Raw genomic sequence first — 41,310 nt, forward strand, 5'->3', positions numbered from 1 at the left:
TTTTTATACGCCCCCGCCCCCTGGGTGGGGCCCCCCGGGGGGGCGGCGCCCGGGGGGGCGGGGGGGGGGGGGGGGCCCGGGGCGCGGGCCACCGCGGCGGGGCGGGGCGCCCCGGGGGGGGGGGCCGCCCGCCACGTCCGGACGCGGGGCTGTTCAGTGCTGGTGGTCGGCGGCCGGCTCCTGGGTCGCGGTGGTCGCGGTGGTCGCCGTGGGGGCGGGCGCCGCGCTGCCGTCGGCCGTCACGGTGAAGGCGGCGGTGCGGACGGTGCCCTGGTGCCGGAAGTCGAGGAAGAGCCGGTAGCTGCCGCCGCTCGGGGCGGTGGTGGTGAAGCCGATGCCGGGGCCCGGGGTGGTGGTGTCCGGGTGGACGTGGAGGTAGGCGAGGTCGCCGGCGCGCAGGGCGACCAGGTGGCCGTAGGCGCCGAGGTAGGGCTGGAGGTCGGTGACCGGGGCGCCGTCCTTGCTGACGTCCAGGGTGAGGTGGCTGCTGCGGCCGGGGGTGAGGTCGCCGCCGAGGGTGACGGTGTAGCCGTCGACGGTGGCGGTCCGGCCGGTGTCGGGCAGCGGGGCGGGGCGCAGGTCGCCGGCGGCGTGGAGGTCGGCGCCGAGGGTGAGGCCCTCGCTCGCTCCGGCGGGGGTGAAGTCGGCGAACACCCGGTACTCGCCGGCGGCGGGGACGGCGGTGGGGGCGCTCCAGGTGCCGTCGGCGGCGAGGACGGGGTGCAGGTGCTGGAAGGTGGAGAGGTCGCGCGGGGCGACGATCAGGTGGAGTTCCTTCTCGTGCTGCTGCTGGTAGGCGGTGACGGGCTTGCCGTCCGTGCCGAGGATGCGGAAGCGCAGGTCGGTGGGGGAGCCGGCGGTGACGAAGGGCTGGTCGAGGCTGAGGGTGTAGCCGCGTTCGGAGACCTGGAGGCCGCCGGGGAGGCGGTCGGCGGCCGCCTCGCCCGCTGGGCCGGGTTCGGTGTGGGCGGCGTGTGCGGCGTGTGCGGCGGCGGGCCCGGGCTTGCCGGTGCCGGTGCCGGTGGCGTGGCCGACGCCGAGGGCGAGGCCGAAGGCGGCGGCGAGGCCGGTGGTGAAGGCGGTGATGCGCAGGGCGGTGTTCACGGCGGGGTTCTCCTCGGTCGGGGTGAAGGGGAAGGAGTGCCCTGAGTGAATACCCCATGGGGGTATCAGGTCAAGCCGAATCCGCTTCGAAAAAATACCCATGGGGGGTATGGCCCAGGGCTTGCCCTACCTACCCCCCAGGGGTATAAATGAACCCGGCGCCGCCCGATACCCCTCCAGGGTATGAGGGCCCGGCCGGACGGACCAGGCGGAACAACTGTCACGAGGAGCAACGATGACCACGCAGGCACCCGCCTCCACGGAGGTGGAACTCTCGATCGGCGGAATGACGTGCGCCTCGTGCGCCGCCCGGATCGAGAAGAAGCTCAACCGGATGGACGGCGTCGCGGCCAGCGTCAACTACGCCACCGAGAAGGCGAAGGTCACCTTCGAGGGCGAGGTCGAGGTGGCCGACCTGATCGCCACCGTCGAGGCCACCGGCTACACCGCCGCACTGCCCAGCCCCCCGGCCGCCGCCGGCGGCGAGGGCGCCGAGCCGGGCGAGCCCGCCGACGGACTGGCGCCGCTGCGCCAGCGGTTGTTCACCGCCGTCGCCCTGGCCGTCCCGGTGATCGCGATGGCGATGGTGCCGGCCCTGCAGTTCGACAACTGGCAGTGGCTCTCGCTCACCCTCACCGCCCCGGTCGTCACCTACGCCGCCTGGCCGTTCCACCGCGCGGCCTGGACCAACGCCCGGCACGGCGCCGCGACCATGGACACCCTCGTCTCGCTCGGTACCGGCGCCGCGTTCCTGTGGTCGCTGTGGGCGCTGTTCCTCGGCGACGCGGGGATGCCGGGCATGCGGCACGGCTTCGAGTTCACCATCGCCCGCAGCGACGGCGCCTCGAACATCTACCTGGAGGCGGCGGCCGGCGTCACCGCCTTCATCCTGGCCGGTCGCTACTTCGAGGCCCGCTCCAAGCGCACCGCCGGTGCCGCTCTCAAGGCGCTGCTGGAACTGGGCGCCAAGGACGTGACGGTGCTGCGCGGCGGCGCCGAGGTGCGGATCCCGATCGCCGAACTCGCCGTCGGGGACCGCTTCGTGGTGCGGCCCGGCGAGAAGATCGCGACCGACGGCACCGTGGTCGAGGGCGCCTCCGCGGTGGACGCCTCGATGCTGACCGGCGAGTCCGTCCCGGTCGAGGTCGGGGTCGGGGACGCCGTCACCGGTGCGACCGTCAACGCGGGCGGCCGGCTGGTGGTCGAGGCCACCAGGGTCGGCGCCGACACCCAGCTCGCCCGGATGGCCAAGCTGGTCGAGGAGGCCCAGAACGGCAAGGCCGCCGCCCAGCGCCTCGCCGACCGGATCTCCGCGGTCTTCGTGCCGATCGTGATCACCCTGGCGGTGGCCACCCTCGGCTACTGGCTGGGCACCGGCGAGGGCTGGACCGCCGCCTTCACCGCAGCCGTCGCCGTGCTGATCATCGCCTGCCCGTGCGCCCTCGGCCTGGCCACCCCGACCGCCCTGCTGGTCGGCACCGGCCGCGGCGCCCAGCTCGGCATACTCATCAAGGGCCCGGAGGTCCTGGAGTCCACCCGCAAGGTCGACACCATCGTCCTGGACAAGACCGGCACCGTCACCACCGGCCAGATGACCCTGCTCGCCGTGCACACCGCCGAGGGCGTCACCGAGGCCGAGGTGCTGCGCCTGGCCGGCGCCCTGGAGCACGCCTCCGAGCACCCGATCGCCCGGGCCGTCGCCACCGCCGCCGCCAGGGCCGGTGAACTGCCCGCCGTCGAGGGCTTCGAGAACGTGCCCGGCCTGGGCGTCCAGGGTGTGGTGGACGGCCGTGCGGTGCTGGCCGGCCGGGAGGCGCTGCTCAACGAGTGGTCGCAGTACCTGCCGGAGAGCCTCGCCGAGGCCAAGCGCGCGGCCGAGTCGGCCGGTCGCACCGCGATCGCGGTCGGCTGGGACGGCGAGGCCCGGGCCGTCCTGGAGGTGGCGGACGCGGTCAAGCCGACCAGCGCCGAGGCCATCGCGAAGCTGCGGGCCCTGGGGCTCACCCCGGTGCTGCTGACCGGCGACAACAAGGCGGTCGCCGAGGCGGTCGCCGCCGAGGTCGGCATCGCCCCGGAGCACGTGATCGCCGAGGTCATGCCGCAGGACAAGGTCGACACCGTCAAGCGGCTGCAGGCCGAGGGCCGGGTCGTGGCGATGGTCGGGGACGGCGTCAACGACGCGGCCGCGCTCGCCCAGGCCGACCTGGGCCTGGCGATGGGCACCGGCACGGACGCCGCGATCGAGGCCGGCGACCTCACCCTGGTCCGCGGCGACCTGCTGGCCGCCGCCGACGCCATCCGGCTCAGCCGCAGGACCCTCGGCACCATCAAGAGCAACCTGTTCTGGGCCTTCGGCTACAACGTCGCCGCCCTGCCGCTGGCGGCCGCGGGCCTGCTCAACCCGATGATCGCCGGGGCGGCGATGGCCTTCTCCTCGGTCTTCGTGGTCGGCAACAGCCTTCGGCTGCGCCGCTTCCGCTGAGTCGCCGCCGCAGGGCCGAGGGCCCCGGAACCGTCGCCCGGTTCCGGGGCCCTCGGCCGTCCGGGGCGCTCCCAAGGTAGCTACTCACCGTGACGACGAGCCTCGGGCGCCAGGGGTCCGGTTCGTCCGCAGTTGCCACCTGTGACCCGTGCTTGGCGGTTGTTTTGCCCGTACTTGGGAGTCCGCTCACCGAAGTCCTACCCCGCCGCGACCGGGCCGAGATGTGACGCTCCGACACTTGTTAGGCAAGCCTTTCCTGCCTTAGGTTCTCGTGCCGTCAGGCCGCCGACCCTCGCTTTCCGAGGGCCCCGGCGGCCGTCCCTGCCCTTCCGGAGGACCCTCACCATGCCCGGTACCGTGCGGCCCCTGGCCGGCCTGTCCCTCGCCGCCGTCTGCGCCCTCGCCCTCACCGCCTGCGGCAGCTCCGGCGGGACGGGAGGCGCGGACAGCGCCACCGCCGCGGCCGGCCAGACCGTCACCGTCTACAGCGGTCAGCACGAACAGACCGTCAAGGCCCTCACCGAGGACTTCACCAAGCGCACCGGCATCAAGGTCGAACTGCGCTCCGGCGACGAGGCCGAACTCGCCAACCAGATCCTCCAGGAGGGCGACGCCTCCCCGGCCGACGTCTTCTACGCCGAGAACCCGCCCGCGCTCACCGTCCTCGACGACAAGGGCCTGCTCGCCAAGGTCGCCCCCGACACCCTCAAGTCCGTCCCGGCCGCCGACAGTTCCGGCAACGGCGACTGGGTCGGCGTCTCCGCCCGCAGCTCGGCCTTCCTGGCCGGCACCGGCAAGGCCGCCGACACCGCGCCGCCCGCCTCCGTGCTCGACCTGGCCAAGCCCGAGTGGAAGGGCCGACTCGGCATCGCCCCCGGCGAGACCGACTTCGCCCCGGTCGTCACCCAGGTCCTCAAGGCCAAGGGCGAGGACGCGACCAAGCAGTGGCTCAAGGGCCTCAAGGACAACGCCAAGGTCTACGACAGCAACGAGACCCTCTCCGCCGCGATCAACAGCGGCGAGGTCGAGGGCGGCGTCATCGACCACTACTACTTCTACCGGATGCGCGACGAGAAGGGCGCCGCCGGGACCCACGCGACCCTGCACTACTTCCCCAAGGGCGACCCGGGCTCGCTGATCGACGTCTCCGGCGCCGGGATCCTCAAGCACGGCAAGCACCAGGCCGCCGCCCAGGCCTTCCTCGGCTACCTCGCCTCCGCGCCCGCCCAGACCGTCATCGCCGACTCCGCCAGCTACGAGTACCCGCTGGTCACCGGCGTCCAGGGCAAGCCCGAACTGCCCGCCCTGGCCGGCCTCGGCACCGTCGCCGACCCGGCCGCGCTCGGCGACGGCAAGCAGGCCCTGGCCCTGCTCCAGGATGCCGGACTGCTCCAGTGACGACCCCCCTGCTCGGGCGGCGGTGGCGGGCCGGCGGCCTGCTCGCCCCCGTCGCCGTCGCCGTCGTCGCGGTGGTCGCCTCGCCGCTCGGCTTCGTCACCGCCCAGGCCGCCCAGGCCGGTTGGCAGCAGGCCCGGCGGCTGCTCGGCCGCCCGCTGATCGCCACCCTGCTCTGGCACACCCTCGGCCTGGCCGCCGCCGTCACCCTCGCCACCGCCGTCCTCGGATTCGGCGCCGCCTACCTGGTCGAGCGCACCACCCTGCCCGGCCGCCGGGCCTGGACCGTCGCGCTCGCCCTGCCGCTCGCCGTACCGGAGTTCGTCCGCGGCTACTCCTGGGTCTCGCTGTTCCGCTCCGTCCACGGCTACTGGGGCGCCGTCCTGGTGATGACCTGCTCGCTCTACCCCCTGGTGTTCCTGCCGGTCGCGGCCGCCCTGCGGCACGGCGACGCCGCCGCCGAGGAGGTGTCCCGCTCGCTCGGCCGCGGCCGGCTCGCCACCCTGTGGCGGGTCACCCTGCCGCTCACCCGGCCCGCCCTGGCCGGCGGCGTCCTGCTGGTCTCGCTCTACCTGCTCGGCGAGTACGGCGCCTTCGCGATGCTGCGCTACACCACCTTCGCCACCGCCGTGTTCACCCAGTACAAGCTCGGCTTCGACGCGGCCTCCGCCTCCCTGCTCACCTTGGTGCTGGTCGGCCTCGCCCTGCTGCTGGTCACCCTGGAGGCCTGGGCCGGCCGCCGGGCGCGCACCACCCGGCACGGCGCCCTGGCCCGCCCCGCCGTGCCCGTACGGCTCGGCGGCTGGACCGCCCCCGCCCTCGGCGCGCTGGCCGCGCTGGTCGGCGTCTCGCTCGGGGTGCCGCTGTACGCGCTGGCGTACTGGCTGGTCAAGGGCAGCTCCACCACCCTGCCCTCCGCCTCCGTGCTCGGCGCCACCCTGGCCACCCTCGGCTACGCGCTCGGCGCGGCCGTCGTCGCCACGGCCGCCGCCCTCCCCGTCGCCCTGTACGGCTGGCGGCGCGGCACCCGGCCCGCCCGCACCGTCGAGCGGATCGCCTACCTCACCCGGGCGCTGCCCGGCATCGCGGTCGCCCTCGCGGTGGTCTTCTTCGCCGTCCGCTGGGCCCGGCCGCTCTACCAGCAGCCGCCGATGCTGGTCCTCGGGTACGTCCTGCTGTTCTTCCCGCTGGCCCTCACCGCCGTCCGCGCCGCCCTCGCGCAGGTGCCGCCCGGCGTCGAGGAGGCCGCCCGCTCGCTCGGCACCCGGCCGCTCGCCGTCCTCGGCCGGGTCACCCTGCCGCTGGTGCTGCCCGGCCTCGGCGCCGCCGTCGCCATGGTCGGCCTCACCGCCTCCACCGAACTCACCGCCACCCTGCTGCTGCGCCCCACCGGCACCCAGACCCTGGCCACCCAGTTCTGGGTCTACACCAGCGGCCTCGCCTACGGGGCGGCGGCGCCGTACGCGGCCCTGATGGTGGCGCTGTCCGTCCCCTCCGTCCTGCTGCTCACCCGCCGCCCATCCGGGAGCCCCCGATGACCGGACTCTCCGTCGTCGACCTGCACGCCGCCCACGGACGCAGCCCCGTCCTGCACGGCATCGACCTGACCGTGCCGGACGGCGCGCTCGCCTGTGTCCTCGGCCCCTCCGGCTGCGGCAAGTCCACCCTGCTGCGGGTGCTGGCCGGCTTCCACCCGGCCGCCGCCGGGCAGGTCGTGCTGCACGGCCGCGTCCTCGACGACGGCCGCCGCCGGCTCGCCGCCGAACAGCGGGGCGTCGGCCTCGTCCCGCAGGACGGCGCGCTCTTCCCGCACCTCAGCGTCGCTGCCAACATCGGCTTCGGGCTGCCCCGTTCGCAGCGCCGCGCCCGGGTCGCGGAACTGCTCGACCTGGTCGGCCTGTCCGGCCTGGGCGAGCGCCGCCCGCACCAGCTCTCCGGCGGCCAGCAGCAACGCGTCGCCCTGGCACGGGCGTTGGCGCCCCGCCCGCGTCTGCTGCTGCTCGACGAACCGTTCGCCGCCCTGGACGCGGCCCTGCGGGCCGACCTGCGCCGCGAAGTCGCCACCGCCCTGCGGCAGTCCGGCACCACGGCGGTGCTGGTCACCCACGACCAGGACGAGGCGCTCTCCTTCGCCGACACCGTCGCCGTCCTGCGCGACGGCCGGATCGCCCAGGCGGGCAGCCCCGAGGAGCTGTACCACCGCCCGGCCGACGCCGCCGTCGCGGGCGTCCTCGGCGAGGCGAACCTGATCCCGGCCGAGGCCAGGGGAGTCGAGGCGCTGACCGCCCTGGGCGCCCTTCCGCTGGCCGACCCCGCGGTCGACTCCGGCGGCGCGCTCGCGCTGCTCCGGCCGGGCCAACTGCGGCTCACCGCCGAGCCGGTGGCGGGCGCCGTCCCGGCGAAGGTGCTCGGCAGCGACTTCCGGGGCCACGACCACCGGGTCGAACTGCGGCCCGGTGCAGCGGGGTTGCCCGAGGTGCTGATCGTCTCCGCCGACCGTCCGTGGCCGGTGGGCGGTGAGGCCTACCTGGCCGCCGCGGGGCCGGTGCACCTGCTGCCGGGGGAGTGAGCGTCCGGACAGCGCCGGGCGGCCGGGGGAGTGAGCGTCCGGACAGCGCCGGGCGGCCGGGCCCGGCTCTCCCCCCTTGGAGGGGCGGCCCGCACCCCAGGCCGTCTCGGTGACGCGCCGCCCGAACCGGACCCTAGGGTGGGCATCATGATCTTGGTGGAGATGGAGAAGGAGCTGGCCCGGCACGACTGGCGGGCCATGCCCTGCGGCTGCGGCGGATCGGCCGAGCATCTGCCCGACCACCTGCGGCAGCTGGCCGGCGTCGGGCCGCTGGGGCGGCCGAGCTACGTCAACCTGGAGGGCCACGCCTGGGGGCCGCTGGTCCTCTGTGCCCCGGCCCCGGCCGTGACGTCCGTCGCGCTGGCCGCCCTTGAGGGCGACCTGGTGCCACAGGCCCGTGAGTGGTTCCTCGCCGTCCTGGGCTCGGTCGTGGCGGGTGAGGCCACGGACTTCGAGTCCGCCCGGCGCGGGTTGGACCTCCTGGCGATCTGCGAGGGCGTCATCGTGCGGGGCAGCCGGCCGCTCTACCGGGAGGTCATGGCGAACCGGTCGCGCTCGACGGCCTCCGTCGCCTTCGAGATCCTCGGTGCGGTGGAGCCCGACCGGGCCCGCCTGCAGGCCCTGCGCGAAGCCGCCGCCGACTGGCTGCCCGAATGCTGTCGCACCGGCCGGTGCGACGACTACCAGCCCCCTCGGCCGTGAGCTGACGCGCCATCGGTCCCTCGGCCGGCGCCGGCCACGTGTCCGGTCGGCAGCCCGGCCGCGTACCTGTGGCGCCTACGGCCCCTCGGGCAGGTCCACCGCCTGCCAGCGGTAGGCCGCGTCCTCCTGCCAGACCTGCAACTCGCCCTCCACCACGGCCGCCAGGCACAGGCGCCAGTCGTCCCCCATGGCGAGGGCGACCCGGGTGGCGGGGCGCAGGGTCGGCCGCCACCAGCGGGGGCGCCGGGAGGCCCCGCCGGGCGGCAGGCGCAGCCGGACGCCGCCCGCGCCGGCCAGGGCGACGGTGGGGCCGCCGCGGTGGCCGACCATGGCGATGCCGAGGGAGGGCTCCCCGTCGCCGATCTCGGTGGCGGTGGCGGTCGCCGAGCCGAGGGTGTGCAACTGGGCGGAGCCGTCCGTGCGCAGGGTGGCGGCCTGCGGTCCGGCGGAGGCGCGGGCCAGCGCGCCGGCGCGCAGGGTGCCGGGCGGGCCGAGCGGGACGGGTGGTGAGCCGGAGCCCGGGCGCCAGCTGAGCACGCGCTCGCGGTGCTCGACCAGGACCAGCCAGGCGCCGGGCCGTTCCTCCTCGGCGGCGAGCACCCGGTCGGCGGGGCAGCCGGGGTGCTCCTGGCCGGTGAGGGTGAGGCCGGGGGCCCAGCGGTAGGAGCGCAGGGCGCCGGCGGCGGCGGTCCACACGGTCAGCTCCCCGGCCGCGCCGACCGCCCCGGCCAGGCCGCTGACCCCGCGGGCGGCCTCCCACCAGCCGGCCGCGGTGCCGACCCACAGGGTGCCGGAGCGGTCCTCGGCGCAGACCACCAGCTCGCCCTGGCGCCCGGCCCAGCCCGCCGCCAACTCCCGTACCGCACCGGGCCCCTGGCCGGCTGGCGGCCGGTGGCCGGTGCGTCCGGGGCCGGCCAGCGCGGTGCCGTCGGCGCCGGCCGTGACCACCAGCGGCCGGCCGGCCCGGTCCGGGAGTACGGCCAGGCCCGCGGTGCGCGCCACCGGGCGGTGGGCGCGCAGCAGTTCGCGGCCGCGGGCGGCCCAGGGGCCGAGCGGGGCGGGGCGCCGGTCGGGCTCGCGGGCGAGCGGTTCGCAGGCCCAGCGGGCCAGTTCCTCGCCGTAGCCGGCGGCCAGCAGTTCGGCGCGGGCCTGTTCGGCGGCGAGCCGGTGGTCGAGCCGGCCGTGGTCGGGCAGCAGCAGGGTGCGGGCGAGGGTGCCGACCGCGAAGAGGTCCTTGGCGGTGGTGGGGAAGCCGCCGACCTGCTCGGCCTCCGGCGGTACGTGCCCGGGGGTGAACACGGCGACGGTCAGGGTGTGGTCGAGCGGGGCGAGGAAGGTCAGGTCGATCAGTTTGACCAGGCCCTGGCCGTCCACCAGCACGTTGGCGGGGGAGATGTCGCGGTGGACCCAGCGCTTGCGGTGCAGCTCGTCGACGATCCGGCACAGCCGGGCCAGCACCTCGGCCAGCGCGGCCGGACCGCCGCGCTGGGCCCGGGCCCAGGTGTGCAGCGGCACGCCGTCGACCCAGGGTGAGATCTGGTAGCCGAGCAGCCCGCCGGAGGGCGCCGCGCCGGGCCGGTGCGGGGAGGGGCCGAGCAGGAAGCTGGGCACCACCAGGTCGGTGACGCCGAGCCGGTGGGCGTTGTGCGAGACGTCGTCCCAGCGGCCGAGCCAGCGCCGCACCTCGGACGGGTCGCGCTCCAGCATGATCTTCGCGGCGACGAGTTCCTTGATCCCGTTGTGCCCGGTGCGCACCGCCCGCCACACCTCGGCCTCGCCGCCCCGGTGGTGGAACTCCAGCAGCTCGTACTGTTCGGGGTCGAACTCGGGCCCGAAGCGGAGCCCGGGCACCCAACGAGACTCTGACACGCGACCCCCGACGCTTCCTCACCACTGCGGACGCGCGACTGCCGTACGGCCTGCGCGCTGCCCAGGATAGTGCGCATTTCTGTTCGTCCGACCGGAGGAGGGCCTATTCTGATGGGCGCCCGAGCAACATCACGAAACAACGTCAACTCATGGTCGTACGGGGAATGTTGATCATGGAGCGGGACGACATCGAGGCACAGGGGGACGGTGCATGCTGCAGCTTGCGGTGCTGCTGATCGTGGTGGCACTGGCCGGGGCGGCCGCCGTCCTGCTCGCCCGTAGGCGAACCACCCTGGACCCGGCCGGAGTCGCCAAGGCCCTGGCCGCGGCCGCCGGACAGCTCGCCGCCGGAAAGGCCCCCCAGGCCCGCCGCCGCTACGCCCGGCTGGCCCGCCAACTCGCCACCGGACCCGCCGAACTGCGCACCCAGCGCGGCCTCGCCCTGCTCGGCCAGGCCGAGGCCACCATCCCCACCGGCGACCAGCAGGCCACCCTCGCCCTGCACCGCGAGGCCTTCCCGCTGCTCACCGACCCGGCCCGGCAACTGCCCCGCTGGAGCCTGCGCCGCCTCGCCGAGGAACGGACCCAGGCCCCGGACGGCGACCTCGGCCCGGTCCTCGCCTACCTCCGGGCCGCCGCCACCACCGGCACCGGCAGCGCCACCGGCACTGCCACCGAAGCCGGCGGCGCCACCGGAACCGATCCGGGCGAGGACGCCGACGCCGTCGCCCGCACCGTACGGTGGCTCCAGCACCTCTGCCGCGAGGGCACGCCCGAGCAGCGCGACCACGCCACCGACCGGGCCCTCGCCGCCCTGCCCGGCCAGGACTGGCCGGTCCTCGCCCGGGCCGCCCTGCTGAACGCCACCGGCCGCGCCGAACAGGCCGAACCGCTGCTCGCCGCCGCGGCCCCCGGTGGCAGCGCCGAACTCTGGTTCCGCTGGGGCGCCCAGCTGTTCACCGCGCACCGGGACGAACCCGCCGCCGCCGCCTTCGACGAAGCCCTGCGCCGCGGCCCCGGCGACCCCGGCCCCTGGGGCCGCGGCCCGGCCCTGCGCACCGACAGCCTGCTCTTCCGCGGCCTCGCCCGGCAGCGCCTCGGCGCCACCGACGCCGCCTGGGCCGACCTCGCGGCCGCCGCCACCGAGACCCCCGGCGACCCGCGCCCGCGCTACGCCCTCGGCCGGCTCGCCCTGCTGCTCGGCGCCGACGACCAGGCCCGGGAGCAGTTCACCGCCGCACTCACCGTCCAACCCTCCTTCGCCCCGGCCCGGTTCGGCCTCGCCCTGGTCCACGAACGGGCCCAGCGGCACGCCGAGGCCGCCGCCGACTACCGCACCGGCCTCGGCCAGGCCCCCGACTGGCGCCCCGCCAGGGTCCGGCTCGGCGCCGCCCTGACCGCCGCCGACCGGGCCGCCGAGGCCGAGCCGCTGCTGCGCGCCGAGGCCGACACCGAACCCGACTCCCGCTGGAGCCGGATCGCCGCCTACCACCACGGCCTCGCCCTCGCCCGCACCGGCGACCCGGCCGGCGCCCTCGCCCGCTGGGAACCCCTGGACGACCCCGAACTGCACGTCCGCCAGGCCCTGGCCCGCGACCGGCTCGCCCGCACCCGACTGGCCGCCGACCCGGCCGCCGCCCGCGCACTGTGGCAGCGGGCCGCCGCCGAACACCCCGGCGCCCCCGGCTACCGGTCCGCGCTGCGCGAGGCCGCCCTGCGCGAGGCCGCCCACCTGCTGGTCACCGGCCGCGACCGCGCCGAGGCGCGCGAGGCCGCCACCGCCGCGCTCGCCCTGGCCGACGCCCTGCCCGGCGCGCTCACCCACCGGCAGTCCCGGCTGCGCGCCGCGCTCGCCCTCGCCGAGGGCGCGACCGAGCGGGTCACCGCGCTGCTCGACCCCACCGCCGCGCCCCGCGACCGCTACCACCTGGCCGCCGCCGCCCTGCTGGCGGGCCGTCCGGTGCAGACCATCGCCCTGCTCGGTCCGCTCGACCCCGACCCGGCCGGCGACCCGGCGCTCGCCCGGCTGCGCGCCCTGCTCGCCGAACGGGCCGGCAACTGGGCCGCCGCACTGGACTGGTACCGGCACTTCCTCACCTCCCCCGCGGCCGGGTCCGCCGCCGGTTCCCCCGAGGCCGGTTCCTTCGGGGCCGCTTCCGCCGCAGACCCGGTCGGCGACTGCGCGGCCTGCGCCCGCCCCGCCACCGGCGCCTGCGGAGGCTGCGGGCGGGAGGCCTGCGCCGAGCACCTGCACGCCCCGGCCGGATCCGCCTCGCCCCGCTGCACCCACTGCACCGGCCCCGCCCTGCGCGCCGTCCTGGACTGCGCCCGCCGGGCCGGTACCCCCGAACAGGCCGAACCCGTCCTGGCCGGCTGGGCCGAGGCGCTCGGCGACGGCGCCGCCGCCGCACCGGTACGGCTCGACCTCGCCCTGCTGCGCGCCGAACTCGGCCGCCTCGACGAGGCCCTGGCCGATCTGCCCGAGGAGGCCGGCCCGGCCCGGGCGGCCGTCCTGGTCCGCCGGGCCGGCGCCGCCCTCGCCGCCGAGCAGCACGGTCGGGCGGCCGGCGACCTGCGCCGGGCCCTCGCGCTCGCGCCCGGCCACCCGCAGGCGGCCGCCGCGCTGGTGCTGCTCGGCGAGCACGAGGCCCACCAGCACGCCGTCGAGGGCCGCCACCGCGAGGCCTACCGGGCCTACCGCGCGCTGCTGCTCGACGACCCCGCCCACCCCCGGCTGCTGCACGCCCTCGGGCTGGCCGGCTACCGCTTCGCGGCCGCCACCGGGGCGACGACGGCGGGGGCGGCCGACGGGACCCTGGCCGAGGCCGCCGACGAGCAGGCCTGGGCCTGGACGATCGGCTGCCTGGTCGCCGCCCTGCACCGCGAGGAGCTCTGGACCGAGACCGCCCGGACCACCGGCCGCGAGGCCGACCCCCAGCGCACCGCCGCCGCCCGCACCGCGCTCACCGACCGCCTCCGCGAGGACCTGCGCGCCCTCGACCGGGCCGCCGGCCGCAGCGGCGACGAGACCACCGCGTGGACGCTGCGCCTGGGCATGGAGTCCCACGCCGCGGACGCCTTCGCCCAGGAGGACGTCCGGATAGCCCTGCCCGGCCGCCCCACCCGCCGGCTGGTCCTCGGCCCGGGCCTGGACCGGCTGCTGCGCGCCGAACTGGTCGGCTGGGGCGAGGCCTACCAGCAGGCCGTCGGCGCCTGGCGGCGCGGCCCCGGGGCCGCCTCGGGGCCCGCGCTCGGCCGGGCCCTCGGCCTGTTCGGCGCGCTCGGCCCGCAGCAGTACCTGCACCTCCAGGGCCGGCAGGCGGCCGCCGTCGCCGCGTTGGACGCGGTCGCCGAGGGCGAGCGCGGCGCCGCCTGGCAGTCGCTGCTCGGCGCGGCCCTGGTCAGCCAGGCCCGGGAGCACCACCGCAACCAGGACTGGCGGGAGGCGCTGGACTGCCTCACCCGGGCCCGGAGCGTCCCCGGCCTGGTGCTGCCCGTCGAGGTGGCCAAGGTGGCCGCCGAGTCCGGGGTCCGGGCCGCCCGCGCCCTGTTGAAGAGCAGCGTGGACGACCAGGAGGGCGCGGCCGGACTGCTGGAGAAGGCCTTCGCGCTGGCCCCGGACGACCCGGAGGTGCGCGGCGACCTCGGCGCGACCTACGCCCAGTGGGCCCGCAAGATCAACAACGAGGAGAAGGACTACCTGCGCGCCCTCGAACTGCTGGCCAAGAGCGCCGAGCTCGCCCCCGGCGACCCGACCGCCCGGCACTTCCTGCGCGCCGCCCTCGGCAACCGGGCCGGTCAGCTCAGCCGGGTGGACGCCTCCGACGCGGAACTCCAGGAAGCCGTCGGGACGTGGAAGCGGCTGATCGAACTCGACGACGACCCCGAGAACCGCCGGGGCCTCGCCTTCGTGCTGCGCCAACTGGCCCGCTCCGCCGCCTTCGTCGACGACAGCGCCCGCGCCCTCGCCCGGATGCTGGAGGCGCTGGTCTGGGACCCGGACTGGGAGGGCGACGCCGCGAGCGAGGCGGGCCGCCGGGTCTCGGTGCTGCTCGCCAACCACGTCATCGACCACATGCAGAACAGCACCTTCCAGGCCCAGGCCGCGATGCTCCACAAGGCCAGGTCCTACGACGACTCGGCCGAGATCCGCGGCCTGATGGTCAGCGTCTGGCGCAGCCGGGCGATCTCGTTCTACGAGGAGCGCCTCTACGCCGAGGCGATCGGCCTGCTGCGCGAGGCGCTCGAACTCGCCGTCGCGCCGGAGGACACCGCCAAGCTCAAGACCGAACTCGGCATCGTCCTCAGCTCGTTCGCCGTCGCCCGGGCCAACGCCGGCAACCACCTGGAGGCCCAGGGGGCGATGGAACTGGCCCTCCAGCACAATCCCCACGACCGCGAACTGCGCGCCCTGGCGGACCGGATCAACAAGCTCGGCCGCCGCTACTGACCGGCCCCGGCAACCGCCGGACGGCCGGCGCCGTCGTAGCCCGTGCACCGCGTCCGCACCGACCGCACCGCCCAGCCCGCTACCCCCAACCCCCCTGCCCCGTCCGGACCGTGAGGAGAGAGACCGCCCGCCATGCCACTGCACGAACCGTCGCCGTACGAGGTCCTGGGCATCCCGCTCACGGCCGGGGTACGCGAGATCAACCTCTCGGTCGGGAAGGCGCTCAAGGCGGGCCGGTACAGCCGCCAGCAGATCCAGGACGCCGCGGCCCTGCTGCGCAACCCGGACCGGCGCCTGGAGGTGGACCTCCAACAGCCGCTGCCGCCCGAACCGGTCGACCAGGCCGCCGAGTTGCTCGCCCCCGCGCTGGCCGAACCGCTGCTGGTGATCGAGCGCCCCGGCCTCCCGCCGGCCCCGGCCCTGCTCGCCCTGCACCGGGCCGAGGCCGCCGCCGACTTCGCCGAGCCCGCCCCCGGCGGCGCCGACCCCGAACCGCCCGTCCCCGCCCGCTACGCGGCCGACCTGTCCGTGCTGCCCCAGATCGAGGTCCCGCAATGACCGACGCACCGACCGCACCCGCCGGGCCGACCGCACCGACCGCACCGGCCGATGGACCGACCGCAGCCCTGCTCGACGGCCACCGGCCGCTGGAGGTCCCGCCGGGTGCGGAGGCCGTCGACCTGGAGGCCAAGTTCACCCAACTGCTTTTCCGGTCCTCCCTGTTGGGCAACAAGCTGACCGAGCAGAAGCAGCAGGCCCGGGCCGAACAGCGGGAACTGCTGGGCGTCCTGATCGAGGTGGACGACGCGCTGACCGCCCTAGCGCTGGACCGCGAGCTGGTGGCGCTCGGCCGCGGCGCCGGGCTGGAGGCGACCCGTCGGCGGCTGCTCGGCCGGCTGGCCAAGGCCGGGGTCCGGCCGATGCGGCTGGAGGGGCTGGCGGCCGACCCGGCGCTGACCGAGATCGTGGGCACCGAGGTGCGGCCGGGGGTGGCGCCGGAGACGGTGCTGCAGACGGTGGTGACCGGCTTCTTCTGGGAGCAGGAGGTGCTGCGCCGGGCCCAAGTGGTGGTCGCCGCAGCGGAGTCGGCGGCGGAGTCGGCACCGGAGTCGGTGCCGGAGCCGGTGCCGGTGCCGGTCGAGGACCCGCGCAGCGCGCGGATCGGGCTTGAGGAGCCGGAGCAGCCCGAGGAGCCGAAGGAGCCCGAGCGGCCGACGGCCGCCGCGCCCGACCCCGCCGCCAGGCCGGTGCCGCCCCGGGTCCGTCGGCACGCCAAGGCGCCGGGTCGGCCGGCCAAGCGCGCCAAACGCAAGAAGTAGCCAGGACCACGAGGGGCAAGAGGGGAACGACATGTACCGCACACTCGGCATCGACCTGGGCACCACCAACTCCGTGGTGGCCCACCTGCGCCGGGGCGCGCCGGAGATCATCTTCAACCGGCAGAACCAGGAGGCCACGCCCTCCGTGGTCGGCAGCGGCCGCAAGGGCGAGCTGCTGGTCGGTTCGACCGCGCGCAGCCGGATCGCCATCGACGGCGCGAACGTGATCCGCTCGGTCAAGCGCTTCATGGGCCGCAAGTTCAAGGACCCGCAGGTCCAGGCGGCGCTCAAGGAGGTCGACTACAAGGTCACCGCGGGCACCGACGGCGACGTCAACGTCTGGTTCAACGGCCGCTCCTACACCCCGATCGAGATCTCCGCGATCATCCTGCACCGGCTCAAGCAGGACGCCGAGCAGCGCCTCGGGGAGCCCTTCCACCGGGCGGTGATCACCGTCCCCGCGTACTTCGGCGAGCGGCAGGTGGCCGCCACCCAGGAGGCGGGCCGGATGGCGGGCCTGCACGTGCTGCGGATCATCAACGAGCCGACCGCCGCCGCGCTCGCGTACGGGCTGGCGAGCGACGCCGGGGACGAGGGCCGCACCGTCCTGGTGTACGACCTCGGCGGCGGCACCTTCGACATCTCCATCCTGCTGCTGGTGCCCGGTTCGGTCTCGGTGCTCGGCATCGAGGGCGACAACCTGCTGGGCGGCGACGACTTCGACCGGGCGATCACCACCGCGCTGCTGGAGGACATCCGCGAGGAGTACGGCTCCGACTACCAGCCGGACCTGCGGGACCGCCCGAAGATCGCCTCGACGGCCGAGACGGTCAAGATCGAGCTGTCCAACCAGCAGTCCTCCGAGGTGATCCTGCCCGGCCTGGGCGCCGGACAGCTGGTGCTGGAGACGGAGTTCGAGCGGGCCCGCTTCGAGGAGCTGATCGAGGCCCAGATCGAGCGGACCATCGAGCTGACCCACAAGGCGATCATGCAGGCCAACCTGACCGTCGGGGACGTCGACGAGGTGGTGCTGGTCGGCGGTTCGACCGCGATCCCGCTGGTCGAGCGGCGCCTCGGCGAGGTGTTCGGCACCCGCCGGATCAAGCGCGGCGTCAACCCGATGCAGTGCGTGGCGCTCGGCGCGGCCGTGCAGTCCGCCCTGGTCGGCGAGGTGGAGTGCCCGGAGTGCCGGGCCCCCGGGGACCTCTCGGCCTCCAACTGCGCCAACTGCGCGACCTCCCTGCTCGGCGGCGACCGGGTCTCCTGCCCGACCTGCCACGTCCCGGTCGAGGCCGGGGCGTCGGCCTGCCCCAAGTGCGCCCAGGAGATGGACGGTTCGGCCGCCGACGGCGCGGCCGGGTCCGGCTCGGCCGGCTCCGGCGCGAGGATCCCGCAGCAGTCCCAGGCCACCACCGCGCTGCGCGCCGACAACTGCCCGCGGTGCGGCACCCCGGCCGCCCCCGGCGTCACCGCCTGCGAACTGTGCGGTGAGCCGCTCAACTCGGCCGCCCCGGGCCACACCAAGGTGGCCTCCACCGCTGCCGAGGACGTCGGCCTGCGCTGCTCCTCCTGCGCCACCGTCAACCCACCGGGCAGCGAAGTCTGTGCGGGCTGCGGCGAGTTGATGCAGGTCACCAACCCCTTCGACATCACCCCGAAGAACCTCGGCATCGAGCTCAACGACGGCCGGCTGGCCGTCATGATCCCCAAGAACACCAGCTACCCGACCAGTTCGCCGGTCGGCCGGGAGTTCGTGGTCTCCGGCAGCGGCCGCCAACGGCTGGAGATCGCCGTCTACGAGGGCGAGCACGAGATCGCCCAGCAGAACGAGCTGATCGGCCACCTCACCCTGCGCCTGCCCGAGGGCCTCGGCGGCCGCACCCCGGTGGAGGTCTCCTTCGGCCTGGACCGCGACCGCACCATCACCCTGTCGGTGCGGATCCAGGGCGGCGCGGAGAAGACCGTCAAGCTGGAGCGGGTCACCCTCGACCCCGAGTTGAAGGTGCAGGTCGAGGAGCAGCAGCGGCAGATCGAGTCCTTCACCGACCGCTGGGGCGGCGAGCTCACCGAGGCCGAGATGCGCGAGGCGCAGCGGCTGATGGACGCCCTGGACGACCTGGCGGCCGGGCAGACCCGCGGCCGGTCGGTGGACGAGGCGCTGGAGCGGGCGCAGCGCCAGCTCAAGGCGCAGCGCTGGGTGCGCGGCTCGGAGGCCTACCTGAGCCTGTTCATCCACTACTGCGAGAAGCACCTGGACCCGAGCGACCTGGACCGGCTGCGCTCGGTGGCCGCCGAGCTGCGCCTGCGCCGGGAGGCGGCCGACTGGGAGGGCGCGATGCGCGCGGCCCAGAAGGCGGACGAGCTGTGCGACTCGCTCGGCCACACCTTCCGGATGCTCACCATGTGCAACATCTACGTCAACCAGAACATGGTGTCGCCGGCCCTCGGGCAGCGGATCATGGCGGAGCTGCGCGGCCTGGACGAGGCGGTGGAGGCGCCCAACATGGAGGCGGTCAACACCCACATGTCGAACCTGCTGGCGCTGTACGCCCAGGCGCAGCGGGAACTGGGCAGCGAGCCGGCCGCCGAGTCGCTCGGCCCGGTGCGCCCGGAGGAGGCCGGTCCGCGATGACCACTCCCGACGTACCTGCCGTGCCCGGAGCGCCCGAGGATCCGGAGGTCCGCTGCCCGCTGTGCAAGGTCCCGGCGGACCGGCGGTCGCTGGGCTGCCCGTCCTGCCGGGAGGACCTGGGCGTGCTGTTCCGGCTGCGTTACGCCGGTCGGATCGACTACAACCGGGCCCTGACGGCGCTGGGGGCGGGGGAGGAGGCGCTCGCGCTCGGCCTGCTGCACCGCGCGCTGGAGGCCGAACCGGGGCTGGAACCGGCCCGGGAGCTGCTGGGATCACTGAGCGTGTCCGGGTTCGGCGGGTCGGGTGCGGAGCCGGGGGAGGGCCTGCGGGAGGGCCGGCGGGAGGGCCGGCGGGAGGGCGACACGCCCTCGGGGTGACCAATTCGGCCGCTTCCGGCCTGCCGTGGAGTTCGATCGGTGCGAGTGTGATCGTCACACGGAGTTCCGCCACCCTCTCAAGGAGTGACGCAATGCGTATTCGCACCACCCTCGCCGCCACCGCGCTCGCCGCGGTGGCCGTCATCGCCGGTGCCGGCACCGCCGCCGCCAGCGGCGCGACCGCGAACGGTGTCGCCTTCGGTTCGCCCGGTGTGCTCTCCGGCAACCAGATCCAGATCCCGATCAACCTCGAGGCCAACGTCTGCGGCAACTCGATCGGCGTCATCAGCATCCTCAACCCGGCCTTCGGCAACACCTGCATCAACGCCTGACCCGCGCACCGGGGCCGTCCGTCGCAGCCGACGGGCGGCCCCGGTGCCGTGCCGGTACCCCCGTTCGGGGGTGGCGGCGCGGGCCGGGGACCGCGAGCATGGTCCCCTGTCCCGCACCGCCGCACCCAGGAGCCCGCCCGTGCCGACACCGCCCGCCCAGCGCAGCTACGCCTCCGGGACCTCGGCCGTCCCGCTGCTCGGCGACACCATCGGGGAGAACCTCGACCGCGCGGTGCGCGCCTTCCCCGACCGCGAGGCCCTGGTCGACCGCCCCACCGGCCGCCGCTGGACGTACGCCCAACTCGCTGCCGACGTCGACGCGCTGGCCCTCGGCCTGCTGGAGCTCGGCATCGCCAAGGGCGACCGGGTCGGCATCTGGGCCCCCAACTGCGCGGAGTGGACGCTCACCCAGTACGCCACCGCCAAGCTCGGCGCCGTCCTGGTCACCGTCAACCCGGCCTACCGGGCGCACGAGCTGGAGTACGTGCTGAACCAGGCCGGGATCCGACTGCTGGTCGCCGCCGAGCGCTTCAAGACCTCGGACTACGCCGGGATGATCGGCGAAGTCCGGCCCCGCTGCGCCGGGTTGGAGCGGGTGCTGCTGCTCGGCAGCCCCGCCTGGGACGAGGTGCTGGCCGCCGGCCGCGCCGCCGACCCCGCCCCGCTGGCCGCCCGCCAGGGCGAGCTGGTGCCCGACGACCCGATCAACATCCAGTACACCTCGGGCACCACCGGCTTCCCCAAGGGCGCCACACTCTCGCACCACAACATCCTCAACAACGGTTACTTCGTGGGCGAGTTGCTCGACTACACCGAGCAGGACCGGATCTGCGTCCCGGTGCCCTTCTACCACTGCTTCGGCATGGTCATGGGCAACCTCGCCGCCACCTCGCACGGCGCCTGCGTGGTCATCCCGGCGCCCTCCTTCGAACCCGGCGCCACCCTGGCCGCCGTCGCCGCCGAGCGCTGCACCTCGCTGTACGGCGTGCCGACCATGTTCATCGCCGAACTCGCCGACCCGGACTTCGACCGCTACGACCTGGGCAGCCTGCGCACCGGCATCATGGCGGGCTCGCCCTGCCCGGCCGAGGTGATGAAGGAGGTCATCGAGCGGATGGGCATGGCGGAGGTGTCCATCTGCTACGGCATGACCGAGACCTCGCCGGTCTCCACCCAGACCCGCACCGACGACCCGGTCGAGCGCCGGGTCTCCACCGTCGGCCGGGTCGGCCCGCACCTGGAGGTCAAGGTCGTCGATCCGGCCACCGGCCGCACCGTCCCGCGCGGCGAGCCCGGCGAGCTGTGCACCCGCGGCTACTCCGTCATGCTCGGCTACTGGGACGAGCCCGAGCGCACCGCCGAGGCCGTCGACGCGGCCCGCTGGATGCACACCGGGGACCTCGCGGTGATGGACGCGGACGGCTACCTCGCCATCACCGGCCGGATCAAGGACATGGTCATCCGCGGCGGGGAGAACCTCTACCCGCGCGAGATCGAGGAGTTCCTCTACACCCACCCCGACGTCCTCGACGTCCAGGTGATCGGCGTCCCCGACCCCAGGTACGGCGAGGAGCTGATGGCCTGGATCCGGATGCGCGAGGGCGCCGAGCCGCTCACCGCCGAGGCCGTGGCCGCCTACTGCGCCGGGCGGCTGGCCCACTTCAAGGTCCCGCGCTACGTGCACGTGGTCGAGGAGTTCCCGATGACCGTCACCGGCAAGATCCGCAAGGTCGAGATGCGCGCGCAGGCGCTGCGCATCCTCGGCCTCTGACCCCGGGAACGCCCGCGGCCCGCCCCCGGGCGGGGACGGGCCGCGGCGTCGCCGATCCGCCGCCCGTGGGAGGCGCGCGTTACGCGGCGAGGTCGGCGTAGAAGATGATGTTGTCGGTGCGGTGCCCGTGCTCGATCCCGCCGCCGCAGGTCAGCAGGCGGAGTTCGGCGTGGTCGGTCGCACCGTAGACCTTGTCGGTCGGGAAGTCCTTCTTCTTCACGTTCTGGATCTCACGGATCCTGAACTCCGCGGTGCTGCCGTCCTCGCGCGGGACGACGACGGTGTCGCCCAGCTCGACCTTCTCGACGTCCTTCATCAGCGCAGGGCCGTGCCTGGTGTCGAAGTGCGCCACCAGGACGGCGATCCCGGTCTCCCCCGGGGTGACGCTCCCGGTCCACCAGCCGGGGCTGTTCGCGTCGGTGTCGGGATCCGGGACACCGAGCTCGCCGGTGGCGTCGAGCTCGAGGTCGACCATCTTCCTGCTGTCGACACCGGCCGTCTCGATCCTCATCCCGGTCGGGCGCGCCTTCGGCAACGCCCGTGCGACGGCACTGGGGGTCGAAGCGGCCGAGGTGCTGGTGACCTTGGGCTCCGGGGGCAGGTCGGCACGCTGGCTGCAGGCGGCCGTGGCACCGAGGAGCCTGGCGCGGCGGCGGGGACGGACACGGGTACTGGGGATCACGGGTGGCTCCGGGCAGTTGGAGCCCTGGCCGCCCGCCGGGTCCGCGCCGTACGCGAAGCCAGCCGCGAGCAGCGGCTCGAAGGAGCCCGGGACCTGCACGACTTCGTGGCCCACGAGGTCACCGGCATCCTGCTGGAGGTGCAGGCGGCCCAGGTCAGTGGCCACGACGCGGCGCAGATCGAGGAACTGCTCGACCGGCTCGATTCGGCCGGGCTCCGTGCCCTGGAGCCCATGGAGGGCACGCTGCGGACCCTTCGCGAGTCGGAAGGCCGGCCGCTCACCGAACAGCCGCCGGCGAGGGCCTTCGGCCTGGCGGACCTGATCGACCGTTTCGTGATCGGCGCTGCCCCGCCCGAGGTTGAGGACGCCGTCTACCGGCTGGTGCTCGAGGCACTCATCAACATCCGCCGACATTCTTCCCGCGCTACCCGGTTCTCGGTTTCGGCCACCCGTTCCTCTGTCGGCGCTGTGTCGGTGTCCGTGGCCGACCACGGCGGCAGGAAGGCGCTACGAACACGCAACCGGTTGGCACGTCCGCGCCACCGTTCCTCTCGACTGAGAGGTCCGGGCGAGGATCGATCGTCCACGCGGCCGGAGAATAATCGATACATCGTCGACAGAGGATGAATCCCCATTCACCTTTGTCGCCCCCACAGCTGCCTTTGAGGAGTCATCTCAGGTGGGGAGTCTGCCGAGCCAGATGAGGGCTGCGGCGACGCGACTCGGTCGGAGCCGACCTGTGAGGGCGTCCACAACTGGCCGGCAAGCCCGAGCTCACAGGGTTGATGCTCCACCACGGCCTGCCGCTCCACCTCCTGTGCCGACGGCGACAAGAGCAGAGCGTCCCCAGGTGGCTCACCCACGCAAGGTCAATAACTCAGAACCCCAACGGTTTCAGGACTACAGGACCTTCTGGGGCGGGTTCGGTCGCCTTTGGTGAATCCACTGAAGTGAACTCCCGGCGGGCGGCTGCTCTTGTACCTGAAGGCCCGTTCAGGCGCATTACTTGTCTCTCCTTGGTCGAACGTACGCTTCCCGAAATTCATCCGATGAGTCGCTGATCTCGGTCAGCGAGACAAGGGGATTCGCGAAAAATGCGTTCCGCTCTCCGAGTTGCTGTCACCGTCGTGGGTGCCACGGCGGCCCTGTCCCTCCCCCTGGGCCTCGCCCACGCCGCCGACACCGGGCACGCCCCTTCGTCCAACGCACTGCAGGCCGCGTCGAAGGCAAAGTCCCACGACCTGCCCGATGGCTACAGCGCGGACTACACGGGCAGTAAGCCTGGTTCGCGAACCATGGTGACCATCACCTATGACCTGAGTGGCGAGTCCATAAAGCTGGATTTCCATGGCGTGAGGACCGGCCGCCTCCACAACTACAACTTCACCCTGGCCTTCGACGGCATCCTGACGGTCGAGGAGGTGCCGAACACGCAGGAGCTGGCCGACGGCTACGTGGCTGACGTCCACGAGCAGGTCGTCTCTACCCGGACGGGCAAGATCGCGGCATACACCGCGAAGATCCGCAGGGGTATGAGCGGGGACCTGGCCACGTTGACCAACCCCGGCGATTCCACGGGGCGGCACGGTGGCTACAGCTTCGCCCTGGCCTCCGACGGCAAGGTGACGGCCACGAAGGACCAGGCGAAGCCCGAGAAGCCGGTCACGCAGAAGCTGGCCGACGGCTATGTGGCCGACGTCTACAAGCAGGAGGTCTCGACCCGGACGGGCAAGATCACGGCGTACACCGCGAAGATCCACGATGCCTCGGGCAAGATCCAGCTCACGCTGACCAACCCCGGCGATTCCACCGGCCGGCACGGTCACTACAGCTTCGCCCTGGCCTCCGACGGCAAGGTCACGGCCACCAAGCTTGCCCCGGGTGACAAGGGCGACAAGGGTCAGCCCGGTGACAAGGGCGAGAAGGGCCAGCCCGGCGACAAGGGTGACAAGGGCGACAAGGGTCAGCCTGGCGACAAGGGTCAGCCTGGTGGCAAGGGTGACAAGGGTGACAAGGGTGACAAGGGTCAGCCCGGTGACAAGGGTGACAAGGGCGACAAGGGCCAGCCCGGTGACAAGAAGGCGGCGGTCACGCCCAAGGGCGGCGTGAAGGCCGGTGCCGAGGGCGTCGGCACCGGTGACAGCGCCGAGCTGGTGTACGGCGGGGCCGGTGCGGCCGCCGTCGGCGCCGCCGGCCTCGGCTTCGTGCTGCTGTGGCGCGGCCGCAGCAACGTCTGATCCCTCGATCGACGGCCGCCGCGCGAGTGGGTTTCCCCCCGCCCGGCGGCCGTTCCATGCCTGCCCGGAGGACACCCATGACCCGAACCCGCGTCACCGTCGTTGCGGTCGCCGTCGCGGCGGCTGCCCTGCTCACCGCCTGCGGCGGTGGGGACAGCCCTGTGCTCCCCGCCGCCCCCGAGATCGTCAGCACCGCTACCGCGTCGCCGGCCACTGCGGCGGCCTCCCTTCCGAAGTCCCGGCCGACGGGGCTCAAGATCGGGTCGGCCGGTGTCGACGCGAAGAGGATGGTCGATCTGAAGATCGACGACAAGGGCGAGCTCGGGGTGCCGGATCCCGACAAGGAGGCGGACCTTCCGGGGTGGTGGGAGGGGAGTCCGACCCCGGGTGAACCGGGGGCGTCCGTGCTCGTGGCCCACTTCGACACCAGGCACGGGCCGGCCCTGATGAAGGACGTCGAGAAGATCAGGCTCGGCGACCGGATCGTGGTGCCCCGTGAGGACGGCACCACGGCCGTCTTCGCGGTCCGCGAGATCGAGAAGGTGGACAAGAAGGCCTTCCCGACCGAGAAGGTCTACGGCGCCACCGACCGGCCGGAACTGCGACTGCTGACCTGCGGTGGTGAGATCAGGGACGGGCACCGGACCGGGAACGTGATCTTCTACGCGGACCTGGTACCGGCCTGATCCGGCGCCTCGGCAGCGGTTCCGGGGCCCGCGGGTGGAGGCAGAAGCGCAGACGTTCGTGGTCCAGGGTGATGCCCGCAGATCTGACCAGCACGAACGCTGATGGCCGACGAGGAGCCTTCCTCGTCGGCCATCAGCGTCGGTGGTGGCGCTCAGTAGCGGGTGCCCCAGGCCTCGTCGGTGGAGACGATCTCGCGGCCGAGGGGCATCAGCGAGATCGGGATCATCTTGAGGTTGGCCCAGCCGAAGGGGATCCCGATGATCGACAGGAACAGCGGGATGCTGGTCACCAGGTGGGCGATCGCCAGCCACCATCCGGCGAAGACGAACCAGATCACGTTGCCGACGCAGGACGCGGCCCCGGCGTCCGGCCGTTCGACGGTCGTCCGTCCGAAGGGCCACAGTATGAAGCCGGCGATCCGGAACGAGGCGATGCCGAACGGGATGGTCACGATCAGCACGCAGCAGATGATTCCGGCGACGACGTACCCGATGGCCATCCAGATGCCGCAGAAGAGCAGCCAGATGACGTTGAGGACGAAATTGATGGGCTTCATGCGCGTTACCTTCTCACGCTCGACGGACTGACTGCCACGACCTGCCATGCCCTCTGGCGTGCGCGTTCACTCCCTTAGGGGGTGCTCTTGGGGGATGACTCGGGGGTCGGGAGGGTGGGGAACTCGGTGGCGGAGGGGCTCGTGTAGTGGCAGTCGCCGGAGGTGGGGCAGAGGTACACCGTGAGGTCCTCGCCGTGGGTGGGCGACAGGAGGCGGAACTCGGCGAAGGTGACGAACCTGCCGCCGCCGAGGTCGACCGCGCGGAAGCGGGGTGGGGCGGCGACGTGGTCGGTGTCGCCGGTCACCTTGACGTCGTCTTGGCGGCCGGAGAAGGCGGTGAACAGGTACTGCTCCGGCCCCAGTACCCCGTTCGCCACCAGCTCCGTGTCCCTGGTCTGATCGTCGATCGGGATGGACTCGGTTCCCTCCCACGGGTCGCCGAGGTGCACCCAGCAGACGTCGAGGTTGTCCTTCAACCAGAACGCGACCGCTCGGGAGTGCCCGTCGTCGTCGAGTACCGCGAGGGTGGCGAGGGTCGGCTTCGGGCACTGCTTCACCAGGAGCCCCGGCCGGTCGACGGCGTCGACGATCCACTGGGCGGACGGCGGCGCCGGTTCGGGCAGCACCACCGTGTGGCGCGGCGGCCCGTCGTCGGCGAAGACTCCGCAGGCCGTCACGGCGGCCAGGACGGCCACCGAACTCACCAGTCCGACAAGGCGTTTCATCGCGTACCCCCCGTAGCGCTCCGATGGGTCCAGGGTCGGCCAGGGCGGGGCGGTCGACAAGGCGCTGCGGGGTCACGGAACCGTCCCGGTCCGGCACGGAGGTGACGGTGCGTCAGTGGGCGTCGCGGCAGGTGCCGGTGGGGGTGCAGAGGGTGAGGGTGAGCGGGCGGCCGGTCGGGGGGATCCGGTAGTGGTAGGCGGCGAAGGTGACGAGGTCGCCGGCACCGAGGTCGAGGGTGCGGCGCCGGACGGGGCTGACGAGGTGGTCCGGGTCGCCGGAGACCGTGATGTCGTCCACCTGGCCGCGGTAGGCCGTGAAGGCGTAGGAGTCCACGCCCGCCGTGGTGTCGGCGGGCATCGGGGTGCGGGGGACGAGGTCGGCGACGGCGGCGAACCAGACGGTGGTGGGCGTGACGCCCGCGTGGTTGACGACGGCGTAGCAGACGTCGAGGTTGTCCGGCAGCCAGAGGGCCACGGCCCGGGTCCGCCCGTCGGTGTCGAGGACGACCATGGTCGCCAGGGCCGGCTTCGGGCACTGCGGCGGCAGGTTGAGCCCGCCGACGAGGTCCGCGATCCACTGGGCGGAGGGCGGGGCGGCCTCGGGGAGCGGCACCGGGTGGCGGTAGGTGCCGGGGTCGAGGGCCGGATCGCAGGCGGTGGCCGGGCCGAGTGCCGTCACCAGTGCCAGCGTCGACCAGAGCGCCCCGAGGCGGCGTCGCATCCTGTCCCCTCTCCCTCCCGGTACGACGGGTGGGCCCCAGGATGCGCCCGGCACCGGGCGGCGGCAAGACTCCTGCCGCAGCCCGGAGCACGGAGCCGGGAGGGGTCAGGCCGGGCGGGGCAGGTAGGCCAGGCCGTGGGCGCCGGGCTCGGCGAGCTTGGGGACGGTGAGGCGGGTGACCGGGGTCAGGGTGTCGAGGTCGACGACGTCCACGGTCGAGGAGACGACGGAGGCGACGTAGCCGAACCGGCCGTCGGGGGAGGAGGTGATGGTCAGCGGGAAGCGGCCGACCTCGACGGAGCCGAGCCTGCGGTGGGTGGCCGCGGAGAAGACGGTGAGGCAGCCGGGGTCCTGCCGGCCGAGCGGCGAGTCGGGGCTGGTGGTGGCGTGGATCTCGCCGGCCAGGAGGCGGCCGCCGCTGGTCAGGTGGACCGGCAGGACGGCGGAGCCGGTGGGCAGCACGTCGACCACGGAGGCCGTACGGGTGTCCAGGACGCGGATGCCGGGCGCGGCGTCGGGCTTCCCGGCGAAGCCGAGGTAGGGCCCGCCGACGTACACCCGGGCGCCGTCGGCGGAGACGGCCAGGCCCTCGCTGCCGGGGACGGTGATCTTGGCGGTCAGCGTGCCGCGGTCGAGGTCGACCACGGAGACGTACGGGGCCTCCTTGTTGGTGGCGTAACCGGTGCGCCCGTCCGGGGAGATGGCGAACCAGTGCGGGCCCGGGGCGTCGGTGTCGATCCGGCCGAGCGGGCGGCGGGTCGCGGTGTCGACGACCACCACGCCGCCGGGTCGGTGCGCCGAGGCCTCGACGCTGACGTAGAGCCGGCCGCGGACCGGGTCCAGGGCCAGGCCGTGCGGGCCGTGCTCGGGGGCGAGGTCGATCACCTCGACGACGGTGCGGGTGTCGGCGTCGATGACGGTCAGTTCGGTGCTGTGGCCGTCGTGGGCGTTGTAGTAGCCGGAGCGGTACGCGCTGGTGCACCAGAGCAGGCGCTGCGTCGGGTCGAAGCACAGCTCGTGCGGCTGGGCCGGGACCTCGACGGTGTCGAGCAGCGCGTCGGTGGCGGCGTCGAAGAAGGAGACGGTCGGGCCGCTCTGGCTGACGACGGCGAGGACATCGCCGGCGAGGTGGGCGCGGGCGTCGAGCTGGCCCCGGGTGTCGAGGTGGGCGCGGGCGTCGAGGGGGGTGTTCGGCACGGGAACTCCTGGTGGGTGTCCGGTGGGTACCGGCGGGTGCTTCGTGAACGGTTCCCACTGTGCTCGCCCCAGGCCGGTCGAACCATGCAAGGATCGGCACGGGGTCATTGCCCCCGACGCAAAACTGCAGCTCAGGAGCCCACTGATGGACCTCAACCTGCTGCGGGCGCTGGACGCCCTGCTCCAGGAGAACAGCGTGACCCGGGCCGCCGAGCGGCTCGGCACCTCGCCGGCGGCGGCGAGCCGGATGCTGGCCCGGCTGCGCCGCGCGGTCGGCGACCCGCTGCTGGTGCGGGCCGGGCAGGGGCTGGTGCCGACCCCGCGGGCGCTGGAACTGCGGGAGGAGGTGGCGGAGTTGCTGCGGGGCTGCGACAACGTGCTGCGGCCCGGGGCGGGTTTCGACCCGGTCCACCTGGAGCGGACCTTCACGGTGCAGAGCACGGACGCGGTGCTGGTCCGGGCGGCCGGCCGGCTGGCCGGGCGGATCCGGGCCGAGGCCCCGGGCGTGGACGTGCTGTTCCTGCCGGAGTCGCTGGAGGGCGGACCGGGCCTGCGTCAGGGGCGGGTGGACGTCGAGGTCGGCGTGCTGGGGCAGTTGGACCCGGAGATCCGCACCCGGCCGCTGGTGACGGCGCCGGTGGCCGGCGTGGCGCGGGCCGGGCACCCGCTGTTCGACGGGCGGATCACCGCCCGGCGGTTCGCCGCCGCCGACCACATCGGCGTCTCGCGGCGCGGCAAGCGGCTCGGGCCGATCGACGCGGCGCTGGCCGAGCGCGGCCTGCGCCGCCGGGTCGCGGTGGTGGTGCCCAGCCACACCGCCGCGATGCTGCTGGCCCGGGACTCCGACCTGGTGACGCTCGGGGCCGCGGACTGGCTGCCGGAGGCCTTCGAGGCGCTGGGCCTGCGCACCTTCCCGATCCCGCTCGAACTCCCGCCGCTGGAACTGGGGATGGCCTGGCACCCGCGCAACTCGGCCGATCCTGACCACCGTTGGTTCCGTGCGCACCTGGCGGCGGCCGTGCGGCAGGAGTAGCGGGGCAGGAGTAGGGGCCGCAGCCGGCGAGCGGCTGCGGCCCCGGACCGCCGAGGAGGCGGCCGCTACTTGCCCGCGATGACCCGCCCCATCGCGGCCAGCGTCGGCGAGCCGTTGTTCCAGTAGTCGGAGTGCCCGGCCTTGGGGTCGACCGGCATGACGTTCGCGCCGAAGTCGGACACGGTGGTCTGGCGGCCGTGGATCAGGTGGTGGTCGTCGTCGTCGACGAAGGGCAGGTTGCTCACCGTGTTGTCCCAGAGGTTCTGCGCCATTCCGCCGGGGTCGATGGCGGTGGCCATGCCGATCATGTCGGACGGGCTCTGTGCCGCGTACACGTGGGACGGGTCGATGCGGAGGTCCTTGGCGGAGTCGACGCCGGCGCCGGGGCTGGCGATCAGGACGACGTTGTCGACCGGGAGCCCGTGGTCCTTCATGGTGTAGCCGATGGTCGTGGTGCCGTAGCTGTGCCCGAGGATCGTGTTGTTGCCGATGGTCCCGTTGTGGGTGGCGTGCAGTCCGTTCTCGAAGCCGACCAGCTTGTTCTCCGCGTCCTTCGCGTACTGGTCGTCCGTGGCATCGGCGAGGGACTGCGGGGCGTCGTAGCCGATCCAGGTGATCGAGGAGGTGGTCTTCCCGGTGCCGGCCGCGTTGGCCGCAGCGACCATGGCGTCCGAGCGCTCGATGTCGCTGCCGATGTGGCCGAGCCGCGCTCCGGTGCCGGGGACGTACGTCGAGACGTTGTCGGCGGTGTCCGGGTTGCCGCTCGCGACGATGGCGTGGCCGCGACCGGCGTTGTCGTAGCCGAGCAGGTAGGTCTGCGGATGGTTGGCGTCGACGGGGACCTTCATCCGGTCCTCGATCGCCTTGATGCCGTTCAGCTGGTCGACGAGCCCGTCGTGCTCCTGCTTCCAGAGCTTGTGGTCCGGGGGCTCGACGGCGCCGTACGGCGTGCCCACCACCGAGTCGGGCTCCGGGCCGAGGGCGTCGAGCCGCTGCTGGAGGTCGGCGTGCGTCTTGGCGAGGGTGATCCGGTTGGCCTGGTCGCGGCCGGTGGCGGGGATGCCGTCGAGGTTGCCGATCTGCTCCGGGTGGGTGAGGGCCATCATCCGCTGCTGCTCGTCGGTCAGGCTGTCCCACCAGGCCTTGACGCTGTTGGGGTCGGTGCCCGCGGAGGGGACCTGTTGGAGCGCGTTCGCGGCGGCCGTGTCGTTCTTCGCGACGGCGGAGTCGAGTCCGGTGGCGTTGGTCGCGTTGGTGGTGAGGTGGGCGAGTCGGCTGCTGATCGTCCGGTCCGCGTGGTCGGCCTCGGTGAGGGCGGCGGTGATCCGGCTCTGGATGTCCTTGGCCAGGGTGTCGGCGTCCGTGCCCGCGAAGTTGGGGGAGTTGGGGTCCTTGTCCCAGGTGATCCCGCCGTCGGGGGCGACGGTCAGCTTGTGGGCCTTGGCGTCGTTGAGGGCGTTGGACAGGTGGGTCTGGGCGGCGACGAAGGCCTCGGAGGCGTCCTGGAGGGCCCGGCTGATGAGCCCGATCTCCTGTTGGGCGGCCTGGAGTTCGTCGTGCAGCGTCTGCATCCGGGTCTGGGCGTGGCCGCCGGCCGTCCCGGTCCACTCGGAGCGGGTCAGCCGGTCGACGACCTCGTGCTGCCAGTTCTCCACGTGCTGTCCGAAGGCGGTGGAGAGGGTGTCGAAGGCGCCCTTGGCGGTGGCGAGGTTGCCGAAGTCGGCGCCGTTCAGCGTCTTGATGTCCATCGGCTACTCCACCGCCTTCGCACTGCGCGGTCCCACCGGGCCGGGGACGACGACGGTGCCGAACGGGTCGGGCTCCTTGGTGGTCGGGACCGGGGTGTCCGGGTGGATCATGTTGGTGTGGATGTCCTGCTCGACCTGCCGGTAGTAGGTCGCCGAGGTGCCGAGCTTGGTGCCGAAGTCGCCCATGTCGCCGCCGAGCCTGTCCAGCAGGGTCTTCCAGCTGCTGCCGCAGGTGGTCAACGCGGCGGCGGTGAGCCAGCCTTGCAGGGTGCCGGCGGCCTGGCTGCACGGATCGGTGATCTTCGCGGTCTCGCCGGGTATGAGACCGCCGATGTGTTGCGCGCTCTGTCCGCAGCCGTCCAGCTCGGACGGTTTGACCTTGAACGCCAAACCCGCATCGGGTTCTGCCATGTCTTCGTTCCCCCGTCAGTTCCGGACCGGTGGCCGGACGGGTCGCCGGGCCGGTCCGAGCGACAACTGACGACGCATGCTAGCGGATCGTCGAGAACGGGAAAGGGGTTCGACCGGGGCGTGTGCGAAGGGGCCGCACCTCGGTAAAGGTGCGGCCCCGAAGGGGAGTTGGGCTACTTGGCCGGCGTGCCGTCGGGCCAGACGCAGGGCGAGCCGACCTGGAGGGTGAGGTCGTGGCCGGAGTCGGAGGTTCCGTTCAGGATCGCGAGGAACTGGTTCTGCGGGTTCCTCAGTCGGATCCGGTCGATGTGGGAGCCCGTCGGCTCCGGCACGGCCTGGAAGCCCTGTCCGGTCAGGTAGTCGCGGAAGGCGGTCACCGTCCTGGCCTTGGCGTCCGACGGCACGTCACCGAGGTCGCGGACCCGGCTGGTCTGCTTCCGGCCGTGCGGGCCGATGTCGTTGGCGTCGCACTCCAGGTCGCTGAACGCGGGCGGCGAGGACACCGGCTGGACCGGCAGTCGGGCCTGGACGGCGGCGAGGTAGCCGTCGATCTGCGTCTTCGCCTGGTCCAGGGTGATGGTGGGCTGCGCGCGCTCCTGGAGGGTGTCGGCCCCGCAGGCGCTCAGAGCCGTGGCGGTGACCGCCAGGAGGGCTGCGGCGGTGACCCGCCCGATCAGCGGGACGGGTGTGGTGGCGGTCATGAGTTGGGCTTTCCGGCGATGACCTGGCCCATGGCGGCCAGGGTGGGTGAACCGTTGTTCCAGTAGTCGGAGTGACCGGCGTCGGGGTCGACGGGCATGACGTTCGCACCGAACTGCGGGGCGGTGGTCTGCCGGCCGTACATCAGGTGGTGGTCGCCGTCGCCGAAGCCGAAGTCGGTCTTGATGTTGTCCCAGAGGTTGTCGCCCATCCCGCCGGGGTCGGTGGCGGCGGCCCAGCCGATCGCGTCGGCCGGGCTCTGCGCGGCGTACACGTGGGAGGGGTCGATCCGCAGGTCCTTGGCGTTCTCGACGCCGGCGCCGGGGCTGGCGATCAGGACGGCGTTGTCGACCGGGAGGCCGTGGTCGCGCATGGTGTAGCCGACGACCGTGGTGCCGTAGCTGTGGGCCAGGATGGTGTTGTTCCCGATGGCCCCGTTGTGGGTGGCGTGCAGTCCGTTCTCGAAGCCGACCAGCTTGTCCTCCGCGTTCTTCGCGTAGGTGTCGTCCGCGGCCTCGGGGATGATGTTCTGGGGTGCGTCGTAGCCGACCCAGGTGATCGACGAGGTGGTCTTGCCGGTGCCCGCGGCGTTGGCGGAGGCGACCATCGCGTCCGAGCGGTTGATGTCGCTGTTGATGCTGCCGAGCCGGGCGCCGGTGCCGGGGACGTACGTCGACACGTTGTCGGCCGTGTCGGGGTTGTTGACCGCGACGATGGCGTGGCCCTTGCCGTTGGTGTCGAAGCCCATCAGGAAGGTCGGCGGGTGCTGGGCGTCGACGGGCGTGTTCAGCCGGCTCTCGATGGCGTTGATGCCGTTCATCTTGTCGGCCAGCTCGTCGTGCTTGTGCTGCCAGTCCGTGTAGGCGGGGTTCGGGCGGATGAACCTGCCGTTGCCCACGGTCGCCGGCGGCGCGGCGCCGAGCGCGTCGAGCTGGTGCTGGACGTCCTGCTTGCCGCGCGCCAGGTTGATCCGGTTGGCCTCGTCCCGGCCGGTGGCGGGGATGCCGTCGAGGTTGCCGATCTGGTCGGGGTGGTTGAGGACCATCCGGTGCTGCTGCTCGTCGGTCAGCCCGTTCCACCAGGCCTTGACGCTGTTCGGGTCGGTGCCGGCGGGAGGGATCTGGCCGAGGGCGTCCGCGGCGGCCTGGTCGGCCTTCGCGGTGGCGGAGTCCAGGCCGGTGCCGTTGCTCGCGTTGGTGGCGAGGTGGCCGAGCCGGGTGTTGATGGTCTGGTCGGCGTGGTCGGCCTCGTTGAGGGCGGCGGTGATCCGGGCCTGGATCTGCTTGGCCTGCGCCTCGGCGTCCGTGCCCGCGAAGTTGGGGGAGTTGGGGTCCTTCTCCCAGGTGATCGCACCGTCCGCGGCGACGGTCAGCTTGTGGGTCTTGGCGTCGTCCAGGGCGTTGATCAGGTGGGCCTGGGCGGCCGCGAAGCCGTCGTAGGCGTCCTGCAGGGCCCGGCTGACCAGGCCGAGTTCCTGCTTGGCGGCCTGGAGTTCGTTTCCCAGGTCCTGGATCCGGGTGTTGGCGTGCCCGGCGGCCGTCCCGGTCCACTCGGAGTGGTTCAGCCGGTCGACGACCTCGTGCTGCCAGTTCTCGATGTGCTGGCCGAAGGCGGTGGCCAGGGTGTCGAAGGCGTTCTTCGCGCTGGTGATGCCGATGACGTCGGCGTCGTGCAGGGTCTTGATGTCCATGGCTACTCGGCCGCCTTCGCGCTGCGCGGCTTGACCGGGCCGGGGACGACGGCGGTGTCGAAGGGGTCCGGCTCGGTGCCGTTCGAGGCGGGCGCGTTCGGGTTGCGCATGCTGTTGTGGGCGTTCTGCTCGGCCTGGCGGTAGTAGGTCGCCGAGGTGCCGAGCTTGGTGCCGACGTCGCCCATGTCGCCGCCGAGCTTGTCGAGCAGGGTCTTCCAGCTGGTGCTGCAACTGGTGATCGCGCCGGCGGTGAGGAAGCCCTTGAGGCCTCCCGCGGCCGTGTTGCACGGATCGGTGATCTTGGCGGTCTCGCCCGGTATCAGGCCGCCGATGTGCTGCGCGCTCTGCCCGCAGCCGTCCAGCTCGCCCGGCTTGACCTTGAACTCCAGTCCCGCGTCAGGTACTGCCATCTCTTCGTTCCCCCGTCAGTTCCGGACCGCGGCGTCCTCCCGGCCCGGGATCGTGCGTAACTGCCGGGCATGTTAACGGATCTTGTACACGGAAAGGCCGCCGGAACCCGGGTGGATGTGGTATGGGCTCGAACGATCCGGTGGCGGCCCCCGGCGCACGGCCCGGTCGTAGCCCGGTCCTGGCTCGGTCGCAGCTCGGTCGTAGCCCGGCCGCAGCTCGGGATACCCTGCGGGGGTAAGCGGACACGGTGGGGCGGACGGGAGGCGGGGCATGGCGCAGCAGCGGCCGTACGGCGCCCCGGTGCCCGGGGTGCTGCGCCTGCTGCTGCTCGCCGCGCTGCTGCTCGGCATCGTGACGATGCACACGCTCGGGCACCCGAGTGGTGGACACGGTGGGCACGGCGGGCACGGCGGGTCGGAGGGGCACGAGCCCCGGGTGACGACGGTCCAGCAGCTGCCGGACCACCACGGGCCGGCCGCCGATTCCGCGGCCGCCGATTCCGCGACTGCCGATCCCGTGACCGCCGATCCCGTGACCGCCGACGGCATGGACCCGATGACGGTCTGTCTCGCCGTGCTGGCCGGCTGGGGCGTGGTGCTGCTGGTCGTCGGCCCGCTGCTGCGCCGCAGTGGTGACGCCGCCGCCGAGGTGCGGGCCCGGCTGCTGCGGGCCGTCCGCGCACTGCCGCCGCCCGGGGGTGGGCGGCTCCTCCTCAGCAGACTGTCGGTGCTGCGTCAGTAGGCGTGCGCCCGCCGTCCCGTGCCCGCGCACGCGCCATCGCGCCTGCGCGCCCGCGCACGGAACGGCCGACGCGCCGTCCTGTACGTCCACACCACCCCTGTACGAGGTGCACTCCGCCATGCGCACACCCACCCGTCGTACCGTCCTCGGCGCCGCGCTCGCCGCCGCCGGGACCGGCCTGCTCACCGCCTGCTCCGCCGGTTCGGACCCGATGAGCGGCATGGACCACGCGTCCATGGGCCGTTCCCCGATGACCGGCAGCGCCGCCCCCGCCGGCTTCGTCGCCCCGAACGGCCCCGAGGTCGCCGCCGCCGAGGCGCGGCGCAAGCCCGGACCCGAGCGCAAGGTCGCGCTCACCGCCACCGAGACCACCCTCGACCTGGGCGGACGCACCGTCCGCAGCTGGGCCTACGGCGACCGCCTGCCCGGCCGGGAGGTGCGCGCCACCGTCGGCGACACCCTCGCCCTCACCCTCGCCAACCACCTGCCGCAGCCCACCTCGCTGCACTGGCACGGCCTCGCGCTGCGCAACGACATGGACGGCGTGCCGGGCCTGACCCAGGACCCCGTCCGGGCGGGGGCCTCCTTCGACTACCGCTTCGCCCTCTCCCACCCCGGCACCTACTGGTTCCACCCGCACTCCGGCGTCCAGCAGGATCGCGGCCTGTACGCCCCGCTGATCGTCGAGGACCCGAAGGAGCCGCTGCGCTACGACAAGGAGTGGGTGGTCGTCCTGGACGACTGGGTGGACGGGGTCGACGGCAGCACCCCGGACGCCGTCCTCGCCGAACTCGCCAAGGGCATGGGCGACATGGGGGGTACGGGTGGCATGGACCACTCGGGGCACGGCATGCCGGGTATGTCGGGCACCCCCGCCGCAGCCGACGGCCCGTCCCGGATGCTGATGGGCGCCACCAGTCCGCTGCTCGGCGGCGACGCGGGCGACGTCGCCTACCCCTTCCACCTGGTCAACGGCCGCCTGGCGACCGCCCCCGAGACCTTCACCGCCAAGCCCGGCGACCGGATCCGGCTCCGGCTGATCAACGCGGGCGGCGACACCGCCTACCGGGTCGCCCTCGGCGGCCACGAGCTGACCGTCACCCACACCGACGGCTTCCCGGTCGAACCGGCCACCACCCAGGCCCTGTTGCTCGGCATGGGCGAGCGCTACGACGTGCTGGTCACCGCCAAGGACGGCGCCTTCCCGCTGACCGCCCTGGCCGAGGGCAAGAACGCCGCCGCGCTGGCGGTGCTGCGCACCGGCGGCGGCGCCGCGCCGGACGCCTCGACCCGCCCCGCCGAACTGGACGGCCGGCTGCTGACCGCCGGGCAGTTGAGGGCCGATCCGGCCGTCCGGCTGCCGGACCGGGCGCCGGACCGCACGGTGGCGCTGGAGCTCACCGGCGGCATGGCCAGGGCCGACTGGGCGTTCAACGGCCGCAGGTACGACCCGGCGCAGCGCCACCCGGTCGCGGCCGGGGAGCGGGTGCGGCTGGAGTTCCGCAACAGCACCGCCATGTGGCACCCCGTCCACCTGCACGGACACAGCTTCGCGCTGGGCGCCGGCGGCCCCCGCAAGGACACCGCGATCGTGCTGCCGGGCACGACCCTGGCGGTGGACTTCGACGCCGACAACCCGGGTCTGTGGATGGTGCACTGCCACAACGTGTACCACGCGGAGACCGGCATGATGACGGTCCTCGGTTACCGGGCGTAACCCCGTCCGGTCCGTGAGACGCCGGGGCGGGGTGCTCCACCGCCCCGCCCCGGCGCCGGCCCCGACCCGCCGCGCCACCCGTTCCGACCTGCGCAGCCATGACGTTTTCTTAACGCGGGCCGATGACGTCTCCTTAACGGCTGTCGCATAGCCTGGCGCACTGCCGTCGCCCGACGGCGCTTTACGGGGTCTTTAAACAAGAGGTGCAAGGTGGTTTCGTCGGGTTCGACGGAGGCGACGACGGAGGCTCCGTCGTCGGCGCGAATACGGCTGCGCAGCTGGCTCCTGGAGGACATGTCCCCGGAGAAGGCCGCCAGGGACGCCGCCGCGAAGGCGCAGCAGGACGGCGCGGAGTTGGGGGACTCCGCCGCCGAGGCCGGTCACGCTGCGCACACGGGCCAGCCGTGGTGGCGCGTGATGTGCCTGACCGGTCTGGACTACTTCTCGACGCTCGGCTACCAGCCGGGCATCGCCGCGCTCGCGGCCGGACTGCTGTCGCCGATCGCCACGATCGTGCTGGTGCTGGTCACCCTGCTGGGCGCGCTGCCGGTCTACCGGCGGGTCGCCCAGGAGAGCCCGCGCGGTGAGGGCTCGATCGCGATGCTGGAGCGGCTGCTGTCGTTCTGGAAGGGCAAGCTGTTCGTCCTCGCGCTGCTCGGCTTCGCGGCGACGGACTTCATCATCACGATCACCCTCTCCGCCGCCGACGCCAGCGCGCACCTGGTCGAGAACCCGCACCTGACCGGCGCCCTCGGCGGCAAGCAGATGGTCATCACGCTGATCCTGGTCGCCCTGCTCGGTGCCGTCTTCCTCAAGGGCTTCGGCGAGGCGATCGGCCTGGCCGTGGGGCTGGTCGGGGTCTACCTGGCGCTCAACGTGGTGGTCGTGGCGGTCGGCCTCTGGAAGATCGTCCAGGCGCCGCACGTCGTCACCGACTGGTCCAACGCGCTCACCACCCAGCACGGCAACGTGTTCGTGATGATCGGTGTCGCGCTGGTCGTCTTCCCGAAGCTCGCGCTCGGCATGTCCGGCTTCGAGACCGGCGTCGCCGTGATGCCGCACATCAAGGGCGACGCGGGCGACACCGAGGCGAACCCGGTCGGCCGGATCCGCGGCACCCGCAAGCTGCTCACCACCGCCGCCGTGATCATGAGCACCTTCCTGATCGCGACCAGCTTCATCTGCACCCTGCTCATCCCCGCCAAGGAGTTCGAGAGCGGCGGCCAGGCCAACGGCCGCGCCCTGGCCTTCCTGGCGCACGAGTACCTGGGCGGCGCCTTCGGCAGCGTCTACGACCTGTCGACCATCGCGATCCTGTGGTTCGCCGGTGCCTCCGCCATGGCGGGCATGCTCAACCTGCTGCCCCGCTACCTCCCGCGCTACGGCATGGCCCCGCACTGGGCCCGCGCCGTGCGCCCGATGGTGATCGTGCTGACCGTCGTCGGCTTCCTGATCACCTGGCTGTTCGACGCCAGCGTCGACGCCCAGGGCGGCGCCTACGCCACCGGTGTGCTGGTCCTGATCAGCTCGGCGGCCATCGCCGTCACCATCGCCGCGTACAAGAAGCGCCAGCGCGGCTGGACCGCCGCCTTCGGGGTCATCGCCGCGGTCTTCCTGTACACCACCGTGGTGAACACCATGGAGCGCCCGGACGGCGTCAAGATCGGCGCCTGCTTCATCGCCGGCATCATCCTGGTGTCGCTGCTCTCCCGCCTCAAGCGCGCCTTCGAGCTGCGCGTCACCGACGTGCTGCTGGACGAGACGGCCGAGCGGTTCATCCGCGACTACGCCCACCGCCCGCTGCGCCTGATCGCCAACGAGCCGACCAACCGGGACGTCGCCGAGTACCGCGACAAGATCCGGCAGATCCGCGCCGACAACGACATCCCCGGCGAGGACGACCTGGTCTTCGTCGAGGTGACCGTCCGGGACGCCTCGGACTTCGAGTCCGAGCTGACCGTCCGCGGCGAGGTGCTGCACAACCGGTACCGGGTGCTCACTCTGGAGAGCTCCAGCATCCCGAACGCGATCGCCGCCCTGGCGCTCACCGTCCGGGACCGCACCGGGCAGCGGCCGCACCTGTACTTCGAGTGGACCGAGGGGCACCCCTTCGCCCAGTTCCTGCGCTTCATCCTGTTCGGTCAGGGCGAGGTCGCGCCGGTCACCCGCGAGGTGCTGCGCGAGGCGGAGCCGGACCGGACGAAGCGTCCGCGGGTCCACGTCGGCTGACGCCGCCGCCTGCCCGCGCCACGGCTTGCCCGCAGCGCAACGGCCCGCCCGGTCCTCCAGGACCGGGCGGGCCGTTGCGTTCGGGAGGGGGTCAGGAGGGGAGCCGCAGGACCAGGCCGGGCTGGATGAGGTCCGGGTCCTCGCCGACGGTGGCGCGGTTGAGCTCGTACAGCGCCGGCCAGCCGCCGGGGACGCGCAGGGTGGCGGCGAGCTGGTCCAGGGTGTCGTCCTCGCGGACGGTCCACCGGCCGTCCACGGCCGAGCCGGGGGCGGGCGGCGGCAGGACGGCGTCGCGCCCGTGGTCGCGGGTGGCCTCGGCGGCCTCCTCGTCGTGGGTCCGGTCGCCGGTCCGGTCCTGGGTCCGGCCACGGGCGTCGTCGCGGGCCTCGTCCCGGTCCGGGGCGGCGGTCCCGTGGGCGTGGCCGCCCAGGGCGCGGGAGCCGCAGACCGGCCAGGGGGAGAGGCCGCGCCGCTCGGCCAGGTGCTGGGCGACGGCCATCTGGTCCTCGCGGCTGGCGAGGTCGGGGCGCGGGGCGTAGGCCAGGCCGCCGTTCTCCCGCCAGGTGGACCGGTCGAACTGGAGGCCGCCGAAGTAGCCGTTGCCGGTGTTGATGTGCCAGTTGCCGCTGCTCTCGCAGTCCGCCACCCGCTCCCAGTCGTACCGGCCGCCGTCCGTCCTCCCGCCCGGGTCGGCCCCGCTGTCGCCGCCCGGGGGCGCGGCGTGGGCCGCGGGGGCGGCGAGGGCCACGGCGAGGGCGCAGAGCGCGGTGGGAACGAGGCGGCGGAGGCGCGCGGTGGGAGGCATGGGCGGCTCTCAGGTCCGGGGACAGGGCGTGCACCGCCCGGAGACGGCGCGTTCCAACCGACGCACGCCGAGCCGGGCGCGCCGCCGCCGACACGACCGGGAGGTCACCCGCTCGGCCGTGCCGCACCACCCCGGCGGCCCGCGGCCATCCGGCCGTACCCCCTGCCCGGGACCTCCGCCCGTACCCGGCTCCCGGAGGCCGGTCCGCCGGGCAGCTGGTTCGGACCAGCGTTCAACTGCCGTTCGCCGTCCGCACGGTTGATGGTGGTGCGGCCGTACCGTCCGACTGCGAGCCTCCTGGGCGTTTCTCGTAGCCCAGGAGGCGGCAGTGGCACATTCCCCGGCACAACCCTCGCGCAGAACGGTCCTCCGGACGGGGACGGTGGCCGGCGCGCTCGCCGCGCTGCCCGCGTCCACCCTGCTGTGGACCCAGCCGGCCGTCGCCGGCACCCCCGGACCGGAGCAGGTCCACCTCCAGTGGGGCAACGAGCCCTCCCGCGAGATGACTGTCTCCTGGGCGACCGGCGCCTCCGTGAAGCGCCCCCGGGTGCGGATCGGCACCCCGCGCGGCGGCGCCGGCCGCAGCGTCGACGCGAGCAGCCGCAGCTACGTCGACGGCCTCAACAAGGTGGAGACCTTCACCCACCACGCCCGCCTGGACGGGCTGCGCCCCGACACCACCTACGTGTACGAGGTGCTGCACGACGGCGCCCAGCCCGTCCGCGGCACCTTCCGCACCGCCCCCGCCCGCGGGCGCGCCGCCTTCCGGTTCACCAGCTTCGGCGACCTCGGCACCGGCGACAACGTGTTCGCGAAGTCCTCCATCCATGGCGCCGCCGCCGTCCGGCAGGTCGAACAGTTCAACCCGCTGTTCCACCTGCTCAACGGCGACCTCGCCTACGCCAACAACAACCCGCAGCTCCAGCCGCAGGCCTGGAACGCGTTCATGAACAACCTGTCCAAGTCCGCCGCCAACCGCCCCTGGATGCCCGCCCCCGGCAACCACGAGGTCGAGGCGGGCGGCGGCGACCTCGGGTACGCCTCGTACCTCACCCGCTTCGAACTGCCCGACAACGGCACTCGCGACCACTGCGGCAACTGGTACAGCTTCCAGGTCGGTTCGGTGCTGTTCGTCAGCCTGGACGGCAACGAGATCGCCGTCGAGGACGACGCCAGCCTCGACCCCGCCACCGGGCAGTCCATCTACATCAGCGGCTACAGCGAGGGCGCCCAACTCCGCTGGCTGGAGCGGGTCCTGTCGCGCGCCCGGCACGGCAGCGCGGTCGACTGGATCGTCGTCAACCTGCACCAGTTCGCGATGTCCTCCTCCGCCGCCAGCCACGGCGGCGACATGGGCATCCGGGAGCAGCTGCTGCCGCTGCTCGACCGCTACTCCGTCGACCTCGTCCTGGCCGGCCACGACCACGACTACGAGCGCACCCACCCCGTGCGCGGCACGGAGCCGGGCGGGCTGCTCACCCCCGCCGTCGTCGACGACGACCTGCGGCAGATCGACACCTCCGAGGGCACCGTCCACCTCATCCTCGGCGGCGGCGGCACCGCCGGCCACGACGACGTCTACCTCCCGCCCGACGCGGACGGCGTCCGCCAGGCCAGCGTCCGCACCCAGCGGCTCACCTTCAAGGCCGACCCGGACGCCAAGGAGAAGGCCCACTGGTCCGCCGTCACCGACCCGGACACCAAGTACCCGTACGGCGTCGCCGTCTTCGACGTCGACCCGGGCCGGTACCCCGGCGACCGCACCACCATCACCGTCTCCTACTACCACTCGGTGCCCGCCACCGCCGCCAACCCGCTGCCGACACCGGTGCTGTACGACCGGTTCACGCTCTACCGCGACCGCAGCGACGGCTGGTCCGACGACGACGAGTAGGCGGTAGTCGCTCGGCGAGTCCCTTTCGTGCCGGGGGGCCCGGGGGGACCCGGGGCCCCCCCCCGGGGGCCCCCCGGGGGGGCCCAAGACCCCGCACATACCGCGGGGGGGCCGGGAGAAAAGTG

The 41,310-nt window shown here is 73.6% G+C and carries 33 protein-coding genes; 20 read left to right on the forward strand and 13 right to left on the reverse strand.

Going from position 1 to position 41,310, the window contains the following annotated elements; all coding sequences use genetic code 11:
• Positions 1-153: 153 nt before the first annotated feature.
• Positions 154-1,104 carry a hypothetical protein gene (locus ACFC1T_RS04710; protein ID WP_375883537.1) on the reverse strand — a complete coding sequence of 317 codons (951 nt, stop codon included), beginning with the start codon at positions 1,102-1,104 and terminating at the stop codon, positions 154-156.
• Between the two features lie 235 nt (positions 1,105-1,339).
• Between ACFC1T_RS04710 and ACFC1T_RS04715 the strand changes: the two genes are divergently transcribed.
• From ACFC1T_RS04715 to ACFC1T_RS04735, 5 genes are all read left to right on the forward strand, one after another.
• Positions 1,340-3,586, forward strand: a complete 2,247-nt coding sequence (locus tag ACFC1T_RS04715; protein WP_375883540.1) for a heavy metal translocating P-type ATPase — start codon at positions 1,340-1,342, stop codon at positions 3,584-3,586.
• A gap of 345 nt (positions 3,587-3,931) precedes the next feature.
• Positions 3,932-4,984, forward strand: coding sequence for an iron ABC transporter substrate-binding protein (locus ACFC1T_RS04720; RefSeq protein ID WP_375883543.1), 1,053 nt, complete (start codon positions 3,932-3,934; stop codon positions 4,982-4,984).
• Positions 4,981-6,519: an ABC transporter permease gene (locus ACFC1T_RS04725; RefSeq protein ID WP_375883545.1), complete on the forward strand. Its 1,539-nt coding sequence runs from the start codon at positions 4,981-4,983 to the stop codon at positions 6,517-6,519. The genes ACFC1T_RS04720 and ACFC1T_RS04725 overlap by 4 nt, the downstream gene beginning before the upstream one ends.
• Entirely contained in the window at positions 6,516-7,550 is a 1,035-nt protein-coding gene (locus ACFC1T_RS04730) for an ABC transporter ATP-binding protein (protein ID WP_375883547.1), read from the forward strand. The genes ACFC1T_RS04725 and ACFC1T_RS04730 overlap by 4 nt, the downstream gene beginning before the upstream one ends.
• 147 nt (positions 7,551-7,697) lie before the next feature.
• Positions 7,698-8,252 (forward strand): hypothetical protein, encoded by a 555-nt coding sequence (locus ACFC1T_RS04735; protein WP_375883550.1) that lies wholly within the window; start codon positions 7,698-7,700, stop codon positions 8,250-8,252.
• A 75-nt stretch (positions 8,253-8,327) separates the two neighbouring features.
• Here the strand turns inward: ACFC1T_RS04735 and ACFC1T_RS04740 are convergent, their stop codons facing one another.
• A complete protein-coding gene (locus ACFC1T_RS04740) occupies positions 8,328-10,103 on the reverse strand; it encodes a hypothetical protein (RefSeq protein ID WP_375883552.1) in 1,776 nt (591 codons plus the stop codon).
• Positions 10,104-10,332: 229 nt separating this feature from the next.
• Between ACFC1T_RS04740 and ACFC1T_RS04745 the strand changes: the two genes are divergently transcribed.
• The 7 genes from ACFC1T_RS04745 (at position 10,333) to ACFC1T_RS04775 (ending at position 21,002) form a co-directional block, all read left to right on the forward strand.
• The gene (locus tag ACFC1T_RS04745; protein ID WP_375883554.1) at positions 10,333-14,571 is read left to right on the forward strand and encodes a hypothetical protein; all 4,239 of its coding nucleotides are present in this window, start codon (positions 10,333-10,335) and stop codon (positions 14,569-14,571) included.
• A 132-nt stretch (positions 14,572-14,703) separates the two neighbouring features.
• A complete protein-coding gene (locus ACFC1T_RS04750) occupies positions 14,704-15,129 on the forward strand; it encodes a hypothetical protein (RefSeq protein ID WP_375883557.1) in 426 nt (141 codons plus the stop codon).
• Positions 15,126-15,890 carry a nucleotide exchange factor GrpE gene (gene grpE / locus ACFC1T_RS04755; protein WP_375883560.1) on the forward strand — a complete coding sequence of 255 codons (765 nt, stop codon included), beginning with the start codon at positions 15,126-15,128 and terminating at the stop codon, positions 15,888-15,890. The genes ACFC1T_RS04750 and grpE overlap by 4 nt, the downstream gene beginning before the upstream one ends.
• 31 nt (positions 15,891-15,921) lie before the next feature.
• Positions 15,922-18,522 (forward strand): Hsp70 family protein, encoded by a 2,601-nt coding sequence (locus ACFC1T_RS04760; protein ID WP_375883563.1) that lies wholly within the window; start codon positions 15,922-15,924, stop codon positions 18,520-18,522.
• On the forward strand, positions 18,519-18,899 hold the full coding sequence (locus ACFC1T_RS04765; RefSeq protein WP_375883565.1) for a hypothetical protein: 381 nt from the start codon (positions 18,519-18,521) through the stop codon (positions 18,897-18,899). The genes ACFC1T_RS04760 and ACFC1T_RS04765 overlap by 4 nt, the downstream gene beginning before the upstream one ends.
• A gap of 92 nt (positions 18,900-18,991) precedes the next feature.
• Positions 18,992-19,231, forward strand: a complete 240-nt coding sequence (locus ACFC1T_RS04770) for a chaplin (protein ID WP_375883566.1) — start codon at positions 18,992-18,994, stop codon at positions 19,229-19,231.
• A gap of 139 nt (positions 19,232-19,370) precedes the next feature.
• Positions 19,371-21,002, forward strand: coding sequence for an AMP-binding protein (locus tag ACFC1T_RS04775; RefSeq protein WP_375883569.1), 1,632 nt, complete (start codon positions 19,371-19,373; stop codon positions 21,000-21,002).
• A gap of 79 nt (positions 21,003-21,081) precedes the next feature.
• Here the strand turns inward: ACFC1T_RS04775 and ACFC1T_RS04780 are convergent, their stop codons facing one another.
• Positions 21,082-21,798, reverse strand: a complete 717-nt coding sequence (locus ACFC1T_RS04780) for a sortase domain-bontaining protein (RefSeq protein WP_375883571.1) — start codon at positions 21,796-21,798, stop codon at positions 21,082-21,084.
• Here ACFC1T_RS04780 and ACFC1T_RS04785 point away from each other — a divergent pair.
• The 3 genes from ACFC1T_RS04785 (at position 21,790) to ACFC1T_RS04795 (ending at position 24,607) form a co-directional block, all read left to right on the forward strand.
• Positions 21,790-22,311, forward strand: coding sequence for a hypothetical protein (locus tag ACFC1T_RS04785; RefSeq protein WP_375883574.1), 522 nt, complete (start codon positions 21,790-21,792; stop codon positions 22,309-22,311). The two genes, ACFC1T_RS04780 and ACFC1T_RS04785, sit on opposite strands and share 9 nt — an antisense overlap.
• Positions 22,312-22,811: 500 nt before the next feature.
• Positions 22,812-23,921 carry a hypothetical protein gene (locus ACFC1T_RS04790; protein ID WP_375883576.1) on the forward strand — a complete coding sequence of 370 codons (1,110 nt, stop codon included), beginning with the start codon at positions 22,812-22,814 and terminating at the stop codon, positions 23,919-23,921.
• A 77-nt stretch (positions 23,922-23,998) separates the two neighbouring features.
• Positions 23,999-24,607, forward strand: coding sequence for a class F sortase (locus ACFC1T_RS04795; protein WP_375883578.1), 609 nt, complete (start codon positions 23,999-24,001; stop codon positions 24,605-24,607).
• Positions 24,608-24,759: 152 nt separating this feature from the next.
• Here ACFC1T_RS04795 and ACFC1T_RS04800 read toward each other — a convergent pair whose 3' ends face one another.
• From ACFC1T_RS04800 to ACFC1T_RS04815, 4 genes are all read right to left on the reverse strand, one after another.
• Positions 24,760-25,164, reverse strand: a complete 405-nt coding sequence (locus tag ACFC1T_RS04800) for a YccF domain-containing protein (protein ID WP_375883580.1) — start codon at positions 25,162-25,164, stop codon at positions 24,760-24,762.
• A 74-nt stretch (positions 25,165-25,238) separates the two neighbouring features.
• Positions 25,239-25,889 (reverse strand): hypothetical protein, encoded by a 651-nt coding sequence (locus ACFC1T_RS04805; protein ID WP_375883581.1) that lies wholly within the window; start codon positions 25,887-25,889, stop codon positions 25,239-25,241.
• Between the two features lie 112 nt (positions 25,890-26,001).
• Complete coding sequence (locus ACFC1T_RS04810; RefSeq protein WP_375883583.1) at positions 26,002-26,610, reverse strand: hypothetical protein; 609 nt, start codon at positions 26,608-26,610, stop codon at positions 26,002-26,004.
• 105 nt (positions 26,611-26,715) lie between these two features.
• Complete coding sequence (locus ACFC1T_RS04815; protein ID WP_375883585.1) at positions 26,716-27,807, reverse strand: YncE family protein; 1,092 nt, start codon at positions 27,805-27,807, stop codon at positions 26,716-26,718.
• A gap of 145 nt (positions 27,808-27,952) precedes the next feature.
• Between ACFC1T_RS04815 and ACFC1T_RS04820 the strand changes: the two genes are divergently transcribed.
• Positions 27,953-28,840, forward strand: coding sequence for a LysR family transcriptional regulator (locus ACFC1T_RS04820; protein WP_375883587.1), 888 nt, complete (start codon positions 27,953-27,955; stop codon positions 28,838-28,840).
• A 65-nt stretch (positions 28,841-28,905) separates the two neighbouring features.
• On the opposite strand, the gene ACFC1T_RS04825 is transcribed toward ACFC1T_RS04820, so the two are convergent.
• From ACFC1T_RS04825 to ACFC1T_RS04845, 5 genes are all read right to left on the reverse strand, one after another.
• Positions 28,906-30,588: an alpha/beta hydrolase gene (locus ACFC1T_RS04825; protein ID WP_375883588.1), complete on the reverse strand. Its 1,683-nt coding sequence runs from the start codon at positions 30,586-30,588 to the stop codon at positions 28,906-28,908.
• Positions 30,589-30,591: 3 nt separating this feature from the next.
• Entirely contained in the window at positions 30,592-30,999 is a 408-nt protein-coding gene (locus tag ACFC1T_RS04830) for a hypothetical protein (RefSeq protein WP_375883590.1), read from the reverse strand.
• 173 nt (positions 31,000-31,172) lie between these two features.
• Positions 31,173-31,700 carry a hypothetical protein gene (locus ACFC1T_RS04835; RefSeq protein ID WP_375883593.1) on the reverse strand — a complete coding sequence of 176 codons (528 nt, stop codon included), beginning with the start codon at positions 31,698-31,700 and terminating at the stop codon, positions 31,173-31,175.
• Positions 31,697-33,388 (reverse strand): alpha/beta hydrolase, encoded by a 1,692-nt coding sequence (locus tag ACFC1T_RS04840; RefSeq protein WP_375883595.1) that lies wholly within the window; start codon positions 33,386-33,388, stop codon positions 31,697-31,699. The genes ACFC1T_RS04835 and ACFC1T_RS04840 overlap by 4 nt, the downstream gene beginning before the upstream one ends.
• Positions 33,389-33,390: 2 nt before the next feature.
• A complete protein-coding gene (locus ACFC1T_RS04845; protein ID WP_375883598.1) occupies positions 33,391-33,798 on the reverse strand; it encodes a hypothetical protein in 408 nt (135 codons plus the stop codon).
• A 271-nt stretch (positions 33,799-34,069) separates the two neighbouring features.
• On the opposite strand from ACFC1T_RS04845, the gene ACFC1T_RS04850 reads away from it, so the two are divergent.
• The 3 genes from ACFC1T_RS04850 to ACFC1T_RS04860 all read left to right on the forward strand — a co-directional run bounded on the left by ACFC1T_RS04850 (position 34,070) and on the right by ACFC1T_RS04860 (position 38,486).
• Positions 34,070-34,540 (forward strand): DUF6153 family protein, encoded by a 471-nt coding sequence (locus tag ACFC1T_RS04850; protein ID WP_375883600.1) that lies wholly within the window; start codon positions 34,070-34,072, stop codon positions 34,538-34,540.
• Positions 34,541-34,658: 118 nt separating this feature from the next.
• Complete coding sequence (locus tag ACFC1T_RS04855; protein ID WP_375883603.1) at positions 34,659-36,257, forward strand: multicopper oxidase family protein; 1,599 nt, start codon at positions 34,659-34,661, stop codon at positions 36,255-36,257.
• A 294-nt stretch (positions 36,258-36,551) separates the two neighbouring features.
• Entirely contained in the window at positions 36,552-38,486 is a 1,935-nt protein-coding gene (locus ACFC1T_RS04860) for an amino acid transporter (protein ID WP_375883605.1), read from the forward strand.
• 91 nt (positions 38,487-38,577) lie between these two features.
• Here the strand turns inward: ACFC1T_RS04860 and ACFC1T_RS04865 are convergent, their stop codons facing one another.
• On the reverse strand, positions 38,578-39,291 hold the full coding sequence (locus ACFC1T_RS04865; protein ID WP_375883607.1) for a transglycosylase family protein: 714 nt from the start codon (positions 39,289-39,291) through the stop codon (positions 38,578-38,580).
• Between the two features lie 328 nt (positions 39,292-39,619).
• On the opposite strand from ACFC1T_RS04865, the gene ACFC1T_RS04870 reads away from it, so the two are divergent.
• Positions 39,620-41,185, forward strand: a complete 1,566-nt coding sequence (locus ACFC1T_RS04870; RefSeq protein WP_375883610.1) for a purple acid phosphatase family protein — start codon at positions 39,620-39,622, stop codon at positions 41,183-41,185.
• The last annotated feature ends 125 nt before the right edge of the window (positions 41,186-41,310 follow it).

This window comes from Kitasatospora sp. NPDC056076 (genome assembly GCF_042266305.1).
GTDB lineage: Bacteria > Actinomycetota > Actinomycetes > Streptomycetales > Streptomycetaceae > Kitasatospora.

Excerpts from the sequence above, each read along its gene's own strand:
- ACFC1T_RS04715 (WP_375883540.1), top strand. The coding sequence starts at position 1,340 with ATGACCACGCAGGCACCCGCCTCCACGGAGGTGGAACTCTCGATCGGC.
- ACFC1T_RS04720 (WP_375883543.1), top strand. The coding sequence starts at position 3,932 with ATGCCCGGTACCGTGCGGCCCCTGGCCGGCCTGTCCCTCGCCGCCGTC.
- ACFC1T_RS04730 (WP_375883547.1), top strand. The coding sequence starts at position 6,516 with ATGACCGGACTCTCCGTCGTCGACCTGCACGCCGCCCACGGACGCAGC.
- ACFC1T_RS04735 (WP_375883550.1), top strand. The coding sequence starts at position 7,698 with ATGATCTTGGTGGAGATGGAGAAGGAGCTGGCCCGGCACGACTGGCGG.
- ACFC1T_RS04745 (WP_375883554.1), top strand. The coding sequence starts at position 10,333 with ATGCTGCAGCTTGCGGTGCTGCTGATCGTGGTGGCACTGGCCGGGGCG.
- ACFC1T_RS04750 (WP_375883557.1), top strand. The coding sequence starts at position 14,704 with ATGCCACTGCACGAACCGTCGCCGTACGAGGTCCTGGGCATCCCGCTC.
- grpE (WP_375883560.1), top strand. The coding sequence starts at position 15,126 with ATGACCGACGCACCGACCGCACCCGCCGGGCCGACCGCACCGACCGCA.
- ACFC1T_RS04760 (WP_375883563.1), top strand. The coding sequence starts at position 15,922 with ATGTACCGCACACTCGGCATCGACCTGGGCACCACCAACTCCGTGGTG.
- ACFC1T_RS04765 (WP_375883565.1), top strand. The coding sequence starts at position 18,519 with ATGACCACTCCCGACGTACCTGCCGTGCCCGGAGCGCCCGAGGATCCG.
- ACFC1T_RS04770 (WP_375883566.1), top strand. The coding sequence starts at position 18,992 with ATGCGTATTCGCACCACCCTCGCCGCCACCGCGCTCGCCGCGGTGGCC.
- ACFC1T_RS04795 (WP_375883578.1), top strand. The coding sequence starts at position 23,999 with ATGACCCGAACCCGCGTCACCGTCGTTGCGGTCGCCGTCGCGGCGGCT.
- ACFC1T_RS04800 (WP_375883580.1), bottom strand. The coding sequence starts at position 25,164 with ATGAAGCCCATCAATTTCGTCCTCAACGTCATCTGGCTGCTCTTCTGC.
- ACFC1T_RS04805 (WP_375883581.1), bottom strand. The coding sequence starts at position 25,889 with ATGAAACGCCTTGTCGGACTGGTGAGTTCGGTGGCCGTCCTGGCCGCC.
- ACFC1T_RS04810 (WP_375883583.1), bottom strand. The coding sequence starts at position 26,610 with ATGCGACGCCGCCTCGGGGCGCTCTGGTCGACGCTGGCACTGGTGACG.
- ACFC1T_RS04820 (WP_375883587.1), top strand. The coding sequence starts at position 27,953 with ATGGACCTCAACCTGCTGCGGGCGCTGGACGCCCTGCTCCAGGAGAAC.
- ACFC1T_RS04825 (WP_375883588.1), bottom strand. The coding sequence starts at position 30,588 with ATGGACATCAAGACGCTGAACGGCGCCGACTTCGGCAACCTCGCCACC.
- ACFC1T_RS04830 (WP_375883590.1), bottom strand. The coding sequence starts at position 30,999 with ATGGCAGAACCCGATGCGGGTTTGGCGTTCAAGGTCAAACCGTCCGAG.
- ACFC1T_RS04835 (WP_375883593.1), bottom strand. The coding sequence starts at position 31,700 with ATGACCGCCACCACACCCGTCCCGCTGATCGGGCGGGTCACCGCCGCA.
- ACFC1T_RS04840 (WP_375883595.1), bottom strand. The coding sequence starts at position 33,388 with ATGGACATCAAGACCCTGCACGACGCCGACGTCATCGGCATCACCAGC.
- ACFC1T_RS04845 (WP_375883598.1), bottom strand. The coding sequence starts at position 33,798 with ATGGCAGTACCTGACGCGGGACTGGAGTTCAAGGTCAAGCCGGGCGAG.
- ACFC1T_RS04850 (WP_375883600.1), top strand. The coding sequence starts at position 34,070 with ATGGCGCAGCAGCGGCCGTACGGCGCCCCGGTGCCCGGGGTGCTGCGC.
- ACFC1T_RS04855 (WP_375883603.1), top strand. The coding sequence starts at position 34,659 with ATGCGCACACCCACCCGTCGTACCGTCCTCGGCGCCGCGCTCGCCGCC.
- ACFC1T_RS04860 (WP_375883605.1), top strand. The coding sequence starts at position 36,552 with ATGTCCCCGGAGAAGGCCGCCAGGGACGCCGCCGCGAAGGCGCAGCAG.
- ACFC1T_RS04865 (WP_375883607.1), bottom strand. The coding sequence starts at position 39,291 with ATGCCTCCCACCGCGCGCCTCCGCCGCCTCGTTCCCACCGCGCTCTGC.